The following is a 55,565-nucleotide window of genomic DNA, read 5'->3' on the forward strand; positions in this document are numbered from 1 at the left end:
GCCGCATGACGGAAAACGCCTGCCGGGGTGACATCAGGGTTGATCCCCTCTTGCACCAACCCTTCGGCTTTGCCCGCAGAGCGCCAGAGCTTTACCCCCATCCAAATCAGATAGGCCGCCCCGATCCACTTCAGGAGGGCAAAAAGACTGGCAGAGGCCAGAATGAGCGCGCCCAGCCCCGCCAAAGAGGCCGTCATCGCGATGAGATCCCCTAGGGCGACGCCCAGAGCCGAGGAGACCGCAACTGGCCTCCCCTTGGAGAGCGCATAGCTGAGCACCAAGAGTACGGTCGGGCCGGGTACCAGCAAAAGCGCGGTTGAGGCGGCGGCAAAGGCCAGCCAAAGGTCAAATTCCATGCTCTCTCTCCTCTGTCTTGGCTGCAGCTAAGACAGGCGCGATTGCTTTGGTCAATTGAAAACCCGGATCAGCCAAACAACTTTGAAATACCGCGCATGGCGGCTTCCAGCGGCCCTCGGCGCAAGAGGATCATCCAGAGCCAGGAGGCCAGCGCCGAAAAGGCGCAAAAGCCCAAGCTATAGCCAAAGATCTGCAGCGGTGTAAGGGAGCCGTCCAATTGTCCCATGACCTCCAGAGTGCCCATGCCCAGGAGAACATGGGCGATGTAAAGGCTGAGCGCCATACGTCCAGGCGCGGCCAGCCATTCGGCGATGCCTAGCCGGTTGAGGCCGGCGCCAACACGTAGCAGGAGCCCGATCACCAGGGCCGCCGTTCCGCTGGCCGCAAGAATGTAAAAGGGACCAGGGGGGATGGCGGCGGTGCCAAAGACCTCTTGCAGCTCGGGGTCGCTGGTCAGATTGGCGGGCAAGGCCCCAAGCACTGCCGCAGCCAGACCCCAAAGAACAAGGCGGTTCTGCACGGTCTTGGCATAGAGATCCTGCCGACCGATCCACATGCCGATGAACAGAAAGGCAACCCAGGGGAAAACCGGATGCCAGCCGTTGAAAAAGGAATGACGCAAAAACCCCTCAAGGGTCCAGAAATCACTGTATTCCAGCGTTTCCCAATTCCAATGGGCCTCATAGTCCAGAAGCACGAGAGAGAGAAAACCCAGCACCACTGCGCCAAGTGCTGCAAATAGCAAAACGCGGCCAGAGGCGTTTAGGAAGGGCAAGGCCACCAGAAAGTACAAGGCATAGAAATGCAGGATATCGGCCTCGAAAATCAGTAAGTTCACCATACCGATGAAAAAGAGGAAGCCAGCCCGCGCCAGGATCTCTGCGCTAGAAGCGCGCCCCATTGCCAGACCAATGCCCGCCAGTACAACAAAAAGCGCCGCAGCACGCCCTTCCAGCGCATTTGTCAGGAGGGATGGCAGATCCGCGCCCGGCGTGACCTGGGCGGCAATGCGGAAATTGACCAGAACCATGCCGCAAAAGGCCAGGTACCTGGCGATGTCCAATCCGTGTAGCCGCATGAGGGTCTCCTGAAATCCATCAAAGCAAATCTGCAATACCAAAGATAAAGGAACCCCAGTGGCAAAAGAAAAGGGGCGGAGGAAAACTCCGCCCCGGTTGCGTCATCTAGGTGCTCCGCTGCCCAGCGTTTCCGGAAGGGAAGCGCTGGCACTGAACAGTGTTAGCCCAGCACCCGGCCAGCCACCGCATCCAGCTTGGCCAGCAGGGCAGGGTCGCGTTTCTCCGGGGCGGTCATGATGGCGAATTCCAGCGCCTTGTCGCAGAGATGTGGGCAATCGGCGCGCTCCCGGCCCAGAATGGCGGGCAGGCGGCGCACCATCTCGCGGCCATTGTTGGAATTGTCCTGCAGGGTGGCAATGATCGCGGTGATATCCACCGCGCCGTGGTCCGGGTGCCAGCTGTCATAATCGGTGACCATGGCGATGGAAGCATAGCAGAGCTCTGCCTCACGGGCGAGCTTGGCCTCTGGCATATTGGTCATGCCGATGACATCGCAGCCCCAGCTCTCGCGGTACATCTTGCTCTCCGCCATCGAGGAGAACTGCGGCCCTTCCATACAGAGATATGTGCCGCCCCGGTGCACATTGATGCCCGCCGCGCGTGCGGCCTGCTCAGCCGCATCCGAGAGGCGCTCGCAGGTGGGATGCGCCACGCTCACATGGGCGACGCAGCCACTGCCGAAAAAGCTCTTTTCGCGCGCGAAGGTCCGGTCGATGAACTGGTCTACGATGACAAAATCTCCGGGCGCCATTTCCTCGCGGAAGGAGCCGCAAGCAGAAACAGAGAAGACATCAGTGACGCCTAGCCGTTTCAACGCGTCGATATTAGCGCGGTAGGGCACCTCGGTGGGGCTATGCACATGGCCGCGCCCATGGCGGGGCAGAAAGGCCATTTTGACCCCATCTAGGCTGCCGGTCAGGATCTGGTCCGAAGGTGCGCCCCAGGGGGTCTCCACCGTGACCCATTCAGCTGCCTCCAGCCCGTCGATCTCATAGATGCCGGAGCCGCCGATCACGGCAATCATCGTCTCTTTGCTCACCTGCTCACCTCCTCAAGCTGCGGATCACCCGGTTGTGCCGTCGAAAACGCGGTTTGACAACCGCGTTGCCTCCGGCGGAGGTATTTTCAGCAAAGTGAAAACCCACGGGACTGCGTGGTCAGAGCTTTTGCCGATCCTCACCGGTCCAGGTCAGTGCCTCTGTCATCATTTTGCGAAAATTCGGGCATTCGGCATGGCTGGGGGCCTGACATTTGGCCACATGGCGCAGGGCACGTGACAGCAGGCTGAGCTCACGGATGCGGCGGTCGACCTCGTCCGCGCGTTTGGATATGCGGCTACGGTCCAGTTCAAACGAGGCTTCTGCAAGGGCGGCAGGGCCCAGGGTCTCTGCGATCTCCTGCAAGGAAAAACCGGCGCGCTGGCCCAGGGTCACAAGCGCGAGACGATCCAGAACCGAGGCGTCATACTGGCGTCGCAACCCCTTGCGGCTGTCGGCGGCGATGAGGCCGAGACTCTCATAATACCGCAGCGCCGAGGGTTTCACACCGCTAAGCCGGGCCACTTCGGCGATATCCAGTGAATTCATGCTTGACCTAAAGTTGGCTTTAATTTGCACAGAGGACACCTGTTACAAGGATCCGTCAAGAAAAGGAAAGCGGGATGAGCGGAAATTGGCAGGCCATGGTATGGATTTTGGCCGTTGGAGTATTTGCAACCCTGTTTATGGATGGGGTTGCCTGGTTGCGCGCGCGTCTTTTGGGGCAGCGCGGGCTGGATTGGGCCGTGGTCGGGCGCTGGCTGGGGCATGTCGCAAGGGGGCGCTTGGTTTTGTCCAATCCGCAGGCAGCAGATCCAGTGCCCTATGAACGGGCTTTGGGCTGGGGTTTGCACTATGCGGTCGGGGTGGCCTTGGCGGCGCTTTTGTGGGGGCTGTTGTCTTGGGGTGTGCTGCGAGAACCGACCATCCTGCCGATTGTGGGCTTTGGGCTGGCGACAGTCCTGTTGCCTATGCTGATTATGCAGCCGGGACTGGGTATGGGGTTGGCGGCGCGCTATACACCGCAGCCCTGGTTGGCGCGGCGGCGCAGCCTGGTGACCCATTTCACCTTTGGGGTGGGCCTCTATCTTGGAGTGGAACTTGTGGCGCGGGTTCTGGGGTGATGTATTTGCCGGTTCGACTGCCAGTCGGCCCTCAGCCTGAAAACAAACCCCTCTCTGAAAGAACGGTCTCTTTAGGTTTCCGTTCCACCGGCGTGCGCCGACGCTACCTATTGTGAACCAGGCGACAGGGGTGTTGACCCTTTGTTTCGCGTGCGAAGCATTGGGACAGAATGGGTGACATATCGGGCTCAGGGGCTGCTCACATGGTGGAATAGGGGGCTCGGCGCGGCTTCACCCTTGCCCCATCGGCGGATTTCGGCTAGGGGCGGGCAGCGAACACCAAGCTCCCCAAACACAGGTAGACCCCATGAGACGCGCCGCAATGGCCCTGCTGGCCAATCGTATTTCACCGCCGAACCTCTCCATCATGCAGGATGAGGGCTGGTCGGTTGGCCGGGTCCGCACCGAGCTGTTGTCGGGTCTCACCGTGGCGCTGGCGCTGGTGCCCGAGGCGGTGGCCTTTGCCTTTGTCGCCGGGGTGCACCCGCTGGTGGGGCTTTACGCAGCCTTTCTGGTTGGCTTGATCACCTCGCTCTTTGGCGGCCGGCCTGGGATGATCTCTGGCGCGACGGGGGCGCTGGCGGTGGTCATGGTGGCCCTGGTGGCGCAGCACGGGGTTGAGTATCTCTTTGCCACGGTGGTGCTGATGGGGATCCTGCAGGTCATTGCCGGAGCTTTGCATTGGGGCAAGTTCATCCGCCTGGTGCCGCATCCGGTGATGCTGGGCTTTGTCAACGGGCTGGCGATTGTCATTTTCCTGGCGCAGCTGACGCAGTTCAAGGTGCCGGGGACAGAGGGTGCCGAGTGGCTGAGTGGCTTGTCGCTCTATTTGATGCTGGGTCTGGTGGGGCTGACCATGGTGATCATCTGGGGCACGCCAAAGATCACCAGCATCATTCCTGCGCCGCTGGCGGGGATCGGCATTGTGGCGGTTCTGGTGATTGCGCTGGGGCTGGATGTGCCGCGCGTTGGCGATATGGCCTCGATCGAGGGTGGGTTGCCACGGTTCCACAATCCCTTTGGTGAAGGCCTGGGCATCTATGGTGATGCGCTGGCGCCCTTTACTTGGGAAACCCTGATGATCATCCTGCCCTATTCGATCATCCTGGCTGCCATTGGGTTGATCGAGAGCCTGTTGACCCTGAACCTGGTGGGTGAAATCACCGGTAAGCGTGGTGGGGCCAGCCAGGAGTGCATCGCACAGGGGGCGGCCAATGTGCTGACCGGGTTTTGCGGCGGCATGGGCGGCTGTGCGATGATCGGCCAGTCGATGATCAATGTGAAATCCGGCGGCCGCACTCGCATCGCGGGCCTCGCGGCGGCACTGTTCTTGCTGTTGTTCATCGTGGTGGCCTCGCCTCTGATTGAGCAGATCCCGCTGGCGGCCCTTGTGGGTGTGATGTTCATGGTGGTGATCGGCACCTTCGCCTGGAACTCTTTGAAGATCATGACCAAGGTGCCCTTGATGGATGCCTTTGTGATTGTGCTGGTGACCGTTGTCACAGTGATGAGCGACCTTGCGGTGGCGGTTGTTGTTGGTGTTATCGTCTCGGCGCTGGCCTATGCTTGGAACAACGCCCGTCGTATCCACGCCATCACCCGTGAGAGCGAGAGCGAGAAGGGTGCCAAGGTCTATGAGATCGAAGGGCCGCTGTTCTTTGGCTCCACCGACGGGTTCATCGAGCTCTTCGACGTGGAAAACGACCCCGACAAGGTGATTGTCGAGTTTGAACGCAGCCGGGTCGTGGACCAGTCAGCCCTACAGGCGATCGAAGCGATTGCCGGCAAATATGAGGCTGCTGGAAAGACCCTGATGCTGCGTCACCTGAGCCGTGACTGTCACCAGCTGTTGACCAAGGCGGGGCATCTGATGATCGATAGCGATGATGACCCGGAGTATCAGGTCGCCGTTGACTACTCGGTCAAGACCGGGATCCTCGGCGGTCACTGAATCGGCCAAATAGATGCGTGAAAGCGCCGCGCCTTCTGAGAAGGCGCGGCATTTTTGTCTCTGGCTCACCAAAGCAGCAAATGCTGCTTCTCACCTCCTTTGCCTATTGCCCCTGCCTGGCAGAGCACCCTCTGAAAGCCGCAAGCAAAATAGCCGTATCCACCCCCTGCGGGTGTGGAACCTCGGCGATTTGGCTGGCGTTTTCATCCGGGCCCTGCCTTTGGGGCTGCAAGGCGAAGGCGGCTCCGAAGCAGCAGATGCAAGGGGGGATCAATCGGGGGCGAGGCTTTCCAGCATGTCGAGGTCACCGGAGAGGAGGGCAGGCTCTGCTCGCGCGATCAGCTCGGCAGGCCAATGCCACCATTTGAGCGCCAGTAGCCGGGCGATCTGGGGTTTGGGAAACCGGTATCGCTGCACCGCGCTGGGATTGCCTGTGACAACCGCATAGGGCGGGATCTTGCCGCGCACCACGGCGCCTGCGCCGATAATGGCGCCATCACCGATCTGCGCCCCAGGCAGCACCAGGGCGCCATAGCCGATCCAGACATCATGGCCCACAATCGTATCACGGGTGTCAGGCTGGAAACCGGCCATCTCCTCCGGATCAAAGACTGGGAAGGGATAGCAGCTGATCCCGTCCTGAGCGTGGTTCGCAGAGGCGGTGATGAAGCGCACCCCATGGGCGATCTGGCAGAACCGCCCGATCACCAGCCTCTCCCGCGCGCCAGGGAAGAGATAAGGGGCGAGATGGCTGGCCCAATCCTGCGGCGGATCGAAATCCGAGGCATAGGTAAAGGCGCCGACCTGCATATTCGGGTGGTCGATTGCGCGGTTGAGCATCACTGTGCCCGCATGGGGTTGCCCATCCGGGAGGAGGATGATCGGGTTGCGCAGGCTGGGGTCAGGCAGGGGCATAGGCGGCCTCAGTCGTCGGGGCGGGCAAGGGAGAAGACCTCTTGCACCACAGAATAGTCACGATAGCCCATGCGGGCTAGGGGCTGGAACCGGGTGACGTCGAACAGGCCGTCGATCAGGCAATCCTCGCGCAGGTGAATGCCAATGACCTCGCCAAAGGCGACCCGGTTGCTTTCACCTGGCAGGGTCACGATCTGGGTCAACCGGCATTCCAGGGCAGCCGGCACCCCGTCGATGCGGGCGCAATTGATGCTCTCGCAGTCCACAGGCGTCAGCCCTGCGTGGGTGAACTCATCCACTTCCTTTGGCAGCGCGGCAGAGCTGGCATTCATCGCGTCGCGCATTTCAAATGCCACCACATTGACGCAGAAAACACCTGTCTCCGCGATATTGCTGAGGCTGTCCTTGGTGCCCGAGGTTTGATCCGGCTTGCCGCTGGTGGTGGCAAACATCACCTGCGGCGGCTCATAGGCGACCCCGTTGAAAAAGGAATAGGGCGCCAGATTGTTGGTGCCATCCGTCGCCCGGCTGGAGATCCAGCCAATGGGGCGCGGGGTGATCAAGGCATTGAAAGGGTTGTGGGGCAGCCCGTGGCCGTCTTCTGGGCGGTAGAACATGCGCGTCTCCAAGTGTTTGCCCCAGGCTTACGCCCGTGCTAGGGCGAATGCCAGCCCCGGAACGCAGGACGTGACGCTGCCTGGGGGAGGGGCACGCGCGGAGGCAAGAGAGCGTGATTGAACTGATCGCAGAGACGGCAGAGGATCGCTGGGAGGTCGAGGCCCTATATGATCTGTGCTTTGCGCCGGGCCGCGAGGCGCTGTCGTCCTACCGTTTGCGCGATGATGTGCCGCCGGTGCCGGGCCTCAGCCAGGTGGCGCGGGATGAGCTGGGCATTCTGGCGGGGGCCATCCGTTTCTGGCCGGTGCATATCGCACCAGAGGGTGCGGAAGCCTCCGAGTGGTCGTCAGCGCTTTTACTCGGGCCGGTCGCGGTCCACCCGACCCACCAGGGGGAGGGGCTGGGCGGATCCCTTATTCGCGACAGCCTGGCCAAGGCCCAAGAAAGCGGCTGGGAACGCTGCATGCTGGTGGGCGATGCGCCCTATTACCGGCGCTTTGGCTTTCAACAGCTACCCGGCGTGGAAATGCCGCCCCCCACCAATCCGGAGCGTGTTCTGGGCCTCTGTCTCGGGGGTAAGGACTGGCCGGGGGCCTGGGAAGGCATTGCCGGCAAGGTCACGCGCTGGCAGGGCGGTGATCTGCCCGCCAGCTCTTGAAACCAGCGCGATTGAGGCCAATCTCTTGAAGCAGAGGGAGGCATGAGCATGGGTGAAATCCTGACAGAGCTGCGGAACCTGTCACCACAGGAAACCGAGGCTGAGTTGCAGGCGTTGGTAAAGCGCTACCAATCGGCGGGTGGCATGGGGCTCTCGGTGCTGAACCTTATGGGTACCCAGGCGGAGAGCCTGTTGAACAAACTGCCCAAAGGCGTGCAGCAGCAACTCGGGGGCGCGACAGAGCAGGCGCTGCATCTGGCGATGCAGGCCGCGCGCGGGTCGCGCCGGGTGCTGCCGGGGCAAACGGCTCAGGTGAACCGGATCCTCAGCAGTGCAATGGGGGCCGCAGGCGGCGCCGCCGGCCTGCCAGGGGCGCTGATTGAACTGCCCGCCACCACGGCTTTTTTGCTGCGCACGGTGCAAGACGGTGCAGCGGCGCAGGGCTTTGACCCCAATGCGGATAATGTCTGCTTTGATTGCCTGCGGGTCTTTGCCTCTGCCGGGCCGCTCTCCCGCGATGACGGGGCCGACACCGGGTTTTATGCCCTTAGGATGAGTCTCTCTGGCCAGGCGCTGAGCCAGGTGATCCGCACTGTGGCGCCCAGATTGGCCACGGCCATGGGCCACAAATTGGCCGCCCAAGCGGTGCCGGTTCTGGGTGCAGCAGCCGGGGCCACGGTGAATTATGTCTATGCGGGCTATTACCACGAAATGGCGCTGGTGCATTTCGGCCTGCGTCGGCTGGCGGTAGAGGCGGACCGGCCGGAAAATGACATTCTGGAGGAGTTTGCGGCGCGCATCCCGTTGCGCCCCGCTGGTGCCAAGTGAGGGTTGATTGCAGGTGGAACCCTGCTTTTCTACCATTGTGTCTAAGCCAACGAAAAAATTGAGTTTGCGGCTTTGATGCACTGATTGTTGATCGAATGATATTGGAAATATGTTGTCAGCAATAATGTAGTGCAAGGTTGGAAATGTATGGCTAAAGAGAATTGTTTTAGTACCGCGCTTCGCGACCAAGCCGTTGGGCAGATCGCGTTTTCCCACTGATCAGCCCCATCGAAGTGGTCCAGTGTGAGTGTTAGTGCATGATCGGCCTGGTTTCCACCGGAACGATGGCTTCCGGAGCCGGTGGGCGATAGCCCAGAGCACTATGCGGCCGTTTTGTGTTGTAGTGATTTCTCCATTGTTCAATCAGGATCTGGGCTTCACGCAGGCTGTAAAATACCTCTCCATTCAGCAGCTCGTCTCTGAAGCGCGCGTTGAAGCTTTCACAGTATCCGTTCTCCCAAGGTGATCCTGGTTCAATGTAGGCCGTTTGGGCACCGACCGCTGCGATCCAATCTCGAACGGCCTGAGCAATGAACTCTGGGCCATTATCTGATCTGATGAAAGCAGGAACGCCACGCAGGATGAAAAGATCTGTCAGCGCGTCAATAACTTCTGCCGAGTTCAAGCGCCTCTTCACCCGGATCGCCAGGCATTCCCGGCTGTGTTCATCCAGAATGTTCAGTGTCCGGAACGCTTTCCCGTCATCCGTTCGATGGTGCACGAAGTCATAGGACCAGACATGGTCACGATATTCGGGCCGGAGTCGAACACACGACCCGTCGTTCAGCCAGAGCCGTCCTTTCTTCGGTTGTTTCATTGGAACTTTCAGCCCCTCACGCCGCCATAGGCGCTCAACACGTTTGTCGTTGATTTGCCAGCCGGCGTCTCTCAGAAGAGCCGCTATCCGACGGTAACCGTATCGACCATATTGGCGTGTCAGTTCGATCATGTCAGACACCAACCGGTCTTCGTCAGCACGTCCAACAGGCACCCGCCTCTGTGTGGAACGGTGCTGTCCCAGAACACGGCAGGCGCGACGCTCTGAGACGTGGAACTGGCGTCGCACATGATCAATGCAGTTACGGCGGCGCGAGGGGCTCAGAAGTTTCCCCGTGCAGCTTCCGACAGAATGAGCTTGTCCAATGTCAGATCAGAAACTGCCCGACGCAGCCGGTCATTCTCCTTCTGAAGTCGCTTTAGTTCCTTCAGTTGGTCGGTTCCCATACCGCCATATTGCTTGCGCCAGAGATAGAAGGTTTGTTCTGTAATCTGCACCTGTCGAATGGCGTCTACGCGCGGCATCCCTTGGCCGCAAAGCACCTCAACCTGCCGTAACTTCGTGACAATCTCTTCGGGCTTGTGTCGCTTGATTCCCATATCTGATCCTCCGTTTCCTAACTATACGGGCGGATCACTTCAGTGGGGGAGGATCAGTATTCGAAAGTGGCATCACTCTGACAGTGAACAACAAATACTCGTTTCTCGGTGGGCAACCGGACGATTTCGATGGGGCAGTTGTGACTGGGTTAGAGACGAGTTCTGCTGCCTTTACTATGCGCTTTGGTGGGAATTTGTCCCTATCGGTTGGACTGGGTGAAGAAGACTATTTTTCCCCTGAAGCTATGGTGCTGGACACAGGCAAAGGCGGCATTTTTGTTTGGAGATGATCTCACTTTCGCTCGCATCCCTCTAGGTTGTTCTGATGACAAGAAAAGGCGTTCCAATGAAAACACTGATCTATTGGGGCGCAGTCTTCATTTTGTTATGTCTGCTGGTGCCAAGTGAGGGTTGATGGTGGTTTGCATCTGTCTGCTTTGAGCCCAAAGTCCCGGATGCTGCGTTTGCGACGAACGTCAGCTTTAGATTATAGACAGACTTGACGCGCTCCAGAAGACGGGACACAAAGAACTGAACGACTACCGGCTGGCGCCGGTAGGATCCGCGATGTGGTTTTCCACGTACTGAAGTACGATGTCTTCGGTGATGGCGCCGTTGGTGGTTGAAAAATACCCTCTGCCCCAAAACCGGCAGCCCCAATAGCGTATATTGGCGATGTCAGAAAAAGTTAGCGAGACGTGCAACTCTTGATCCTGGCTTGGATCGTGCCGCCCAAGCTTTCGGCTTTGGATCGGTCCCAAGGATCGGGCTTACTTGGTGAAATTGGCGGATTGATCTCGAACCACGCCCAAAGCGGATCAACCCTTTGACAGAAATCATGATCCGTATTGCAACTGTCCCAGAAGCTTGCCTCCCTCTCCAACTTCAATCCATTGGCGTCTTTCTGTCCCTTGTAGACAAAGAACTTTTGCACGCGCCTCTCTCCTATCTTCTCAAGACCTAATCCAGCAAACCGAATGATGGGAGATCCTGAAGTGAGGTTAACATAAGTCTTCGACCCGCGGTCAAATTTTGGGTGCAGCCTTCCAAGATCGACGGCCTTTTCGATCAAACGGTTGAGTTTGCGGTTCTTATCATACGAGTATGTCTTTACGCGCAGGATGCAGCTATCCCCTGCAATTTCGACGGTCTGTTTGATGTCTGAAAACTCAAACGACCCCAATTCTTCAATCCTTCGATTGAGCTCACTCGCAGACTGTTGAGCTTGGGCAGCGGGCGCAGTTAGAAAAACTGCAGCCACGCCAATCAATAATAAGTGAAGCATCCTGTCCTCGAAGTTGACTACCTCAACATAAAGTCAAAATCGTTTTTCTGCGTCAAGCGCGATGCGACCCAACCAAAGGAAAATGCGAGCGAAAAACTCTAGCTACAAACGGCCGAAAATCGGGTTTCAGGGCAGTAAGAAAACGTAATAACATCTGCATTTGGTGACAATCTGACCGCCCGCTTGTCAAAGCGAGAGATAGGAGGTTACGAAGCCTCTGCGCTTAATGTAGCGGCATTTCTAATTTCGGCTGTGGCTCTTTGGCCGGCGAATTCCTTCCAACCGAAGGCTTTCGTCACGCCTTATCTTCTTGGCAGAACCAATCTGCCAGGCTCTATCGGATACGGCGTTTCGTCGACTCTCCTGCTCTACGCTTTTTCATCGCTTGATGCGGGGACCGCCGCCGTTTTGGGCTCTCTTTCGCCAATCCAGATACTTCCAACCCTTTGCCTTAAGGAGGGCTTGATCCATCGTTTCTTAGCTATTGTCGGAGCTTTTCTGGCAGTCGCAGGCACAACAGTCATTCTTTTGCCGTGATCGAAAACAGCCATTGGCGCAACTGCGGCGAATGGCAGCTTCGTCCGCAATCCTGTCAGAAAGTTCCACCGATTGGCGCGGACAACTGCGCGATGTTGGGGAAGCTGCAGGCTTGGGCGGCATTCCGCTCTTGATCTTGACCATGTTGGGTATTTAATCAGCATTTCCTGCTATGGATGGGATCATGATCAATTACAGCCTCAAATGCGCCAAGGGTCACAGCTTTGACAGCTGGTTCCAGTCGGCCTCCGCCTATGACAAGCTCGCCGCCGCCGGCATGGTGGCCTGCAGCTTTTGCGGCTCGACTGAGGTTGAAAAGGCGATGATGGCGCCAAGGGTGCGTCCGGGGCGCAAAGCCGCCTCCAAGCTGGGTGAGCCAGAGCAGCCACAGGCAGTAGCACCATCGCCACCGGCACCGGCCACAACTCCCGCCTCTGCGGCCCCTGTTCCGGCGCAACCCGGCGCGGCGGGGCCGGGTGCGCTATCTGTCCCCTCTGGTGAGCTGGAGAGCGCCATTCGGGAGCTGCGCGAAAAGGTCGAGAAGAACTCGGACTATGTGGGCGACAATTTTGTGCAAGAGGCCCGCGCCATGCATCTGGGGGAGAGCCCAGAACGCGCCATCTACGGCGAGGCACGTATGGATCAGGCCAAGGAGCTGATCGAAGAGGGCATTCCAGTAATGCCCTTGCCCTTTGGTCCCAATCGCAAATCCAACTGAAACCCTTTTCCAACAAGGTCAGACAATATGCATGCAGTGATCACCGGAGCCAGCCGGGGGATTGGCCGCGAACTCGCCGAGCGGCTGCGAGAGCAGGGCCATGAGGTGCGCGGCACGGCAAGGGGGCATTCCGCAGGCCATCGCCTGGATGTGACCGATCCCGGTCAACAGGCCCGTTTTGCCGCTGAAATTGGTGAGCGGCCGGTGGATCTGCTGGTCTGCAATGCCGGGGTCTATCTGGACAAAGGCATGGCGCTGGAGGAATACACCGCGGAGATCTGGGGCCAGAGCCTGGGGGCCAATGTGACCGGCGTGTTCCTGACGGTTCAGGCGCTCCTGCCAAAGTTGCGGCTGGCGCAGGAGCCAAAGATCGCCATCATCTCCTCGCAGATGGCCAGCCATCACCGCGCGCCGGGCGGCAGCTATGCCTATCGCGCCTCTAAAGCGGCGGCGCTGAATATCGGGCGCAATCTGGCAACGGATCTGAAACCGGAGGGCATCGCCGTTGGCATTTATCATCCGGGTTGGGTGCGGACTGATATGGGCGGCGAAGAGGGCGATATCAGCGTCGAGGAAAGCGCTGCAGGCCTGTTGGCGGAGTTCGAAAAACTCTCGGTCGAAACAACGGGTTGTTTCAATACCTGGGATGGACGTCCACACCAGTACTGAGATGGGCCCATGTCAGGGCAACAGACCTGACGCGGCCATAGGATTGGCAGAATTCAAGGCGAAGCTCCTAGGACAGGGCTGCGCCTTTCTTTTTCGCGCGCGCCTCTTAGGAGAGGCGGCCATAGAAGGTCATGCGGGCCGCCTCGGAGAGGGAAACACCGGTTTCGGCGTTATAGGCCAGCACTGCCAGCATCCGGGTGCGATCTCCGGCATTTGGCGCCACCCGGTGGATGGAATTGCGACCGCGGAAGAAGACCAGGGTTCCTGCCTCGGCTTCCATGGTCTGGACCGGGGTCTTGCCATCCAGAATGGCTGTGACATCGTCAAAACCCATCTCGCCGTGATCCGCATCCCGAACGCCGGTCACATATTCGAACTGCCCTCCCGCCTCAGGCGCCTGCACCATCAGCGTGATCGAGAAGGAAGAGTTGTCGAAATGCCAGCCCAGTTCCTGGCCCTTTTCGTGGAAATGCAGATTGATTGACGAAAGGGGGTCGGCATATTCATGCAGCTGCTCTTCCCCCAGAACATGGCAGAGAAAACTGCGAAACTCCGGATCATCATAGAGTGCCCGTAGGGCCGAGGCCTGAGGGATCTGGTCATCGGTGAGGCAACCCTTGGAGGAGGTGACAAGTCGGTTTCGGGCATGATCCTCGGCATAGTCCGGGTCAGCCTTGCTCAGATAAACTGTGTGTTGCTCGGTCTTGGCATAGACGTCTCCGCGATTGGCCTCACCCTCTTCCTGGACCGACTGGATCACCGAGGGCAGGACAAAGCCTGGCATCACAAAGACACCTGTTTTGTCGAATTCTGCCTTGCAGGCCGCACGGAAGGCAGGGTCAGTAATCGGGAAGCTCTCGAGGTCGATAATTCCAGTCAGGCTCATTGGGGATCTCCATGTTCGCGTGGTCCGTTGCAACCTTGATATCCGGCTTTGTATGATCGGAAAAACTGTATTAAATTTCCTTTTGGGAAAGAAAAACTTTTCCTGAAAACGGAGCGCGCGGCCATGACCCGGATCACCCTCAGACAATGCGCCTATTTCCAAGCGGTAGCGCGCAAAGGCGGGATCGCGGCGGCAGCGGAAACGGCGGGTGTTTCGCAGCCGGCCATTGCCCAGGCCATAACCAAGCTGGAGGATCTGACAGGTCTGGTGCTGTTTCGGCGTCTGCATGCGCGCGGGATGGAGCTGACCCCACAGGGCCGTGAGTTCCTGCGCCATGCGGATCAGCTGCTGGCGCTGGCGGATCAGATGGATATGGCGGTGGAGGATATTGCCCAGCAGCGCAGGGGCACGTTGCGGCTGGGGTGCTTTCAGTCCCTGGCGCCGTTTTTCCTGGCGCAGATCCTGACCGGCTACCAAAGACAGGCCCCCGATGTGGTGCTGAACCTCAGCGAGATGCTGCAGGAGGAACTGACAACAGCCCTGCAAGAGAATGAACTGGACCTCGCCATTCTCTATGATCTGGGTCTGGATGCGCGGCTGTTCAATATCCACCCCCTGGCTGAGCCACAGCCCTATCTGATTGTCCCGCAGGGGCATCCTCTGGCCGGGCAGGATCGGGTTTCGATCCGTGCGCTCGACGGAGAGGATTTTGTGCTTTTTGATGCGCCGCAAAGCCGGGAGTATTTCCACGCGCAATTTGCCCACCACGAGATAAAGCCGCGCATCGCCTATCGCTCGGCTTCAATTGAGACGGTGCGCAGCTATGTTGCCAATGGGCTAGGGCTTTCCATTCTTTCTATGCGGCCGGTCTCTGACCTGACCTATGAGGGGAAATCGGTGGTGCCGGTCGCTCTGACAGAGGGGTTTGGCGCCACGCCCATCGTGATTGCCACGCGGGCCGGGGTTGCAGAGGATGCGCTGCTGGCTCCGCTCATCGCCTTTTGCCAAGAGCTGTTCGCGGAGCTGTACCAGCGGGTTTGACCTCTCCGTCTAGGTCTTAGGCCAATCGAAGCGGTTGGGTGGAAAGCGGTAAAAGAAAACCGCCAAAGGATCTCTCCCTTGGCGGTTTTTTTGTTTTCGAGGGTGGGTGCGGGTTAGTCCCAGCAGCTCACCAATACGGTCATGCCGGTGGCGCGGTCGGTCAGCGCCTGGTTCGACAGGGCAGATACCTCCGCGGATGGACCAGAGGCAGAGAGGCCAGCGTTGGTCAGAGCGGCGCGAATGGCTTCTGCATTGGCGGCAAAGCTGACGCCTGCGGGCAACTGGCGGCCCTTCAGTTCATGCGGCAGCAGCATGCCCAGGACAGCGCCGGTGTGATCGACAACCGGTCCGCCCGCATCGCCGGGCTGGGCTTCCAGCGTCAGTCGCGCAACGCCGGTATTGCCATCCAGGCTTTTGACATCCGCCAGTTTCCCCCAGGTGAGGCTGGGCGCGCCCAGGACCCCTTCGTAAGAGAAGCCGGAAACCGCGATTTCGGACTGCAGGCGCGGGCTCTGGTTGGCCAGTGCGGCAACCGCCATAGGGGCCAGCCGATCCGCAGGGCGCAGAATGGCCAGGCCGTTTTCAGGCGTATTGCTGACGACCGTGGCGGCATAGCCGTGATCCAGGGTAACGCGGGCACAGCCAGCGACTGCATCCGAGGTGGTCACAACGGTGCCATCCTCATGCACAAAGAAACCGGAGCGTGAGAGGCGTGGTTTGCGCACTTCCAGACCGGAAATCAGATCGATGTTCTGCTGGATGTCAGCCCCTGCGGTGTCTTCCAGCACGCCGTCGGTGCGCTCAAAGCTCTTCTGCATCTGGGCCAGCACGCGGGTGCGGCGGTCTTCATCACCAGCAGGCCAGATCAGGGTGAAGCCCTTGATCTCACCGTTTTTCAGGCTGGCCTGGGTGTGAGAGACGATCTTGCCGTCGCGCCCTTCCAGGGTGAAGCTGTTGCCTTCGCGCGAACGCGGGCCTTCCAGGGGGACGATCTCCAGGGTCTGCATGATGTCATAAAGACCATAGAGCGTCCTCTTGTCGCCGCGCTGGCTGATCAGCAGGACCCGCGCACCCAGATCGCCGCTGGCGTTGTAATGGGCAAAGGGCGGCTCGTAGTGGTCAAAGGTGACCTCACCCGCTGGGATCTCCAGCGCGATACCGGCCTTGAGGTCCTGCACCCGTGCCATGCCAACAGAGATGAGCGGTGCGTTATATTCGTCCAGCAGCATCTGGCGCTGGGCGGTGGTCAGAACGCCTGTCGGCTCCAGCCCGCGCGTGGCCTGCCAGTCGGACATCGAGCGACGGGTGCCACGGCCAAAGGCGCCATCGATTGCAGCGCTGTAGAAACCGGCGGCCTTAAGGGCGATCTGCAGATCCTTGCGCTCGTCTCGGCTCAAACGGCTTTCGCTGCGGCGAGCTTCAGCGCGGGTTTCATCCGGCAGGGCCGGGGTCGCGGGTTCCGCAACCGGCTCTGCGGTGGGTTGGGTTTCTGACAGGGCTTCAATCTGCGACTGGATCTGATTTTGAACCAGGGTCGCAACTGGGGTTTGGGTGTTGCCCGCACCAAGGGGGTAGAATTGGCTGCGCAGGTTATCAGCCAGGGCGAGGAAACTGTCGCGCGGGATCTGATTCTCTGCGCGATAGACCTGCAAGACCCGCTCCGCATCGGCGCGGGTATAGGGGCCAATCAGCACGCCATACCAGCCACCGCCCAGTGCATAGCCGGTGACATCCGGTAATTGGGTCGCGAAATTCTGCGCCTCTTGCTGCGCTGCGGCCAGCGAGGGGCGCGCAGCAATCTGGATCCAGACCGTGTCCTGCGGGTTCTGCTGCGCCTGTGCGGGCAATGTCATGGCAAGGGCAAGGGCCACTGCTGCAAATTTTGCGACCCCTGCGGCAATCATTTTTCTCATTATCAGGACCTCTATCCCGGTAGATTCAATTATTGCCGCGCAGATAAACATTTTGCCGCGATAAAGTGAACTCCTCATGCAGGGGGGAATTCCGATCCTGATGCCGCAAAGCTGCGGATTTTTCCGATCGGCGCCATCAAAGCGCAACAAAGCTGCGGATCGCAGCGCTTTGATAGGGGCAAAGCCCGCTTTGGGCCGTTGACCCTGCCGGGGGGCTTGCATAGGAAGAAAGCCGCATTTGCCGCCCTTTCGAGCCCAAGACGAGGACCCGACATGACTCAGAGCACCTCAAACGCGCCGCGTTCCTTCCAGGAGATCATCCTGCGGCTGCAGAATTACTGGGCCTCCAAAGGCTGCGCGGTGATGCAGCCCTATGACATGGAAGTCGGCGCGGGGACCTTTCACCCTGCGACCACCCTGCGGTCACTGGGCAGCAAATCCTGGGCCGCGGCCTATGTGCAGCCCTCACGACGCCCCACCGATGGGCGCTATGGTGAGAACCCCAACCGGCTGCAGCACTACTACCAGTATCAGGTGCTGATCAAACCCTCGCCGCCCAACCTGCAAGAGCTCTATCTGGGTTCGCTGGAAGCAATCGGCGTCAATATGGATCTGCATGACATCCGCTTTGTCGAGGATGACTGGGAAAGCCCGACGCTGGGCGCCTGGGGCCTGGGCTGGGAAGTCTGGTGCGACGGTATGGAAGTCAGCCAGTTCACCTATTTCCAACAGGTCGGCGGCCATGACTGTCACCCTGTTTCGGGGGAGCTGACCTATGGTCTGGAACGTCTGGCGATGTATATCCTGGGCATCGACCACGTGATGGACATGCCCTTTAACGACCCCGATGCGCTGATCCCGCTCTCCTATGGGGATGTCTTCAAACAGACCGAGGAAGAATACGCCCGTTGGAACTTTGATGTGGCCAATACCGACGTGCTGCTGCGCCATTTCGAAGAGGCAGAGGCCGAATGTGCCGCCATTCTGGCGCAGGAGCATCAGGACCCTAAGACCGGCAAGCGCATCATCATGGCGCATCCCGCTTATGATCAATGCATTAAGGCCTCCCATATCTTCAACCTCCTGGACGCACGCGGGGTGATTTCGGTTACCGAACGCCAGGCCTATATCGGGCGGGTGCGAGCGTTGGCCAAGCAATGCGCAGATGCTTTTGTGCTGACCGAGGCCGGTGGCTACAGCGCCACCCCGGCAGCCTGAACCGGGGGCGGGTCTGATGGGCAAATTCCTTTCCATTGTTCTGATCGTCGCGGCCCTGGCTGCCGGTGGGGCGATGTATTATCTGCAGATCTACGGCTTCTATGATGAGGTGGAGCTGCAGCCGGGCCAGGATGTCATGCTGCTGCCACTGGGCGGCGACACCCCGCAGCCCATCGCCTATTCCGCCTTTGAGGCAATCGACGCCGAAAGTTCGCCGATCCGTTATCGCGCCTGTTTCCGCACCGAACTCACACCTGAGGCGCTGGCGCAGCTGTTTGAGCTGTCGGACAAGAATGAGCCGCGCAATGCGCCGGGTTGGTTTGACTGTTTTGATGCGGCAGCCCTTGGGGCGGATCTGGCCGCGGGCCGTGCCCAGAGCTTCCTTTCGGTCAAGAATATCTCTTACGGTGTTGACCGTATCGTTGCCGTCACCCAGGACGGACGCGGCTATGTCTGGCATGAGCTGAACAAATGCGGCCACAAGGCCTATGACGGCACCGTTGTGGGCGAAGCCTGCCCGCCCCGGCCCGAGACCGGCGGGGGCGAGTGATGGTCCCGGCTAAAGTACTGCCGCGCCCGGCCCGCCGCCGGGCTGCGCCTCTCCTTCCAACTGAATTCACCGCGCCTCGCGCGGCCACGCCCGAGGAAAACTGATGCCCGATCTGCTGATTGAACTTTTCTCTGAGGAAATCCCGGCCCGTATGCAGGCGCGTGCGGCTGAGGACCTGAAAAAGCGCGTGACCGATGGTCTGGTCGAAGCGGGGCTCACCTATGCTGGCGCTGCGGCCTTCTCGACCCCGCGTCGCCTGACCCTGGCGCTTGAGGGCTTGCTGGCCGAAAGCCCAACGGTGCGCGAAGAGCGCAAAGGCCCCAAGGTGGGCGCGCCAGACAAAGCCATCGAAGGCTTCCTGCGCGGCGCAGGCCTGACCCGCGATCAGCTGGAAGAGCGTGATACCCCCAAAGGGGCGGTCTATTTCGCAGCAATCGAAAAGCCCGGCCGCCCTGCGGCTGCGATCATCGCCGAGGTGCTGGAAGACACGGTTCGCAACTTCCCCTGGTCAAAATCCATGCGCTGGGGCACGGGCTCTCTGCGCTGGGTGCGGCCCTTGCATTCGATCCTCTGTGTCCTGTCGGATGAGGCGGGCGCCACTGTGGTGGATCTGGACATCGATGGCATCAAATCGGGCAATACCACCCATGGGCACCGCTTTATGGCGCCAGATGAAATCATCGTCACTGGCTTTGAAGACTATGCAGCCAAGCTGAAGCGCGCGCATGTGGTGCTGGACACCGCCGAGCGGCAGCAGGCGATCTGGCAGGAGGCCACCAATCAGGCCTTTGCGCGCGGGCTGGAAGTGGTTGAGGACAAGGGCCTCCTGGCTGAAGTCGCTGGTCTGGTGGAATGGCCTGTGGTGCTCTTGGGCGATATCGACGCGGAGTTTCTGGAGCTGCCGCCAGAGGTCTTGCAGACCTCGATGAAGGAGCATCAGAAGTTCTTCTCTGTGCGCAATCCCAAGACGGGGCGCATTGAGGGCTTTGTCACCGTTGCCAACCGTGAAACCGCCGATCAGGGCGCGACCATTCTGGCGGGCAACCAAAAGGTGCTGTCGGCACGTCTGGCCGATGCCAAGTTCTTCTGGGCGAACGACCTGCGGGTGGCGAAATCCGAAACCGGCATGGCGGCCTGGGCTGAAAAGCTGTCGAATGTGACCTTCCACAACAAGCTGGGCACCCAGGCCGCGCGCATTGACCGCATCGCCGCTTTGGCGCGTGAGATCGCGCCGGTTGTGGGCGCCGATGCGGATCTGGCGGAACAAGCCGCGCGGGTGGCCAAGGCGGACCTCAGCTCTGAGATGGTCTATGAATTCCCCGAGCTACAAGGCTTGATGGGCCGCTACTACGCCGAGGCCGCTGGCCTGCCGCAAGAGGTGGCGAATGCCTGCGAGATGCATTATTCGCCGTTGGGTCCATCCGATGATGTGCCCACGGAACCTGTATCGGTTGCAGTTGCTCTAGCGGATAAGCTGGACACGCTGACCGGCTTCTGGGCCATCGACGAAAAGCCCACTGGGTCCAAAGACCCCTACGCCCTGCGCCGCGCCGCCCTGGGTGTGATCCGGCTGGTATTGGAGAATGATGTTCGTATGTCTTTGTTTGCTGTTTTGAAGGAACAAGCAAACGAAGTTGCAGAGGGTGTTGCGGGGGTCGAAAACCAACTCTTTATTCAGAGCGGGCAGGCAGAAGAGCTTGAGGCCGAGTTTATCAAGAATATGGGTGTCGAGGATATTCTTGCGTACTTAAATGAGAAAGATGAGCTTGAAGAGGGGGATAGAAAAGAATTTGAACAAGGAATTTCATTTCTTGAGAGAATCTCTGACCTTCTCACCTTCTTCCATGACCGCCTCAAAGTCTTCCTGCGGGATCAGGGGATCCGGCATGATGTGATCGATGCCTGTATCGCCATGGAGGGCAATGATGACCTGACCCTTCTGGTGAAACGCGCCCGTGCCTTGGAGGATTTCCTGAAGTCCGAGGATGGGGAGAACCTGCTGCAGGGCTTTAAGCGGGCCAATAACATCCTGTCCCAGGCTGAGGAGAAGGATGGGGTGGAGTATTCTTATGGGGCGGATGTGAAATTTGCCGAGGATGACAGCGAAAAGGCGCTTTTCGCAGCACTTGCAGCGAGCGAGGGGGCGATCTCCACGGCCATCGAGGCCGAGGATTTCGCGGCCGCCATGGGCGGCACGGCCGCTCTGCGCGCACCTGTGGATGCTTTCTTTGAGGCGGTGCAGGTGAATTCCGACAACGAGGTGGTGCGCCGCAATCGCTTGAACCTGCTCTCGCAAATCCGAAAGGTCTGTGGCCAGGTCGCGGATCTGAGCCGGATCGAGGCCTGAGGTCGGCGAAAACTCCTGGCAACTCAAAAAAGGGGCTGCGTTGCGACGCGGCCCTTTTTTATTTGCTGAGAGGCCTTTCAGGGGCAGTTCTGCCCTGAAAGAGCCCTGTCGAGTTTAAATGCGAGGAAACCCGCCTCAAGGCTGAACCGCGCGCGGCGCGGCTGCTGGCGCAGGCCTTGACCCGGATTTCCACGCGAGCCTGCGTGCGGGCACGGTTGGATACTGGTTTTCCGAGGCCTGCGGCGGCAAGACCCTTGCGATGTGAGGCGCGCTGGTTATGCTGCGGGGCAACTGAAAAGGTGCCGCAGTGCAGAAAAACCATGCCTGATACCCCATTTGCGATTTTGATCACCCCGACTGCCCCAATTGCCACCGCCAGCCACGGTGGTCGCGCGAAGTGCTTGCAGCGGCTGGTGCGGCTGGAACTGCCGGTGCCCTGTACTGTGGCGTTGTCATTTGCTGCGGTGCAGAATATCGCCGCTGGCGATCTGCCGGATATTCCCGCCATTCTGGGGGAGTTTCATGAAGATGCGCTCCTCTGTGTGCGGCCCTCGTCTGAGGTGCCGGACTGGGGCGGGCCCAGCGCGGTTTTGAATATCGGCATGAATGATGCCCGCTATGTCAGCCTGTGTGAGAGCCTGGGCAAGGAGGCGGCCTCGTCGCTTTACCTGCGTTTCGTGCAATCCTATGCGGTGCATGTGGCGCGGCTCGATCCGGATGTCTTTGACGATGTCGAGGAGGGCGGGCCGGATGCGTTGCGTGAAATCCTGATCGCCTATGAGGCCGAAACCGATGAGCCTTTCCCGCAGGATCCGGGCGAGCAGCTGGCGGCGGTTCTGCGCTCCATGGCGCGGGCCTGGGAAGGCACCACGGCGCGGCTCTTGCGGCAGGCCAAGGGCGCGCCGGGTGATGCGGGCCTAGGCCTGGTGGTGCAGGAGATGATCCCAGGCTTGGGGCAGGGGGAATGCGGCTCGGGTGTGTTGCAGCTGGTTGATTCCAAGACCGGCGCGCCGCAGATCATTGGCCGCTATCTCAGCCAGTCCCAGGGGCGGGAGGCACTGGGTGCGGGCCGTGAGGCATTGTTCCTGGAAAAGGACACGCGGGGCCCCTCGCTGGAGGAGCTGGCGCCAGAGGCCTTTGCCCGGATCAAGGAGCATGCCGAGCTGATGCGGCGCCGTCTGCGCGAAGAGATGCAGGTGGAATTTGTCATACAGAATGGCAACTTACACATCCTGGATGGGGTTCGGGTGCAACGCAACTCGCGCGCGGCGGTGCGCATCGCTGTAGCCCTGGCGCTGGATGAGATCATCAGCCCCGAAGAGGCGCTGATGCGGGTGGATGCCCATGCGCTGAACGAGCTGATGCACCGGCAGGTGGCACCGGATGCGGAACGCGATGTGATCGGCTGTGGCATTGCCGCCAGTCCGGGGGCGGCCACCGGGCGTCTGGTCTTTACCGCTGCCGAGGCCCAGGCCAGCGCGGCGCGGGGTGAGCCCTGTATCCTGGTGCGGCGCGAAACCTCCCCCGAAGATGTGCGCGGCATGCATGCCGCCGTGGGGGTGCTGACCGAAAAGGGCGGCATGACCAGCCATGCGGCGGTGATTGGCCGAGGGCTGGGCTTGCCCTGTATCGTCGGGGCCTCGAACCTGAAGTTCATTACCAAGAAGAAACAGTTGGTCTCGGCCGAGGGGCGGGTATTTCGTGCCGGTGACACTGTCACCATCGATGGCAGCAATGGTGAGATCCTGGCGGGTGAGCCAGAAATGCTGGAAGCGGCGCAGGATGATGCCTTTCGCACGCTGCTCAGCTGGGCGGATGAGGCCCGCGATATTGGTATCCGTGCCAATGCGGATACGCCCGCAGATGCCAAGACCGCGCGAAACTTCAACGCTCAGGGCATTGGCCTGTGTCGGACGGAGCATATGTTCTTTGATCCCGGTCGCTTGACCGTGATGCGTGAGATGATCTTTGCCGAGACCCCTTCGGGGCGCGAAGCGGTGTTGGAAAGGCTCTTGCCGATGCAGCGCGAGGATTTCCAGGAGCTGTTCCGGATCATGGAGGGCATGCCGGTCTGCATTCGCCTGTTCGACCCGCCGCTGCATGAATTCCTGCCTGCGACCAAGACAGGTCAACGCGAGCTTTCCGAGGCCCTGGATATCCCTGTCAGCGATGTGACCCGCCGGGTCGAGGAGCTGGGCGAATATAATCCCATGCTGGGTCTGCGCGGGGTGCGCCTGGGCGTCACCGTGCCCGAGATCTATGATATGCAGGCGCGTGCCATCTTTGAGGCCACGCTGGAGGCCTCAAAGGACGGCGCACCTGTGGTGCCAGAGGTGATGATCCCGCTGGTTTCAGCGAAGCGTGAAGTTGAAATGGTCAAATCGCGCATCGACGCGGTGGCGGCCGCGGTGGCGACAGAGCGTGGTGAGAGTTTCGACTACCGGCTTGGCGTCATGGTTGAAACCCCGCGTGCGGCCTTGCGTGCGGCGGAAATCGCCCCTCATACTGCTTTCCTCAGCTTCGGCACCAATGACCTCACACAGATGACCTATGGATTGTCGCGCGATGATGCGGGGCGCTTCATGTCAAACTATGTCCAGCAGGAGGTCTTCCCGGAAGATCCCTTCCATGTGCTGGATGTGGACGGGGTCGGTGAGCTGTTGAAACTGGGCGTTCAGCGCGGACGCGGCGCCAATCCGGAGGTGACGCTTTCGATCTGCGGTGAGCATGGCGGCAACCCCGAATCAATCGCATTTTGCCGTGAAGCAGGCTTTGATTATGTCTCCTGTTCGCCCTTCCGGGTTCCCATCGTGCGACTTGCTGCCGCGCAGCTTGCAATTGGCGCCAAAACCGGAACCACAGCGCCAACATATACTTAAAATTAAGGAAATCTTGTTTTCTGCGCCGCAGCTTTTCCCCGGAACCAAAGGCGTGCCACTGACTGCGATACCTAGATGTTTGCGCCCAAACTGGACGCAGGCGGGGAAAATCGTTAAGGGAGGCGGTCGTATGGGACTGGGGAGGCCCTGCGCAGATGGAAAAACAAGGACTCCTGACGATGAAAACCCTGACCCTGGCTGCCCTATGTGCGGCGGCAACGACGGCGGGATCGATGGCTGTGGCCGATACCGGCCTGGGCGCGCTGTTCAAGCGCGAGCAATCCAGCCTCAACGCTGTTCCGCAGAACCGGCTGGCCGGTCTTTTTGGGTTCAAGACGCGCAAGAACCGCCGCAATGTGACCGAAGTCACCATGAGCAAGGCCTGGTTGGCTGAGCAGCCCGCGGCGAAGGGCGATGCAGAATTCGCCTGTCTGGCAGAGGCGCTCTACTTTGAGGCCCGTGGTGAAACCGTAAAAGGGCAATTCGCCGTGGCCGAGGTCATCATGAACCGGGCCAAATCGGCGCAGTTTCCGAACTCGCTCTGTAGCGTGATCAATCAGGGCACCGGGCGGCGCTATCAGTGCCAATTCACCTATACCTGTGATGGCCACGAAGAGGTGATCCGCGAAAAAGCGGCCTATGCGCAGGTCGCCAAGGTTGCGCGGCTGACCATCGATGGGGCAGCGCCCAAGCTGACCGATGGCGCCACCTATTACCATACCACCGGCGTTAGCCCGCGCTGGAGCCGGAGCTTTACCAAAACCACCCGGATCGGTGTGCATCTCTTCTACCGGGATGACCGCTACACAATCGCTTCCAACGAGTAAGGTCCTGGGCGCTGACAGGGCTTTGCGGTCGGAGATCGATCGATTTTCGGCTGAAACCTGCGAAGTCAAAACAAGGCAGGCGGGTTCGTGGCGTCACAGAACGCCGCTTTCCGCGCCTAGCCTGGCGCAAGCAAGCCTGTTATGAGACGCTCGCGCGGGTAGGGTGATAGACCACAGCCCTATCGGGCGCCTGCCAGATCCTCGCCAGCCAAAGGCCCTCACCATGTCCTCAGAAGTTCGCCTCGCATTTGAGCACCCTTCCGAAAGGTCCATTGCAACTGCACGCGGCCCTTTGGATCGAATTTCCCTGCGTGACCATATGGTCGAAGTTGAAATCGGCGCTTTTCAGGCAGAACGTGGCACCACTCAGCGGATCTGTTTCAATGTGGTGGTGGAGATCACCCCACTGCCAAAGGATCTGGATGACGATGTGGATCGCATCCTGTCCTATGATCGCGTGAGTGAGGCCATCGCTCATGAGCTAGCAGCCGAGCGGCTCAATCTTCTGGAGACCCTGGCCGAACGCGTGGCCGAACGGATCCTCTTGGAGCCACAGGCGGTGCGGGTCTTTGTTCGTATCGAGAAACTGGATCGTGGCCCCGGTGCCCTGGGTGTTGAGATTGTGCGCTCTCAGGACCAGGTGAGCCATACGGTTGCCGAAGACGAGCCGCCACATCCACGGCTGATGTATCTTTCCAATGCGGCCATCGACAGCGGCAATGTCTCTGCCTGGATTGATCAGATGGAATGCCGTCAGCGTCCCCTGATCCTCTGCGTGGGAGCGCATCCGCTGGAGACGCCAAAGACCGGCCATAAATGGACCCAGCGGCGGATTGACCTTTTGTCGATCGAGCAGAATGCCTGGCGTCTGGCGGCCAAAGATGACCGCTGCGTAGTGGTCGCTACCCGTACCGAATTGGACTGGGCCATGAAGAACGGCCAGATCTGCGTCTGGGCGCCCTCTAAAATTGTACTTGATGCGGTGGACGGCCCATCCGAAGCACCCACTGAATCGGTTGCATTGGCCTCCTGGTTTGCGGCAACATTCGAAGCGGGCGAGATGATTGTGATTGGCGCCGAGCTTCCTGCCAGCCCGCAGGTTCCGCTGCGCGCCGTGGATGTGGAGCAGACACAGCTGTGATGTACTACCGGCCGCTGGTGCGGCATGGCGAGACCCGCCCTGAGGGGGCGCTGCCGCTGGTTGGCGGCGCGCTTTGGTTTTCCGAAGTGGAGCTGCTGCAACGCGAGGCTCCGCCGCGCATTGTGCCGGTCGGCCTGGTGCCAGAAGAGATCCGTCACCGGCTGATGGCGCGTCGCGCAGCGATTGCCGGCCTCGACATGACCCGGCCCCAGATCATGGGCATCCTCAATGTCACCCCCGACAGTTTTTCCGATGGCGGTTGTCATAATGAGCACGAGGCGGCTGTGGCAGCGGCGCAGCGCATGGCGACAGAGGGGGCTTCGATCATCGATATCGGTGGTGAGAGTACTCGCCCCGGCGCGAAATTTGTCCCCGAAGATGAGGAAATCGAACGCACGGCCCCGGTGATTGCCGCCATTCGGGCCGCCTCTTCGGTGCCGGTGTCCATCGATACCCGCAAGGCGCCGGTGGCGATGGAGGCGCTGGATGCGGGCGCGCAGCTGATCAATGATGTTTCAGGATTTACCTTTGATGCGGCACTCGCGCCGCTGGCGGCCCAGGCGGGCGCGCCGGTCTGTGTGATGCATTCGCAGGGCGATCCTGAAACCATGCAGGAGGATCCGAGATACGGAAATGTCCTGTTGGATGTCTATGATTTCCTGGAAGCACAGATCGATCGGTTGGAAGCCACAGGCGTGCCACGGGATCGCATCGTGGTGGATCCGGGCATTGGCTTTGGCAAGACTGAGGCGCATAATCTGGCACTTCTGAAAGGGCTTAGCCTGTTTCACGCGCTTGGTTGCCCGATCCTTTTGGGTGTCTCGCGCAAGCGTTTCATTGGCGAGATCGGGCAAGAGCCGCAGGCAGACAAGCGCGCACCGGGTTCCATTGCGGTGGCTCTGGCGGGTGTGGCCAAGGGCGTGCAGATCCTGCGGGTGCATGATGTGGCGGAAACTGCGCAGGCGCTGCGCCTCTGGCAGGCGATCCGCTGAGAACAAGCTGAAAAGCGCTAGCCCGCCGAGGGCGGGCAGCCCCCGTCCGCCCCCATGGGCGGGGGCTTTGCCCCCCCCGCGGACAGGTGCAGCCCTCCTGTCCCGGTGCTCTAGCGGGGCTTTCCTTTAGTGAACAAGCGGGTCAGCGCTCCGAACTGGCTGATGCAAAGCCCACCCAGGATCAGCCCCATGGCCAGCAACATTGAGGCGGGGAGTTCCTCACCCAGGAAGACTGCGCCCAGAACCACGGCCCAGACCGGTACCTGGTAATTGGTGAGGGTCATAAAGGTCGGCCCTGCCTCACGCACCACGATGACCCGCAAGAGGTTGGCCGCCGCAGTCGGGATCAACCCGAGAATGGCCACCAGCGCCAGGGTCTGGCTGTCCGGCATCTGCGGCGGGCCCTCGGTGCCCCAGGCGGCGGGAAGGATGACAAAACTGCCGATCACCAGAAACACTGCCGCCAGCCCAACCGGATCCGCAGGTGGTAGCCGCCTGGTCAGGATTGAGCTGCAGGCGTAGCAGGCCGCCGCCGAAAGACAGGCTAGGCGGCCCAAGGTCTCCAGTTCTGACGAAGAACTCTCAAAAGCCTTGCCACCGATCAGCAGCGCCACCCCCAGAAAGCCGATGAGAAACCCGATCGCCCGGCGCAACACCATGCGCTCCCCCGGAATGAAGAGATGCGCCAGCGGCAGCACCATCAGCGGGATTGCCGCCATGCTGAGCCCGGTAAAGCCCGAAGAAACATGCTGCTGCCCCCAGTTGATCAACATGAAAGGCAGGGCGGTGCTGAAGATGCCGATCAGGATCAGGGAGGGGTAGTCGCTCTCCTCTTTGAAGAGTTTGAACCCGCGCCAGCCCCAGATGAGGCACAGGAGCAGTGCGGCAAAGCCAATCCGCCCGGCGGCCAGCCAGAATGGCGTCATGCCTTCCAGCGCGAGTTTGATCAGCAGGAAGGTGCCACCCCAGACAAAGCCCAGGGTGGCAATCATCAGCCAGTATTTCCCCATCTTCTCCGGCATCACATCTCCCCTTTGATCCGAAGGGCAGATGATCCTTCTAATGTACTGGCGTCAATCGCAAAGGCTTCGCCCATCAGCGAAGCATCCCAATTTTCAGGGTCTCTGCCGGTGGGCTGGTGCCCGGCTGAGGAGTAGGCCGCCAAGGATCAACAAAAGGGCAGCAAAAAGCTGCGGTGGCAGGACCTCATTCAGCAGGACCGCGCCAAAGAAGACGGACCAGACCGGGACCTGATAGTTCACGGTCGACAGAAATCCGGGGCCGGCGCTGCGGGCAACCTGCACCAGCAGCACCTGCGCCAGCGCGGTTGGCACAAGGCCAAGATAGAGCACCGCCCAAAGCGATCTGCCTTCGGGCAGCGCTGGCAGGCCTTCCTGCCAGAGCGCCATGGGCACGATCATCGCCGCACCACAGCTGAGGGCCGCAGCGGAGAGCGACAGGAGGTTCACCGTGGGGCAAAGCCGGGTGATGATCGAGCCAATGGCATAACAGAGTGCCGCGCCAAGGCAGGCCAGGCGTGCCAGTGATTCAAAATCGCTGCCAGCCGAGGCAAAAGCCTTGGTGCCAATCAGGGTGACAACACCTGCAAAACCGATGAGAAAGCTGAAGGTGCGGCGCAGGGTCATGCGCTCGCCGGGCACCAGGAGATGCGCCAGCGGTAGCACAAACAAAGGCACCACAGCCATACAGACTCCGGCAAAGCCACTGGCCACATAGGTCTGTCCCCAGCTGAGCAGCGTAAAGGGTAGGGCATTGGTGAAGAACCCCATGCCCAGGGCGCAGAGCCAGATCAGTCGCCCTTCGCGGCTATCGATCCGGGGCAGGCCGATGCCCATCACCATCACGATCAACAAGAGAGCAGCAGCACCCAAGGTGATGCGGGCTGCCGCAATGCTGACAGGACCCAGCCCTTCCAGCGCGAGTGTGACCGCCATGAAAGAGGAGCCCCAGATCAGGCCCAGAATGATCAGTTTGATCCAATTGGCGGCGCCGGGGGAAGTTGTCATTTGGTTCTTCCTTTTGAAAATCAATTTCAGGAAAGTGAGATGCCTAAGGCAACTGCAATCTGGACGGCGACAATGAATAAAGCGGCAGTTTTGAGGCGAGGAAGGACACGACTTAGGATGCTTCTGCTCTGTTTGGGAGCTGCAGGTAGGTCAATCGCCTGATTTGTTGGCCCGAACCGAAAACACCTACTCTGTACGGTGGAGCCCTCTTTTTCAAACAGGCGGGCGGAGGCCTGGTTTGGAGCCCAGATCGTCGCGGTCAAGTTACTCCAGCGGTTTTCTATTGCGAGCTGCTTAACGTGGTTAAGCAATTGGCTTGCTACGCCCTGTTTGCGAAACTCGGGCAAGACGAAAATATCTGAAATGACACAAAGTGGTAGTTCTTGCTGTCGATCAAGGGCGTGCCGGCTAAGCTGTACGTAGCCTGCGAAAGTTCCATCTACCTCAGCGACAAAAATATTTGGGCTTTGCGCTAGCTGCTCACCCGTCTCTTCGACAAATGATTCGTCAATCGAAGGGGCGATCAATGCTTTGTGCATATTTTTAGGGAAGGCAAATGGTTGTTTCGACCTGTGCGTTTCGTATGTTGAAACACTGCATTCCAGAATTTTCTCTTTCAAAGCATAGGGCGAATTTTTAATGACGACTTCTTTCAATGAGAGAATCCTAAACTACCCTTAAGAAAAAAGGCGCCCCAAATGCTTGGAGCGCCCTGCAGAGAAAAGGCTGCGGCGAGTGCCGCGGGCGCCTTAGTTCTTCTCTTTGTCGACCATCTTGCCGGCAGAGATCCATGGCATCATGCCGCGCAGTTTTGCGCCGGTCTCTTCGATCAGGTGCTCGTCATTGGCACGGCGGGAGGCCTTCAGGGTGGGCTGACCAACCTGGTTCTCCAGCATGAAGTCACGCACGAATTTGCCCTGCTGGATGTCGTCCAGAACCGCTTTCATGCGGGCTTTGGTCTCGTCGTACTTCAGGATGCGCGGGCCGGTGACATACTGACCGTATTCCGCGGTGTTGGAGATCGAGTAATCCATGTTGGCGATGCCGCCTTCGTAGATCAGGTCAACGATCAGCTTCACTTCGTGCAGGCACTCGAAATAGGCCATCTCAGGCGCGTAGCCCGCTTCGACCAGGGTCTCGAAACCGCAGCGGATCAGCTCTACCAGGCCACCGCAGAGAACTGCCTGCTCACCGAAGAGGTCGGTTTCGCATTCTTCGCGGAAGTTGGTCTCGATGATGCCGGAGCGGCCGCCGCCGATGGCGGAGCAGTAGGAGAGGCCGATTTCCAGGGCTTTGCCGGTGGCGTCGGTGTCAACGGCAACCAGGCAGGGCACGCCGCCGCCTTTGGTGTATTCGCCGCGCACGGTGTGGCCGGGGCCCTTGGGTGCCATCATGATGACGTCGACGCCTTCTTTCGGCTCGATCAGGCCAAAGTGCACGTTCAAACCGTGGGCGAATGCAATCGCGGCACCGGGCTTGATGTTGTCGTGGACGTATTTCTTGTAGGTCTCTGCCTGCAGCTCGTCGGGCATGGTGAACATGATCACGTCGCACCAGGCCGCCGCTTCGGCGATACCCATGACCTGCAGGCCTTCGCCTTCGGCTTTCTTGGCAGAAGGGGAGCCTTCGCGCAGCGCAACAACCAGGTTCTTGGCACCGCTGTCGCGCAGGTTCAGCGCATGGGCGTGGCCCTGGGAGCCGTAGCCCAGGATGGCCACTTTTTTGTCTTTGATCAGGTTAACGTCGCAATCGCGGTCGTAGTATACGCGCATGACAGAGGTCCTCTTACTGGCGTGTGGTCTTTGATGGTTTGAGAGCATCATAGGCGCTGTGGTCAGAGATGCACGGGTGTTTGCGGCAGAAATTCAGGAAAATTTGCGGTATTCATTCGCCAGCTCATGGGATAGCATCACTTTCATGCTTGATGATCTCGATAGACGCATACTCCGCCGCCTGCAAAGCGACCCCGACCAGTCGATTCCCGAATTGGCCGAAGATCTGGCGCTGACCCCGTCGCGCCTGTCGCGGCGGCTGGAGAAGCTGCGCGAGGGCGGCGTGCTCCTCGGCAGCCGCGCGCAGATCGACTGGCGCGCCCTTGGCTATGCGGTGGAGGTCTCCCTGCGCGTCACACTGGATAAGACCAACCCACGCGCCTTTGATGAGTTCATTTCCGGGGCACGTGATATCCCCGAAGTGCTGGAGATTCAGACCTTCCTGGGTCAGGTCGACGTGCGCCTGTCGGTGATTGCCCGCGATATGGGGCACTACCAGCAGATCTACCGCACCCAGATCCTGACCCTGCCGCATATTGCCGATATCGAGGCCCTGATGCATGTGGCGCGGATCAAATCCAACGAGATGCTGCCGATATGACTGATCTGGACGAGATCGATTTTGCCCTCCTGCGGGCGCTGGCCCAGGATGCGGGTCAAAGTGCCGGTGCTCTGGGGCGGGAATTTGGCCTCAGCCAGCCCGCCGCCTGGCGCCGGATCAAGAGGCTGCAGGAGAGCGGCATTATTGCGGGCCGCAAGCTGGATCTGGACGCAGAGAAGCTGGGCTTTGGCGTGACCGTCTTTCTAGGCGTGAAGCTAGCCACAAAAGGACGTGTTTCACTGGAGGATTTTGAACGCGCCGTGACCGCGATCCCCGAGGTGCAGACGGTGGAGCATGTCCTGGGTATGTATGACTACCGGCTGCGGGTGGTGGCGCGGGATATTTCCGATTTCGAACGCGTCCTGCGTCGCCGGGTGATGACCCTGCCCGGAGTGGGCTCGGTTGATGCCAATGTTCTGTTGAGCGAAGAACGCCGCCCCGGCCCGCTGGGGTGATTTCTGGAATAGTGTCAGTTGTTTTTTGAGGTGTTGGTTTGAAACGCGAAGAAGCAATGCCGCTAGAGGCAAAGCTGCCCCCGGATCATGAATTCGCAGAGCTGATTGCTGAGGCCTATCAGGTCTTTGCCTGTGAGAAGCCGACAGATACAGGCGTTTGCGATTGCTGCATGGATCGCAAGATACGGAAGCACTTCTTTGATCCTGACATTGAGGCGATGCCTTTGCACTATCTGCAAGACTGGTATTTCGGGGATACTGGTACAGAGTTCACACAGCACACTTGGCGCTACCTGCTGCCGCGGGTTCTAGAGGTGCTCGCTTCTGGAGAAACCCTGTCGGGAATTGGGGTTGAAGTGAGTTTGAAACGATTCCCCACCGGTGTGCGGGAAAACTGGAAGCGGAATGAGTGGTCGGTTCTGGACCGGTTCCAGCGTATGTATTTGCATCGGGCAGCGATAGATAAGGAAGATGAACTCGACGGTGTCCTATGCATGTTCGGCATCGCAGGCTGGCCGCTTGCCAGTTTGTTTGATCAGGTCTTGGAAATGCCTCCTCAGATACTGGCAGAGCGGCTCTGGAGCGATTGGTGCCGGTTCAATACCCCGGGTGTGTGGGTGGGTGCTTTCTGGAGCAAAAAACAGGAGGCTGAGGTTTATTCGTTTTACCGGTCCAGGGAACTGCTTCAGAGAATGTCAGATCTTGCATTTGATCCTCAAACGCCTCCGGAACTGGCAGACAAGGCCTTGGCGGTGGCTGCAGTGATAGAGGGCTAAAGCAGATGTGGCTCAATCTGCTTTTGCAGGATCCCGCGTCTTTGAGAGCCCATCACGGCTGCTTGCACCCTGAACACCAGGTGATCAAGAAACCTTCGTAGCAGATCGGAAACAAGATTGACGGATTTGCAGGTCCCTTCTGTCGGTTCAGCGCTATCCTTAATGCACGGGATCGCCAGTATCGGCCTTCGCGGAACGGACGGTGGCGGTATGCACAGGTGGACCGATCCGCAGGAAACACAAAGGCAAGGGAGGCCTTCTGAGATGGCACTGCTCGACACCGTGGACCCGCAGGGTCTGGATGAATTCTCGGTGGTTTTCACCGATCGCTCGCTGAACCACATGTCCAAGGCCTTTCAGGGTGTGATGCTGGACATCAATGCCATGCTGAAAGAGGTCTATAACGCCGAGGCCGTGGCCCTGGTGCCCGGCGGCGGCACCTATGCGATGGAAGCGGTGGCGCGGCAGTTTGCGCGCGGCGAAAAGGCCCTGGTTGTGCGCAATGGCTGGTTCTCCTACCGCTGGAGCCAGATCTTCGAGGCCGGCGGCTTCACCTCCTCTGCCACAGTCATGAAGGCGCGCCGCAGTGGCAATGAGGTGCAATCGCCCTTTGCCCCGGCCCCCATCGATGAAGTGGTCGAGGCGATCCGCGCCGAAAAGCCAGGTATCGTTTTTGCCCCCCATGTGGAAACCGCCGCAGGGGTGATCCTGCCGGATGACTATGTGACTAGCATGGCCGCTGCCGCCCATGAGGTTGGCGCCCTGATGGTGCTCGACTGCATCGCCTCTGGCTGTGCCTGGATCGACATGGAAGCCACCGGCGTCGATGTGTTGATCTCCGCGCCGCAAAAAGGCTGGAGCGCCTCACCCTCCGCAGGCCTGGTGATGATGTCTACCCGCGCCGCTGCCCGGCTGGAAGAGACGCAATCGGACAGCTTCGCGCTGAACCTGAAACAGTGGCGCGCAATCATGAAGGCCTATGAGGATGGCGGTCATGCCTATCATGCCACCATGCCCACCGATGCCCTGCGTGCCTTCCGCGATACCATGCTGGAAACCAAGGAATATGGGTTCGACAAACTGCGCGAGGCGCAATGGGCGCTGGGCAATGGCGTGCGCGCCATGCTCAAGGACAAAGGCATCACCTCTGTCGCTGCCGAAGGCTTTGGCGCGCCGGGCGTTGTTGTCAGCTATACGGACGACCCCGAGATCCAGACCGGTAAAAAATTCCTCGCCCTTGGCACGCAAATTGCGGCCGGTGTGCCGCTGCAATGTGATGAGCCCGAGGGTTTCCGCACCTTCCGTCTTGGCCTCTTTGGTCTCGACAAGCTCTATGATGTCGAGGCGACCCTGCAGCGTCTGGATCAAGTGCTCGAAAAAGCACTCTGACCTGGTTTCATTTTGCCAAAAATACCTCCGCCGGAGGCACCGGCTTTCCGATCAGGAAAGCCGGATTCCCTATATAGGACCTATTTCACACCCAGTCCCATCTGCATCAATGTGCGGCGAACCGGTGCCAGAGAATAAAGCGCATTAAGGCCTAAGGCGCGCAGATCCCGCAGCGGGCGCGGCGCCAGCATCGAGGTGCGGTTCAGCAGATCGATGCCTTTGATCCGCAGCAGGATCTCATTGTGGCGCGCCTTGTGATAGGCCGAGAGCATCTCTGCATCGCCCAGTCCTTCGGGACGCGCGGCGGCCAGATCCAGCAGACAGCGCAGATCCACTAGCGACATATTGAGGCCCTGAGCCCCAATCGGCGGCACCACATGGGCCGCCTCTGCCATCAGGGCCAGGCGTTCGCCGTCCAGCCGTGCGGCGGACTGGCTGATGATCGGCCAGATGGTGCGGCGCGAGGCCAGTTTCAGATCCCCGAATAGACCGCAGGAGCGGCGGGTCATCTCGGCCTCAAAGCGTTCGGGTGCCATCCGCAGCAGTTCATCCGCCCGCGCGCCGCGCTCCATCCAGACAATGGCAGAGGAGGGCTGGCCCTCATAGTCGGGCAGCGGCACCAGGGTGAAAGGCCCGCCGGAGCGGTGAATTTCGGTGGAGACATTCTCATGTGGCACAGGATGAGTGACCGCAAAGGCCAGGGCCTTCTGGCCGTAGCGGGTGGTTTTGACCGGAATACCGGCGGCTTCGCGCATCGGCGAATTGCGCCCATCACAAGCCACCACCAGGCGGGCCTCAACCTCACTGCCGTCACTTAAGCTGACGCGGGCCTCACCGGTGCGGGTGAACAGCGATTTGGTGCCGGTTCCGGGCCGGAAATCCACATTGGCCAGCCCTTCGATGCGGGCCAGAAACTCCCGCCGTAACAGCCAATTGGGCAGGTTCCAGCCAAAGGGGCGGTCTGATATATCAGAGGCATTGAAATCCTTGACGATCCGCGCCTGGGGCAGGGCGCCGCCTGCATCAACGATGCGCATGATCTGCAGCGGGGCTGCGTGATCCGCCAGCCCCTCCCAGAGGTCATATTGTGACAGAAGCTCCTGTGCAGGCTGCAGGAAAGCAGTGGTGCGCAGGTCAGACCCTTCGGCATCGCGGGATGTCACCGGCGGAGTAGGATCGACGCAGATCACCTTGAAACCCGCAGCCCCGAAACAGGCCGCTGCCGTCAAGCCGGCGACGCCGCCGCCGGACACTAGGATGTCACATTGCTCTGCCATAATCCGACCTTTCCTATCTTCCTTTCAGATAGGTCTGCGAGGCAGGGAATGACAAGCGACAAATAGCCCCGGAGCGCGACCAGGGCCATTTTGCCCTCAACCGCGCGAAATCGCGATCAGCAGGAGGAACATCACCGGCACCATGGCCAGTGCAGGCAGGTATAGACCGGGGATACCAAAGAGCAGGATGGATGAACCCCAGAGGCTGACCAGAATTACCAGCGCATATTTGAAGTTCTCCGCCTCGCCATAGGCTACTTCTTTGGAGATGCGGCCAACAAAAGGCAGGGCAAAAAGCATGCGTTGCCACAGGGGCAGGCGGGCGGGGAGGGTATAGGCTAGTGCCATCAGCGCGGTCCTTTGTGATCTATCGCAACAGGGCAGCCGCAAAAGGCGCGGCCCAAGCCTGTCCGGCGCTGCATATAGGCGCGAAAAGATCTATTTTGGAGGTCGATTTTGCACAAAGGATGGCTCTCGCCTGCGGCAGAGTGTCCGGCCCGCTGGTCCGCTGCCGCAAAGCACCCCCAAGGGGGCGCAATCGCGATCAGAGCACTTTGGCAAGAAAACCGGAGAGATCGTCGGTGGAGTAGTGAACATGGTCATCCTCATGCGGATCAGGGGCCACATGAACCGTGCGCATACCCATGGCATGAGGAGCCGCCAGGTTGCGCGGGTCATCTTCGAACATGGCGGCGGAAGAAGCCTCTATCCCGGCCTTGCCAAAGATGATGTCAAAGGCTTCGCGCTCGGGCTTGGGACGAAATCCAGCATCCTCGACGCCATAGATGCCATCAAAGAGTCCGCTCAACCCGCGTGCAGCAAGCACTCGCTCTGCGTAGGGCGCGCTGCCATTGGTATAGACGATGCGCTTGCCCGGCAGGTCTTTGATCCGGGCGGCCAGCTCACGGTCTTCTTCCAGATGATCCAGGGAAATATCATGCACGGCCTCAAGGTAGGGCAGGGGGTCCATGTCATGTTCGCGCATCAAGCCGGCCAGGGTGGTGCCGTGGTCACGCCAATAGCTGCTGCGCAGGCGATCAGCCTCTGCCGCATCCACGCCCAGTTCCTCCATGACATAGGAGGTCATCTTTACCTCGATCTGATCGAACAGACGGGCAGAGGGATGATATAGCGTGTTGTCCAGATCAAAGACCCAGTGACGAACATGAGAGAAAGCGCGTTTGACCATGAGACTGCCATAGGCAAAGCAGAGGGCGGAATCAATGCGTGCTTTGGCGATTTTGGACACAGGCCAAGGCCTGCAATCCGCATATTATCGGCCAATGCCCGGCCAGCGGGCTTGAATGCGCAGGCCTGACCTGTAGGAATATGCCAACCAATGCGCCAGAGGCAGTCCTCTGGGGGAGGTCCTCCCAAAGGGCAGAGATGTGGGAACTGAGATGAACCAAAGCCGCAGCAGTCAAAAAGATGCCTATGCCCTGATCCTGGAAGCGATCGATGTCGGGGTCTATAAGCCCGGTGACCGGCTGGTCGAGAGCGATCTGGCTGAACGCTTTGGCGTCTCTCGCACTCCGATCCGTGAGGCCCTGCAGCGGCTGGAGACGCAATCCCTGCTGGAGCGCGACGGGCGCTCTTTGATTGTGGCCTCGCTGGATCACAATCAGATGGCAGAGCTATACGTGGTCCGCCGGGAGCTGGAAGGGCTGGCCGCGAGCCTGGCCGCACGCCATGCCACCGAAGAGGAAATCCGCGTGCTCAACGAAATGGTGCGCGAGGATGACGCCCTGGTGGACAATCCAACCGAGTTGTCCAAGGCCAACCGGCGCTTTCACGAGCAGATCCACCTAGCCTCCCATAACCGCTATCTGGTGCAGCAGCTCAATCTGGTGCATCGCTCCATGGCGCTGATGGCGACCACCTCGCTGGCGGCAGAAGGGCGTGGCGAAATTGCCCAGTCCGAGCACAAGCGCATCGTGGATGCCATCGAAGCCCGTGACGAAGCCGAAGCGGGGCAGGCGCTAAAGGATCACATTTCGGTCGCCTTCATGACGCGGCTGAAACAGGATGCGGGAAATCGCGGCAAGCAGTGAGCCGAGGCTGCGGCATGGACTGTGCGCTAGCTTCACAAAATGAAGGGCTGACCCGGGCGAGGTTCACGGTCTGCGGGGTGTCCCATAGGTACCTCTGGTGCGTGCAACCCGTGTGAGGTCTTGTCCCAGAATGAAGGGCGCACAAAGAGCTCATAGAGCGCCTTGTAAGAGGCGGCTGCACCCATGGCGAAGTAGAAGGACAGGCAAGGCGACCAAATCGCCAACCCTGGCCTGCCTGTGGCAAAGGCGGCAGCAATGGCAATGGCTACGCCCAGGAGTTCAAAAAAGACGAGGCTCACCGCCGCGAGTGTCACCCCTCCCGCGCCCAAGAGCGGTTCACTGGGATGCTCAAACCCTAGGAAGACCAGCCAGAAGCTCCAGAGAAAGGGGGCCATCAGGAACTGGCCGGTTGTGCCAAGAAAGAAGGCCTGAAATCCCAGAAAGCGCCGCGCCCCGAGTTGGCGCCACAATTGCCGGGGGTCACGCATATGCACCAGATAGGTCGACATAAAACCCTTTAGCCAGCGGGAGCGTTGCCGGGTCCAGGTAGCTACGCTGCAACTGGCCTCCTCATAGGTGACGCAGGAGAGCATCTCTGTGCGGTAGCCCATTCGGCAGAGACGAACCCCGAGGTCAGCGTCTTCGGTTACATTGTGCGCATCCCAGCCGCCCAGATCTTCGAGGACCCGGCGGCGGACAAACATGGTGGTGCCGCCCAGAGGCACCACAAGGCGCAATCGGGCAATACCGGGCAGGATGATGCGAAACCAGCTGGCATATTCCAGGGTGAAGCAGCGGGAAATCCAGTTTACCCGAGGGTTATAGTAATCCAAAACCCCCTGCAGGCAGGCCACTTCGGGTTTAGCCCTGGCAAAGCTGGCCGCCACCTGTTCCAACTGGTCGCTTTGGGGGGAGTCTTCGGCATCCCAGACCCCAATGATCTCTCCCCGGCAGAAGTTCAGCGCATAGTTCATGGCACGAGGCTTGGTGCGTAGATCGCCCCATTCCGGAACTTCAATGATCCGGACCCAATCCGGCAACTGGATTTCTGCCAGGGCAGACTGTGTTGTCTGATCGCCTTCTTCCAATACCAGCAAGACCTCACATCGTTGCTTGGGGTAGGTGAGGCGCAGAATGCGGCGCAGAAGGGCCTGGCTGATTTCAGCCTCTTGGTAGAGGGGGACAAGCACAGATATCACCGGGAGTGAAGCGCGACTTTCCTGTGACAGCGCAGAGGCCCTTGGCCGCGACGGCCCGCGGAGCCAGGCAGAAACCCCAGCCAGTTTGAGCAGGGTAAACAGGCCAAGGAGGGATGCTGCCAGAAGACAGAAGGCGGTGAAGAGCACTCTGGGGTAGATGATTGCAAGACAGGCCAATGTGCTGAGGGGAAGGTAGTGCAGCAGGCTCTCGGGGTGTTTTAGCAGTGAGCGGGCGCTTAGCAGGTTCGGCAGGCTGAAGTTGGCCTGCTGCGCCAAGCGAAAGCGGAAATAGAGCCAAAGGTGATGCGTGATCTGACTCTGGGGCGCAAGGACGGGGACAAAAGGGCCAAAGACAGCCTCTAGTTTAGGGCGGCAGATTTCTGCGGTTTCGGCATCCGCAAAGGCAATCAGCAGCGTATCCCCCAGTTGCAGCCAGGGCATGGCCTGATTGCGGATCCAGTAAGAGGCGGGCAAGCTGTCCATCAAGGGTCGCGCAGGCCTGCTGCCGCTCAGGTCGACCCGACGCAGCGAAAGATGTTCGGGATCCGGTGGTGACGCGCGTTGAAATCCGGAGCCGTTCCACCGCAGGGTTTGCTCCAGGGCTGTGGCGTTTCTGACGGCGCGTTTGGCTTTTTTGGTCGGGGCGTTCTGCGCTGCTTTAGCATGCTGGGACAGGATAAGCCGCCGCAGTGCGGCTTGAGATGGATCTTGTGACGGATTTTCCGGGGTGTAATCCGACGTGTTTTCCGATTTGGTTTCTGAATCGTTCTTGGTCGCGTGGTTGGCAGGTCCGCGCGAGGCTTGAGGATGATGAATCTGGCGCATAAGGAACCGGCGGAACTGTGGTTCACGCATGGTTTGCTCCAATGAAAAAAGCCTTGGATGTGATAAGCACCCAAGGCTTTGTCCGGAGTCTTAATAATACGTTAAGCCTGCCTTCCGATTGCCACAAGCGATCGGATATTAATCAGGTCTTAACGGCCGTCAGGAAAAGCTTCACGAGTCTTTTGCGAGTCTTTTCTTGGCCTTATGCGGCCTTGCGATTCGCCATGGCTTCGGCGAATCGTTCAAACAGATAGAAACTGTCCTGCGGGCCGGGGCTGGCTTCGGGGTGATGCTGAACCGAGTAGACTGGCCGGTCCGACATGCGGATGCCGCAGTTGGAGCCGTCAAACAGCGAGACATGGGTTTCTTCCACCCCTTCCGGCAGGCTTTGGGCGTCCACCGCAAAGCCATGGTTCATCGAGGTGATCTCCACCTTGCCAGTGCTGTGTTCCTTGACCGGGTGGTTGGCGCCATGATGGCCGTGGTTCATCTTGATGGTCTTGCCACCAAGCGCCAGGGCCAGCATCTGATGACCGAGGCAAATGCCAAAGACCGGCAGGTCCTTTTTCAGGACTTCCTGGATCATCGGAACGGCATATTCGCCAGTGGCTGCCGGATCGCCGGGGCCGTTGGACAGGAAAACACCATCGGGACTATGGGCCAGTACCTCTTCGGCTGTGGCAGTGGCGGGCAATACGGTCACGTCGCAGCCGGCACTTGCCAGGCAGCGCAGGATGTTGCGCTTGGCGCCGTAGTCGATGGCTACAACCTTGTGCAAGGGGGCTTCCTGACGGGGGTAGCCGTCGGGCCAGGCCCAGCGCATCTCATCCCAGCGGTAGCTTTGGGTGCAGGTCACTTCCTTGGCCAGATCCATACCCTCGAGGCCGGGCCAGGCGCGCGCCTCTGCAACCAGGGCCTCGACGTCGAAATTGCCCTCGGGATCATGGGCCAGGGCGACATGCGGCGCGCCCTGCTGGCGGATCGCGCGGGTCAGGCGGCGGGTATCGATGCCGCCGATGGCGATGCGGCCGGTGCGGGTGAGCCATTCCTTCAGCTCTTCGGTGGCGCGCCAGTTGGACGACTGGGTCGGGTCCCATTTCACCACCATGCCGGCCGCGACAGGATCGGCGGTTTCGTCATCTTCGGGTGTGACGCCGGTATTGCCGATATGGGGGAAGGTGAAGGTGACGATCTGTCCTGCATAAGAGGGATCGGTCATGATCTCCTGATAGCCGGTCATTGCGGTGTTAAAGCAAAGCTCTGCAACGCATCGCCCGGTGGCGCCAAATCCGGTGCCATAGAATACGGTGCCATCGGCAAGCGCCAGGCATGCGGTTGGCTTGGACGGGGCGGTGTCGGCCATGACGAGTCTCTCCTGCGGTGAAATTCACCGGCTTTTAGGGGGCGCTGGCTGCCGGGTCAAGCCTGCGTTGCCGCCAATGGGCCAAAGCTCGCCCTCCTGCCTTCCTGGGTGCTTGCCCTGGGGGCAGTCAGTGGTAGCGCTCGCTTGAAATGCCGCGCCAGTTTGTCTAGAGGTTCAAATTCCGGTTCCTCTGAATGGAAAGAGAAAATGGATACGCGAACCCAGGTCAACCAGGCCCTGAAACAGGCAATGAAGGATAAGGCGGCCTCTCGGCTGGCCACTCTGCGCCTGATCAATGCAGCGATCAAAGATAAGGAGATTGCGGCCCGCGGCGAAGATGGTGAGACCGTGATCGGGGATGCGGAAGTTCTGGCGATCCTTGGCAAAATGACCAAGCAGCGCAACGAAAGTGCCCGCGCCTATGAAGAAGGCGGTCGCCTGGATCTGGCAGAGCGGGAACTGGCGGAGATCGCCATCATAGAAGAATTCCTGCCCAAGCAGCTGGACGAAGAGGAAGTGCGCGCCGCAGTGAAGACTGCGGTTGGCGAAGTGGGCGCCGAATCGATCCGCGACATGGGCAAGGTCATGGGTGCCTTGAAGGCCAAATACACCGGTCAGATGGATTTCGGCAAAGTCGGTCCAATGGTCAAGGATGAGCTCTGCAAAGAGGGTGGTTGCTGAGGCTTCAGCGGCTGGCGCAATATGGTTGGAAATCAGGGGATCCGCGCTGCGGGTCCTTTTTTGTTGGCCAAAGCCTGCTTTGAGCCCAACTTGTTCCTTGGTTTCCATCGCTGCGAGCGCTCGTAGTGTTAGAATTGCTGTGTGCGCAAGAATTTTGGTGGTGCTAATCAACAGAGTGAGCGGTCATTCATGCAGCTCGCAGCGGGATCACCCTACCCCCTGGAAACACAATTCGTGGGAGGAGATGCGGCTTGTCTGGACCACTATCGTTGAGGCTAGAAAGCGCTCTCGCTCGCAGCATGGTTCTCTCAGCAACGCCGCCTGGGTAAGGGCGCGACCATTCGAGATCGCGATCGAGTTCGATTGAAAGAGAGTGGCAGATTGCCGCGTACACAATCCCAGTCAAGTGTCAAAACCCCCTGCAATTAGCTGCTCAACTTCGAGCCCTTTGCCTGGGTAACGCATCTTTCCGTCTATTTTTGAAAAGCCGGATCCATCTCTCTTGCTTCCAAAATCCAACAACTTGAACGCAAACGCAGACGGCCAATTCGGTGTTGCTTCACCCTCTGGCATCTGATATCTCAGATGTCAGAGGGAATCTGGTTCAAGGGAGGAAACCATGTTTAGTAAACCCGCAATCGCGCTTGGTGCGGTTCTGTCGGCAGGCCTTGCACTCGCTGCATCGGCTGAAACAGTCATCAAAATAGGCCACGGTGCCGCTGAAACGTTCCACATGCACCGAGCGTTGCTGAAATTCGAGGAGTTGGTCGAGGCCGGTTCGGGCGGGGAAATCGATGTCCAGATCTTCCCGTCCTCCCAAATGGGGCCTGACCGTGAAATGATCGAAGGCGTTCAGACTGGTGTTCTGGAGATGGCCATTCCGCCATCATCCTTCTTTGCGGGTTGGGATCCTGCATTCGCCGTCATCGAACTTCCTTACATGTACGCCTCAAAGGATATTGCCTTTGACGTGCTCGACAGTGAAGCAGGTGATGGCATGCTCGCACGGGTCGAGGATCAGGGCCTGGTCGGGCTGGGCTGGCTGGAACTGGGGGTGCGCAATGTCACCAACAATATCCGCCCGATTACCTCTCCGGCGGACCTGGAAGGTATCAAGCTGAGAACAATGAAGGTCCCGGCTCATGTGGCGACCTTCGAGACTCTCGGGGCCAACCCCACGCCTATGAATTTTGGCGAGGTATATTCCGCCCTTCAGCAGGGGGTGATTGACGGGCAGGAGAATCCGCTGGCGATCATCACGTCGCAACGGTTCTACGAAGTTCAGAAATTCCTTTCCACAACGGGCCATGTTTTTGCCGTCTATATGCCGGTCGTTTCCAAGCCGTTCTTTGACAGCCTATCAGAAGAGCACCAGCAGCTGATCCGTGAATCCATGGCGGCTGCACGTGCTCACCAGGCAGAACTGGTTGCATCAGAAGATGCGGCACAGCTGGAGAAAATTCGGTCTGCAGGCGTCGAAGTCCTCGAGTTGACCGCCGAGCAGCGGCAGGCCTTTGCCGATCAGACCGAAAGCGTGCGTTTGCAGTACCGCGAGGAAGTTGGCGCCGGGAACTATGATGCCTGGGTTGCTGCGGTAAGTGCCGCAAGCGGCAACTGATGGCCGCTTAGAACTGCCGTAGACTGGTGCCCGCGTTGTCCACACGGGCACCAGCCGTTCCTTGGGAGGGGAAACATGTCGGGTTTGAAATGGCTGGATAAGAACGCGGAGAAGGTCTTCGCAAGCTTGCTTTTGGCCGCAATTGTGCTGCTGATCTCTGGCAACGTCTTTATGCGCTATATTATGAATGCCTCTCTTTCCTGGGGTGAGGAACTGACGCTTTGGCTCTTCGTCTGGTTTGTCTGGATCGGGGTCAGTTACGCTTTTCATACGGGTGATCACGTCCGCATCACCGTGCTGCGGGATGTGCTGAGCAAGCGCTCACGCCTCATCGCAGACAGCATCATCGCCATCCTGGTGCTCGGGTTTCTGCTGGCACTGGCATATGAGTGCATCAAGCTGATCCGCATGCCCTTTATCACAAGCCAGACTTCGGTGGTTCTGGGGCTTCCCATCCCAATTCTCTATGCTTCGGCGCCGGTTGGAGCAGTCCTGTCAGCAATCCGCGTCATTCAGCATTTGTTTCGAACCTTGCGCCTGATAGCGCACAGCAAGGCATGAGGGGGACATCATGCTCGCCACTACTCTTTTTCTGACGCTTTTTGCGCTTCTGCTGTTCAGTGTTCCGATCGGCATTTGCCTTGGTCTGGCTACGATGACCGTCATGGTTTTTGTCGACGGCACCCCGCCGATGGTTCTGCTGGCGCGATCGGTCGTGACAGGCGCAGATTCATTCCCGTTGATCGCAGTCCCCTTGTTCATTCTGGCCGGTGACCTGATGCAGCATGGCGGCATGTCCCGCCGTATCGTTGGCTTCGCCAATGCTCTTATCGGACATATTCGCGGCGGGCTTGCCTATGTGAATGTCTTGGCTTGCGTGTTCTTTGCGGCCATTTCCGGATCCTCACCTGCAACCGTCGCCGCCATCGGATCGAACATGATCCCGGAGATGGAAAAAGTTGGCTACACCCGGCGCTTCAGCGGCGCACTGACGGCCTCTTCCGGGATGATTGGCGTGATGATCCCGCCCAGCATCCCGTTCATCATCTATGGGGTTACCGCCGAGGTTTCGATTGGGAAGCTGTTTCTCGCTGGTGTCGTTCCCGGCATTCTCTTTGCTCTGATGTTCATGCTGGTTGCGCGTATCCTGTTGCGCAACGACGTGATGGTGCAGGAGTCCACCACCACGTTTTCCGGTGCCGGTGTCTGGCAGAGTTTTCGGAGTTCGATTTGGGCACTGCTTGTTCCAGGCATCATCCTGGGCGGGATTTATACAGGCATCTTCACCCCCACGGAAGCAGGCGCCGTCGCCGTTGTCTATGCAGCACTCATTGGGATTTTTGTCTATCGCGACATCACCGTAAAAGACCTGCCTGAAATCCTTGCCGGCAGTGCCAGAACCAGCGGCACCATTCTGGTTCTGGTGGTCATGGCAACCGCATTTGGCAGGCTGATCACCCTAGCGCGCATCCCATCGGAGCTGGCAGCAGCGATCACCAGCCTGTCAGACAACCCGATCATGATCCTGCTGCTGATCAATCTGCTGCTGCTGGTAATCGGCATGTTCATGGAAACGATTTCTTCGATCATCATAATGACGCCGATCCTGTTGCCGGTTGCGACTGCTCTGGGTGTCGACCCGATAGTCTTTGGCGTCATTCTGGCGGTCAATCTAGCCATCGGTTTCTGCACACCTCCCCTGGGCGTAAACCTGTTCGTGGCCAGCAGTATCTCGAAGATTTCCATCGAGCAGCTTAGCCGGGCCATCCTGCCCTTCTTTGCCGGCATGCTGATCCTGCTGATCCTGGTCACCTATGTACCGGCCATTTCGCTTGCACTGCCGTCGCTGTGGTAAAACCTTCACTCAATAACATGGCGTACCGCTAATGGACCTAGACCTGTCACACCCCTCAATCGAAGACCTGCGGCGGGCGGCGCAAAAGCGGATACCGAAATTCGCTTTCGAGTATCTCGACAGCGCAACCGGCCGTGAATTGGGGCTCAAGGTGAACCGTGACGCGCTTGATGCGGTCGGCTTCATGCCGAGCGTCCTATGTGGTCGGACAAAGGCCAATCTGCAAACAAATTTGCTTGGTCAGTGCTATGACCTGCCCTTCGGGATTGCACCGGTCGGCATGTCCGGCCTGATGTGGGCCGGCGCAGAGCGTATGCTGGCGCAGGCTGCTGTTGCGCACAACATACCGTTTTCGCTGTCCAGCGTGGCGGTAGCGTCACCGGAGGATGTTTCACCCTATATCGGTCAGAACGGATGGTTTCAGCACTACCCGGTGAATTCGGCCGACCTGCGCCGCAAGATGCTGCCCCGGATCAAGGCAGCCGGGTTTCACACGCTCATCATCACCGTCGATGTCCCGGAAGAAAGCAGGCGCGAGCGTCAGAGGCGGGCAAACCTGACAGTGCCGCCAAAAACCGACCTCAGGACGCTGACCGAAATGGCGGCAAGGCCGACCTGGTGCCTGGCACATCTGCGCGAAGGCATCATACCGCGCATGAGGTTCTTTGACGACTATGTGCCGCAACGCGGCCGGGAAAGCTTCACCCATGCCGGTGCCCTCATTCGGGGTATCCCGGATTGGCGATACCTGCAGGAACTGCGCGGCGAATGGGATGGGCATCTGATCGTCAAAGGGGTGCTGCGGCCAGAAGACGCTCAGCGCATGGTGGATCTTGGTGCAGATTGCATCTGGGTGTCTAACCATTCAGGCCGCCAATTCGAAGCCGGGCCAGCCGTCATCGATCAACTGCCGAAAATCCGCGAGGCCGTTGGACCGGACGTCCCGCTCATCTATGACTCCGGCATCGCCTGGGGGCTGGATATCATGCGGGCCCTGGCTAAGGGTGCGAATTTCGTTATGGTTGGCCGCGCGTTTCAGTATGCCGTCGCGGCATTCGGAGCCAAGGGCATCGACCATCTCGTGCATGTACTGAAGGCGGACGTCGCTGCAAACATGAGCCAGCTGGGAGTTGAACAGCTGGGCCAACTGTCACAATACCTATTAAAGGATAAGTGACCCGGTCGCACGAAGGCCAGCGCTTTGAGCCGGTCAATCTGCAGACTGCTTAAGCAGACTTTCCACAATCAGATCTGCCGTTGAGCGCGAGCAGGCCATCGGCAGATCGTAAACGATTGCAAGACGCGTCAATGCTTTGACATCAACGTCATGCGGCATAGGGGAGAGCGGATCGACGAAGAAGATCAGAGCGTCAAGCCTCTCTTCGCAGATCAATGCGCCGATCTGCTGATCGCCGCCTAGCGGGCCGCTTTTCAAACAGGTGACATCCAACGCCGGGAAGGCTTTTTGAATCCGCCCGCCGGTCGTGCCTGTTGACACGATACGAACTGCCGCCAGGCAGGGCTGATGACGCCCCACCCAGGCTACGAGATCATTTTTTTTGGCATCATGCGCAACAAGCGCAATACAAAACCCGTCAGCGGATGAATTGCTCAACGTAGTCTTCTCCTAGCCCGACTTCCGCAAAGTGTTTCCGGCAGAGATCAATCTTGGTGAAGACATCTTCGTAGCCGGTTACTTCGCCCCAAGGATCTACATAGCACATTACACCATTGACCTGGAAATAGGTGACCATCTCTTCGACATCGTCCGGTACGACAAGCGTGTGTGTTTCCCCCGGCGGCTCGTAGACATAGCCGCCCTCTTCGGCGACCCAGTCATGTTCGAGGTAGTGCCAACGCCCTTTCAGGACAAAGCCGTGGACGGGTTGCGGATGACGATGCCGCGACAGCACCCCAGCTTTTTTGACCTTCAAGAGGTTCATCCAATAGCCTTGCGACCGGTTCAGGCAGAGCGGCCGGAACCAGACATTTTCTGCCTGCGGCACCCAGAGTTTTTCGTCTTCGCTCATGGCGTTGGGGATCACGATTTCTTCCTGCGCGTCCTTCGGGAAGGGCAATTGATAGGGCATGCGGCTCGTGTCTTCGGTCATGTCTTCCTCCTCACATCGCGAGATAACCACCGTCAACCGGGTAAACCGATCCGGTGACAAAGCTGGCATTTTCGCTTAGTAGCCACCGCACTAGCGCGCCGACTTCTTCGGGTTTCCCCCAACGTTTCATTGGGGTGCGCGCCATGATCCCCGCTGTCCGATCCGGGTCGTCGCGCAGGCCTTGGGTCATTTCCGTCTCGATCCATCCCGGGGCGATAGCGTTGACCCGGACGCCATTCTCGGCCCACTTGCCAGCCAGCGCCTTCGTCAACTGGGCGACCCCACCCTTTGAGGCGGAGTAAGCCGGGACCAATGGCCCGCCAAAGGAACTGAGCATAGAGGCTGTATTGACGATGGCCCCGCCTTTTTTCGCCAGTAAAGGATGAGCCGCAAGGCAACAGCGCATAGTGCCGGTCAGGTTCACATCCAAAACCTTAGCAAACACGTCAATGTCGTATTCCCCACCACGCAGAAGAATGCCTGCACAGTTCACCAATGCGTCGAGACGCGACAAATCTCCAAAAACTGCATCAACAGAGTTCTGATCGGTGACATCGAGAAGCCGGAGCGTAATCCCTTTCTGGTTCTCGAAACCGTCCAGTTCAGGCTGGGACACGGATGCGGCGATGACGGACCAGCCTGCCTCGGCCAGAGCCCGTGCGACGCCTGCGCCAATACCCCCTGTGCCGCCAGTTACAAGGACCTGTTTCAATCCAGTTCCTCCCAGGCGCTGACGAAGGCGCGGGCGCGCCTAGCGATATCATCCAGTGCATAGCTCGGTTTGAACAGTGCTGACCCAAGACCATACCCGTCCACACCCGCTGCGTGATACGGGGCCATCGTTTCGGGTGTGATCCCGCCTACCGCCGCCACGACAGCATTTTTTGGCAGCACGGCGCGCATGGCTGCGATGGCTGCCGGAGGCACCAGTTCCGCCGGAAAAAACTTGAGCACAGAGGCGCCGATATCCAGTGCCGCAAACGCCTCGGATGGGGTCATGACGCCCGGGCACCAATATAGCCCGCGGGAAACGGCCTTGCGCCCGACGTCAGGATTCATGTTCGGCGACACGATGATCCGCCCACCCGCGTCAGCGACAGCCTCGACTTGATCCACTGTCAGAACGGTGCCTGCGCCGACAATGGCCGTCTGCCCGTGGTGCTGCGCGATAAATTCGATCGACGAGAGCGGTTCAGGAGAGTTCAGAGGAACCTCGATAATCCGAAAGCCAGTCTCGACAAGCGTGTCCGCTACGGGCAGAGCGTTCTCCGTCTCCAGCCCTCTCAGGATCGCAATCAGCGCATTCCGAGAGAGTGCGGTCGCGAGATCTATCATCCAACCACCCCCGCGGCCCGGGCAATATGGAAATGTCCTTTTGCAACAATGTCATCAGGCGCATGTCTGCTTTCGTAGCCAGCGGTATTAAGTGCAATTTCGTATCGCTCTGACAAATCGCTTCGTCCTACAATGGTGATTGGGCCAAGACCTTCGGCGTCAGCCGTTGCAGCAGCGACTTCGGTCCCGATCAGCAATCCTGACATGTAGTCCGCCGCCGCAGCATCTGGGATTTTCCCCATCAGAGGAAGTGTGCGGACATGAAAGAGGCCGTGAAGCAGGTTTGACTGCCCTTCGAGCCCCGCTTTTACACCCATCACGAACGCCTCTTTGCTGAAGGCATTGTCTTTCATCAAGGTGCCAAGGATCGTGTGCCCTTTCAAAGCGGCAAAAACCTCGCCCGTCATATAGGTCGAGAAGTCCTTGATCTCTCCTTCCGCGACCTGAACCCACTTGCTGTGCGTTCCCGGCATCACAAATGTGCCGCCGCTCAAACCAAGCGAGGAGGCCCCGATAATCTGGGTCTCTTCACCACGCATAACGTCCGGCCCTCCTGTGTCCTCGGTTGAGGCGCCGGTGACAAAGTGGATGCGCGTGCCATTTGCCGCCTTATGCAGGACCAGAGAGCGAGCCAGATCACCCGCACTCAACGGCATTTCAGCATAGGGTGTTTCCACCCAGCCGTTCCGGCTGGTGATCATGCCAGATGCCATGACCGGAAGATCAGTACTGGCAACCCAGGGAGCAATGAGACGGTCAAGGACCTCCTCAAAAGCATGGCCATCGATCTGCATGATGCCCTCGGAGGACGCCACACTGTCGATCACCTCACCATCCGCAGCTATGAGAAAAGCACGGAGCGATGACGTCCCCCAGTCCACGCCGATCAGGGCGGGTTCAGATACGGCCGAATTCATTCAGCAGATCCTCTACGGTTTTGCCCTGAGCAACCCATTCGCGGGTCTTTTCTTCGCGGTCCGCCTGCTCCTGAGCCAGACGCACGGTTTCTTCGGCGATTTCCTGAGGAACCACCACGACGCCCATCAGGTCGGCAACAATGAAATCACCGGGGTTCACCACGACGCCACCACAGGCGATCGGCACATTGATCGACAGCTCTTCCTTGCGTTCGGAGAACATCGTGTGGGTGCCGCGCGGCGTGATTGCGCGAGTCCAGATCGGCCAGTTGATGTCTTCCAGCTCGTCCGTGTCGCGCCCGGTGCCATCGACAATCATGCCGCGGATGCCACGGTTCTTGGCCAGGCCACCCATCAGGCCGCCGCAGACAGAGGTTTGCTGATCCCCGCCCGCATCTACAACGATCACATCGCCGGGCTGGGCCATTTCAAGCGCCTTCAAAGGATCTACGAGGTCGCCTTTTGACAGTTGCACTGTCACGGCCTGACCAGTCACTTTTGCGCGGAACGCCGGCTTGATGGCACTGTCCATGACACCGGTGCGGTATTGCACATCAGCGAAGATGGCGGCTGCGGAATAGGCCTCGAGCACCTTGTCGAACTTCTTCAGCAGCTCCGGGTTGCGCTCAAATTCGTTGAAGACCCTGAGGTCTGTGCTGACGTCTGGCATTTTGTGCCTCCTGTTATACGGTGGATAGGGACAACGCGTCGGCGTTGACGGTGTAATCTGGGTTTTGCCCTGTCAGGACCTTGGCCACCTGCGTGGCTGCTGTGACCCGGGCGGCGAGAATGGATTCTTCGGAGTAATAGGCCGCATGCGGTGTCACGAGCACGTTGGGCAGCGTGAACAGCAGATTGTCATCCGGCGTCCAATTGGCGCGTTTGGCGGGTTCCTCTTCGGGATCGTCGAGGCCTGCCGCAGCAAGGTGCCCCTCGGTCAGCGCCCGGAACAGCGCCTTGTTGTCGACCGTGGGTCCACGCCCGGTGTTCACCAGGATGGCCCCCGGTTTCATTGCCGCGAATTCGGCATCGGACAGGAAGTGATGCGTGTCCGGAGTCATCGGCGCCTGCATCAGAATGTAATCGGACCGCGCCAGCAGCTCTGGCTTGCCCACAAGCTCAACACCAAGTTTCGCGGCGGCTTCGCCCGGCAGGAAAGGGTCATAAGCGATGACATTCACGCCAAAGGCCCGCGCGCGCGCTGCAATGGCCTGGCCTATCTTGCCAAGCGAAACGACACCCATAGTGCGTCCGCGCAGGCGATGTACGGGTTGGCCGCTCTGCCATTGCCATAATCCTGCGTGGGTTGCGCGGTCATAGTCGGGCAGTTTGCGGGCAAGCGCCAGCCACAGAGCAATCGCGTGATCCGCGACTTCCTCGGTGCAGTAGTTCTGTACATTGGTGACAAGGATGCCTTTGGCGGTTGCAGCGTTCACGTCAACGATATCAACACCGACGCCGTAGCGCGCGATCACTTCGCAGCGCTGCATCCGGGTGATCGTTTCGTGTCCGATCCTGGCATATTGATTCATCATAGCCGCGCAGCGCCGCGCGGCATCGAACAGATCCGTCTCCTTTTTTGCCTGCAAGGCGACGACTTCTGCTCCAGCGGCTTCCAGAATTTCGGTTTCGACACTCACATCGCCGAAATCAAAGTCCGTAATCACAACAAGCGGCCGGTCGCTGCGCGGGGTGAAACTGGCTGTTTTTAACAATGCGGCCCCTCCTTTGCCCGATAACTGATATCTGATATTCCAGATTGCAAGCCGTGGTATATCAGATATTCTGGATGGTGCAACTTGTTTCGAGGTGATCACCCATGGCTTTAGAACGACCAAAATCTCTTCGAGAGCTTGCCTTGGAGTATCTTCGCAAGCGAATTGTCGATGGTACCTTTCAGATGGGACAGGTTTTGTCGGAGCGGAAAATTTCCGAAGAGCTTGGGGTGTCGAAATCTCCGGTGCGGGAAGCACTGGCACAATTGCGTGACGAAGGTTTGGTTCAAATTGAACCCCAAAAAGGCGCGCGCGTGTTCACCCTTACAGTTGATGAGGTGATCCAGATCTGTGACTTCCGCCAGGTGATCGAATGCGCCTCCTTCGAGCTTGCACTGCAAAGAGACCCAGCCGGCCTGGCGGCAGATATTGACAAGATCGTCCTAAAGATGGCTGCCAAAAAGGACACAGGTGATGAAGATGCTTACATCGCGCTCGACAATGAGTTTCACCAGCTCATCTTTGAACATGCCGGAAATGACTATCTGACAGCCAGCTATACGCGTTACGTCGGCAAGATTTCAGCACTTCGCAAACTTCTGTCACAACTTCCAAAACACACGGACCTCTCATTTGATGAGCATAGCGCCATCGCGGAGGCTGTCCGCAAGGGCGACCTTATGGAGGTCAAAGCTTTGCTTGCGGAACACATTGACCGGACCCGGAAAGCTTATACCAAGGCAGCCGACTTGCTGGGCGCGCCTGTCGAGTGAAGCCGCTGATTCCTGCCAAGATAGCGCTGCAACGCGAATAAATTGGCCGTGCGGGTGAGGAATTCTCCCTCTCTTCCCAGCGTGGGGATGCCTGCATTGTTGCGCCAACAGAGCTAATCGCGTGGCAGGAACGGGCAGTGAGACATCAAGATGCCAGTTGAGGGGCTCTGTTGTCGGATTTCGCCGCCTGTCGCAAGAAGATCAACTGCTGAGGCTGGAAGGTCAGGGTGCGGCCGGTCCGGTCCTGTGGGCAGAGGGCAGTCCAATTTGCTCTTAAGCCGCAATGCCGCGCAGGGCAGCTTTTGCAACGATGTCGAAGATCGACCGGTCCTTCGAGGCGGAAGCAACGATCATACCACCCTCTAGGGCCGCTACGATCAGCGCTGCAGTTTCCCTTTCGTTTTCGACGCCGTGTCTGGAGAGCAGTGTTTCCAGCCATGCCTTGTTCATCCCAAAGAATGCCTTTGTCCGCGCGTTGATATTCTCTGACAGGCCAATGGCTTCTGCCCCCATCACTGCGCAGAGGCAGATGGACTCACCCAGCACCAGGGCCTTGGCATAAAGCCCGACAAACGCCTCCAGTGCAGATTGCAGGTTATCCGTGGGGATCTTTTCGAGCTCCGCCTTGAACCGGTCGGCATAGCGCGCAACCAGGGCCTCACCCAGGTCGGGTTTCGTTGGGAAGTGATAATGAACACTGGCGCTTTTGATTCCCACATCTCCGGCCAAATCGCGGAAACTCATCTCTGCAAAGCCCGCACCGCGCACACGTTTCTCGGCGGCTTCAAGAATTTTTTCTTTCATTGTCATGGGGCTAACTCGCATCTGCCTACTGATTGATAGATAGCTGTTGACAGTTTTCAGGTCAATTCCCATTATTCTACCTATCGATAGATAGACGCAAAGGAACTCTGACAATGACTACTGGAAACCAGCAAAAGCGCGTGCTGCTCATCATGTCCTCGGTGGATGAAATGGGCATCTCGGGTAAACAAACCGGCACTTGGTTCACAGAACTGGCGGCGCCCTATTACATCCTGACCGAAGCCGGGTATGAGGTTGTCTTTGCCTCGCCCGAGGGCGGCGCGGCTCCGATTGATCTGCTTTCAATGAAGGCCCCTTTCACAACCGAATACACCGAGCGCTTCTTCAACGACCCGGTGGCAATGTTCGCCGCTCAGAACACCCGCAAGCTTCGTGAGATCGACTATTCGACCTTTGATGCACTCTTCGTGCCTGGCGGCTATGGGCTGATCTGGGATCTGGCAAGCGACAGCTACACGATCAAGATGATCAAGGACTTTTACGAAAGCGGCCGCCCTGTTGCGATGGTTTGCCATGCGCCTGCCATCCTGCGCGACATCAAGCTCTCAAATGGCGAATACCTGGTGAACGGTGTCGATCTGACTGGCTTCAAGAACGAAGAGGACAGCGAAATCGAGCTTCTGCATCACCTCTTGTTCTCGCTTGAGGACGAGTTGAAAGGCCGGGGTGCCAATTACATCAGCAAGGCCAACTGGGAGGCGAATGTTGTTGAGGATGGCGCCTTGATGACCGGCCAAAGCCCTGCCTCCGCGCCACCGCTCGCCGAAGCCCTGAAAGCACGCTTGGCGGCCTAATGAAAACCGCCGGGGTGGTTGCTCAAATTGCCCCGGCACCTCATACGGAGAGAGCCTATGTCCACCGCATTGCAACCTGTCGACAGCGTCGAGATCCTTGTTCTGATCGACAATAAGACCGATGCTTTGTCGAGCCTGCCCGAGGGCTTCACCGATGAATGGGTGAATCTGCACAAAGCGGGGATGGAACAGATTTCCGGCGCAGGCCAGTGCTGCGCCAATCATGGACTGGCGTTGATTATTACCGCGCAGCGCGGCGGCACCAAGCATGTGATGCTCTTTGATGCGGGCCCGGTGGATTTCGCCGTCGAATACAACGCCTCCCGCCTCGGTGCATCCTTTGGCGAGATCGAGGCCATCACGCTGTCGCATGGCCATTGGGACCATGCAGGAGGCATTCCGGCGGCCATCGATCTGATCCGCCAGGGCGGCCAAACTGGCGACCTGCCCGTGTATCTGCATCCCGGCATGTTCCGGAAGCGGGCCTTCCCTCTGTCCACGGGCGAGTTGATCGAGATTCGCGAGATCGCCACGCCAGACGAGCTTTCGGCGCAGGGCGCGATGCCGGTGGTCACAGATCAGCCGCTAAGCGTTCTGGATGACATGTTCTATATCTCCGGTGAAATCCCGCGCGTGACCTCCTACGAGGCCGGCTTTCCGGGACATGTTCAGCGCAACGCAGAAGACACCGGCTGGGAAGATGATCCTCTCCTGATGGACGAACGCTATGTCGCGGTGAATATCGCGGGCAAAGGGCTGGTAGTTTTTTCCGCCTGCTCGCATGCGGGCATCGTCAACGTGCTGCATGCGGCACGGCGGGACTTCCCCGGCGTACCAATCCATGCGCTGACCGGAGGGTTTCACCTGGCGGGCGGCAACGAGCGGATCATCGAAGACACCGTCGCCGACTTCGAGCAGTTCAACATCGGCCTAATCCTGCCGGGGCATTGCACCGGATGGCGGGCGACCAACGCCCTCGAACGCGCCTATGGCGAGCGGGTGGTGCCCATCGCTGTCGGCATGAAGATCCCTCTTTGAAGAAGGTAAGTGACATGGAACTCAACGCAAACTTTGATGAACGCGCTGTGGTGCATTCCGGGCAAGAGCCTTGGATCAGCTCGCCAATGAAGGGCGTGGACCGGCGGATGCTGGACCGGATCGGCGACGAGGTGGCACGCGCCACTACCATCGTGCGCTATGCCCCGGGCAGCTCATTTTCGGCCCACACCCATACTGGGGGCGAGGAATTCCTGGTGCTTGACGGGGTTTTTCAGGACGAGCATGGGGACTTTCCGGCCGGAACCTATGTGCGCAACCCGCCCACGTCTTCGCACACACCAAGCGCGGCAGAGGGGGCAACGATTCTGGTAAAACTCTGGCAGTTCGACCCTGAGGACCGGAGGCAGGTTACAATCGACACCAAGGCGCAAAAGCCGCAGCGGGTATCGGAGGGCGTGGTGGAGATTCCGCTCTTTGAGGATGCGCGTGAGCGGGTCCGGATCGAGATCTGGGAGGCGGGCCAAAGCGTCTCAGCAAGCCACAAAGGGTTCGAGGCCCTGGTGCTCGAAGGCAGTTTTACCGAAGGCGGCGAGAATTTTGTGAAAGAGTCATGGCTGCGACTGCCTGCGGGCATGGATTTGAAGGCGCAAGCGGGCCCTGAAGGCGCGCGTCTCTGGGTGAAATCCGGGCATCTGGCCGAACCGCCGGTTGCCCCGGGTGCGGGGTAGGATCATGTCAAAACCTCTTGCGATCGTGGCCGGTGCCGGTCCGGGCCTTGGGCAAACCGTGGTCTCGTCATTTGGCCAGAACGGGTACACCACTATTGGCCTGAACCGGACTTTGCCCAATGCCGCAGCTTCCACGCTGGCCCTGGACCTGACCAGTCAGAGCCAGACAATGACTAGGCTGCGTGAACTGTTTTGCACCCATGGCGTACCCGAGCTGGTGGTTCACAATACCGCAAAGCTGGTCATTTCCCCCTTCGAGAACACAAGTATCGAGGAATTCGAGGAGACCTGGCGTGCGATGGTGTTATCCGCCGTTAATCTTGCCAAAGTTGTCATGCCTGCAATGGCCAAAGCCGGGGGCGGAACCTTCATCATTTCAGGAGCCACTGCCAGCTTGCGCGGCGGAAAAAACTTCTCAGCATTCGCTTCGGCCAAAGCTGGCTTGCGGGCCCTGGCCCAGTCACTGGCCCGGGAATACGGTCCGAAGGGCGTGCATGTCATACATGTCATTCTTGACGGGATCGTGGACACT

Annotated in this window: 58 protein-coding genes (2 of these 58 cut by a window edge); 30 read left to right on the top strand and 28 right to left on the bottom strand. The window is 59.3% G+C overall.

Going from position 1 to position 55,565, the window contains the following annotated elements; translation table 11 throughout:
• The 4 genes from RSK20926_RS02210 to RSK20926_RS02225 form a co-directional block, all read right to left on the bottom strand.
• Positions 1-356, bottom strand: partial view of a LysE family translocator gene (locus RSK20926_RS02210; protein ID WP_008204117.1) — the 5' portion only. The gene continues 280 nt to the left of window position 1, outside the view; the window shows 356 of its 636 coding nt (coding positions 1-356); it begins with the start codon at positions 354-356; the stop codon falls past the left edge of the window.
• Between the two features lie 68 nt (positions 357-424).
• On the bottom strand, positions 425-1,435 hold the full coding sequence (locus RSK20926_RS02215) for a DUF418 domain-containing protein (RefSeq protein ID WP_037253323.1): 1,011 nt from the start codon (positions 1,433-1,435) through the stop codon (positions 425-427).
• A 161-nt stretch (positions 1,436-1,596) separates the two neighbouring features.
• Positions 1,597-2,460, bottom strand: coding sequence for an S-methyl-5'-thioadenosine phosphorylase (locus RSK20926_RS02220; protein ID WP_037253325.1), 864 nt, complete (start codon positions 2,458-2,460; stop codon positions 1,597-1,599).
• A gap of 133 nt (positions 2,461-2,593) precedes the next feature.
• Complete coding sequence (locus tag RSK20926_RS02225; RefSeq protein ID WP_008204120.1) at positions 2,594-3,022, bottom strand: helix-turn-helix domain-containing protein; 429 nt, start codon at positions 3,020-3,022, stop codon at positions 2,594-2,596.
• Positions 3,023-3,096: 74 nt separating this feature from the next.
• Between RSK20926_RS02225 and RSK20926_RS02230 the strand changes: the two genes are divergently transcribed.
• Together RSK20926_RS02230 and RSK20926_RS02235 are read left to right on the top strand one after the other, a co-directional pair.
• Positions 3,097-3,597, top strand: a complete 501-nt coding sequence (locus RSK20926_RS02230; protein WP_008204121.1) for a DUF2938 family protein — start codon at positions 3,097-3,099, stop codon at positions 3,595-3,597.
• A 307-nt stretch (positions 3,598-3,904) separates the two neighbouring features.
• Entirely contained in the window at positions 3,905-5,548 is a 1,644-nt protein-coding gene (locus RSK20926_RS02235) for a SulP family inorganic anion transporter (protein WP_037253327.1), read from the top strand.
• A 270-nt stretch (positions 5,549-5,818) separates the two neighbouring features.
• On the opposite strand, the gene RSK20926_RS02240 is transcribed toward RSK20926_RS02235, so the two are convergent.
• Both RSK20926_RS02240 and RSK20926_RS02245 read right to left on the bottom strand, forming a co-directional pair.
• A complete protein-coding gene (locus RSK20926_RS02240) occupies positions 5,819-6,463 on the bottom strand; it encodes a CatB-related O-acetyltransferase (RefSeq protein WP_008204123.1) in 645 nt (214 codons plus the stop codon).
• 8 nt (positions 6,464-6,471) lie between these two features.
• Positions 6,472-7,080, bottom strand: coding sequence for a flavin reductase family protein (locus RSK20926_RS02245; RefSeq protein ID WP_008204124.1), 609 nt, complete (start codon positions 7,078-7,080; stop codon positions 6,472-6,474).
• A 113-nt stretch (positions 7,081-7,193) separates the two neighbouring features.
• On the opposite strand from RSK20926_RS02245, the gene RSK20926_RS02250 reads away from it, so the two are divergent.
• Positions 7,194-7,739 carry a GNAT family N-acetyltransferase gene (locus RSK20926_RS02250; RefSeq protein WP_008204125.1) on the top strand — a complete coding sequence of 182 codons (546 nt, stop codon included), beginning with the start codon at positions 7,194-7,196 and terminating at the stop codon, positions 7,737-7,739.
• 48 nt (positions 7,740-7,787) lie between these two features.
• Positions 7,788-8,567, top strand: a complete 780-nt coding sequence (locus RSK20926_RS02255) for an EcsC family protein (RefSeq protein WP_037253544.1) — start codon at positions 7,788-7,790, stop codon at positions 8,565-8,567.
• A gap of 250 nt (positions 8,568-8,817) precedes the next feature.
• On the opposite strand, the gene RSK20926_RS02260 is transcribed toward RSK20926_RS02255, so the two are convergent.
• From RSK20926_RS02260 to RSK20926_RS02270, 3 genes are all read right to left on the bottom strand, one after another.
• A protein-coding gene (locus RSK20926_RS02260; protein WP_085979690.1) for an IS3-like element ISRosp5 family transposase occupies positions 8,818-9,944 on the bottom strand; the annotation gives its coding sequence in 2 pieces (ribosomal slippage) (positions 8,818-9,680 and positions 9,680-9,944; 1,128 coding nt in all).
• 539 nt (positions 9,945-10,483) lie between these two features.
• On the bottom strand, positions 10,484-10,648 hold the full coding sequence (locus RSK20926_RS22330; protein ID WP_269724374.1) for a transposase: 165 nt from the start codon (positions 10,646-10,648) through the stop codon (positions 10,484-10,486).
• Positions 10,633-11,229 (bottom strand): hypothetical protein, encoded by a 597-nt coding sequence (locus RSK20926_RS02270; RefSeq protein ID WP_008204130.1) that lies wholly within the window; start codon positions 11,227-11,229, stop codon positions 10,633-10,635. The genes RSK20926_RS22330 and RSK20926_RS02270 overlap by 16 nt, the downstream gene beginning before the upstream one ends.
• Before the next feature lie 568 nt (positions 11,230-11,797).
• Between RSK20926_RS02270 and RSK20926_RS23310 the strand changes: the two genes are divergently transcribed.
• Genes RSK20926_RS23310 through RSK20926_RS02280 form a run of 3 tightly spaced genes read left to right on the top strand, consistent with a single transcriptional unit; the run spans position 11,798 to position 13,153 of the window.
• On the top strand, positions 11,798-11,923 hold the full coding sequence (locus tag RSK20926_RS23310) for a hypothetical protein (protein ID WP_008204131.1): 126 nt from the start codon (positions 11,798-11,800) through the stop codon (positions 11,921-11,923).
• A gap of 27 nt (positions 11,924-11,950) precedes the next feature.
• Positions 11,951-12,484 (top strand): DUF1178 family protein, encoded by a 534-nt coding sequence (locus RSK20926_RS02275; protein ID WP_037253547.1) that lies wholly within the window; start codon positions 11,951-11,953, stop codon positions 12,482-12,484.
• 27 nt (positions 12,485-12,511) lie between these two features.
• Complete coding sequence (locus RSK20926_RS02280) at positions 12,512-13,153, top strand: SDR family oxidoreductase (protein ID WP_008204133.1); 642 nt, start codon at positions 12,512-12,514, stop codon at positions 13,151-13,153.
• A gap of 106 nt (positions 13,154-13,259) precedes the next feature.
• Here RSK20926_RS02280 and RSK20926_RS02285 read toward each other — a convergent pair whose 3' ends face one another.
• Entirely contained in the window at positions 13,260-14,039 is a 780-nt protein-coding gene (locus RSK20926_RS02285; RefSeq protein WP_008204134.1) for a HalD/BesD family halogenase, read from the bottom strand.
• A 123-nt stretch (positions 14,040-14,162) separates the two neighbouring features.
• Between RSK20926_RS02285 and RSK20926_RS02290 the strand changes: the two genes are divergently transcribed.
• Complete coding sequence (locus RSK20926_RS02290; protein WP_157133012.1) at positions 14,163-15,080, top strand: LysR family transcriptional regulator; 918 nt, start codon at positions 14,163-14,165, stop codon at positions 15,078-15,080.
• A 113-nt stretch (positions 15,081-15,193) separates the two neighbouring features.
• Here RSK20926_RS02290 and RSK20926_RS02295 read toward each other — a convergent pair whose 3' ends face one another.
• Entirely contained in the window at positions 15,194-16,993 is a 1,800-nt protein-coding gene (locus tag RSK20926_RS02295; protein WP_037253554.1) for a trypsin-like peptidase domain-containing protein, read from the bottom strand.
• Positions 16,994-17,266: 273 nt separating this feature from the next.
• Between RSK20926_RS02295 and RSK20926_RS02300 the strand changes: the two genes are divergently transcribed.
• From RSK20926_RS02300 to folP, 7 genes are all read left to right on the top strand, one after another.
• Positions 17,267-18,211, top strand: a complete 945-nt coding sequence (locus RSK20926_RS02300) for a glycine--tRNA ligase subunit alpha (protein WP_008204137.1) — start codon at positions 17,267-17,269, stop codon at positions 18,209-18,211.
• Between the two features lie 16 nt (positions 18,212-18,227).
• On the top strand, positions 18,228-18,761 hold the full coding sequence (locus tag RSK20926_RS02305; RefSeq protein WP_198136552.1) for a DUF6446 family protein: 534 nt from the start codon (positions 18,228-18,230) through the stop codon (positions 18,759-18,761).
• 151 nt (positions 18,762-18,912) lie between these two features.
• Positions 18,913-21,108, top strand: a complete 2,196-nt coding sequence (glyS, locus tag RSK20926_RS02310) for a glycine--tRNA ligase subunit beta (RefSeq protein WP_442852515.1) — start codon at positions 18,913-18,915, stop codon at positions 21,106-21,108.
• 320 nt (positions 21,109-21,428) lie between these two features.
• Positions 21,429-23,987 carry a putative PEP-binding protein gene (locus tag RSK20926_RS02320; protein WP_008204141.1) on the top strand — a complete coding sequence of 853 codons (2,559 nt, stop codon included), beginning with the start codon at positions 21,429-21,431 and terminating at the stop codon, positions 23,985-23,987.
• A 155-nt stretch (positions 23,988-24,142) separates the two neighbouring features.
• Positions 24,143-24,814: a cell wall hydrolase gene (locus RSK20926_RS02325; RefSeq protein WP_008204142.1), complete on the top strand. Its 672-nt coding sequence runs from the start codon at positions 24,143-24,145 to the stop codon at positions 24,812-24,814.
• Positions 24,815-25,037: 223 nt separating this feature from the next.
• Positions 25,038-25,955, top strand: a complete 918-nt coding sequence (locus RSK20926_RS02330; protein ID WP_037253558.1) for a dihydroneopterin aldolase — start codon at positions 25,038-25,040, stop codon at positions 25,953-25,955.
• Positions 25,952-26,947: a dihydropteroate synthase gene (gene folP, locus RSK20926_RS02335; protein ID WP_037253331.1), complete on the top strand. Its 996-nt coding sequence runs from the start codon at positions 25,952-25,954 to the stop codon at positions 26,945-26,947. Before RSK20926_RS02330 ends, folP begins: the two co-directional genes overlap by 4 nt.
• Before the next feature lie 110 nt (positions 26,948-27,057).
• Here the strand turns inward: folP and RSK20926_RS02340 are convergent, their stop codons facing one another.
• The 4 genes from RSK20926_RS02340 to ilvC all read right to left on the bottom strand — a co-directional run bounded on the left by RSK20926_RS02340 (position 27,058) and on the right by ilvC (position 30,746).
• Positions 27,058-27,969: a DMT family transporter gene (locus tag RSK20926_RS02340; protein ID WP_008204145.1), complete on the bottom strand. Its 912-nt coding sequence runs from the start codon at positions 27,967-27,969 to the stop codon at positions 27,058-27,060.
• 93 nt (positions 27,970-28,062) lie between these two features.
• The gene (locus RSK20926_RS02345) at positions 28,063-28,974 is read right to left on the bottom strand and encodes a DMT family transporter (protein WP_008204146.1); all 912 of its coding nucleotides are present in this window, start codon (positions 28,972-28,974) and stop codon (positions 28,063-28,065) included.
• A 26-nt stretch (positions 28,975-29,000) separates the two neighbouring features.
• Positions 29,001-29,630 carry a GNAT family N-acetyltransferase gene (locus tag RSK20926_RS02350; RefSeq protein WP_037253332.1) on the bottom strand — a complete coding sequence of 210 codons (630 nt, stop codon included), beginning with the start codon at positions 29,628-29,630 and terminating at the stop codon, positions 29,001-29,003.
• 93 nt (positions 29,631-29,723) lie between these two features.
• Complete coding sequence (gene ilvC, locus RSK20926_RS02355) at positions 29,724-30,746, bottom strand: ketol-acid reductoisomerase (protein WP_008204148.1); 1,023 nt, start codon at positions 30,744-30,746, stop codon at positions 29,724-29,726.
• A 145-nt stretch (positions 30,747-30,891) separates the two neighbouring features.
• Here ilvC and RSK20926_RS02360 point away from each other — a divergent pair, with 145 nt between their 5' ends.
• From RSK20926_RS02360 to RSK20926_RS02375, 4 genes are all read left to right on the top strand, one after another.
• Positions 30,892-31,347, top strand: a complete 456-nt coding sequence (locus RSK20926_RS02360; protein WP_037253559.1) for an Lrp/AsnC family transcriptional regulator — start codon at positions 30,892-30,894, stop codon at positions 31,345-31,347.
• Positions 31,344-31,802 carry an Lrp/AsnC family transcriptional regulator gene (locus RSK20926_RS02365; RefSeq protein ID WP_008204150.1) on the top strand — a complete coding sequence of 153 codons (459 nt, stop codon included), beginning with the start codon at positions 31,344-31,346 and terminating at the stop codon, positions 31,800-31,802. The genes RSK20926_RS02360 and RSK20926_RS02365 overlap by 4 nt, the downstream gene beginning before the upstream one ends.
• A gap of 38 nt (positions 31,803-31,840) precedes the next feature.
• Entirely contained in the window at positions 31,841-32,578 is a 738-nt protein-coding gene (locus tag RSK20926_RS21985; protein WP_157133014.1) for a hypothetical protein, read from the top strand.
• Positions 32,579-32,842: 264 nt separating this feature from the next.
• Complete coding sequence (locus RSK20926_RS02375; protein ID WP_008204152.1) at positions 32,843-33,967, top strand: aminotransferase class V-fold PLP-dependent enzyme; 1,125 nt, start codon at positions 32,843-32,845, stop codon at positions 33,965-33,967.
• A gap of 80 nt (positions 33,968-34,047) precedes the next feature.
• Here the strand turns inward: RSK20926_RS02375 and RSK20926_RS02380 are convergent, their stop codons facing one another.
• From RSK20926_RS02380 to RSK20926_RS02390, 3 genes are all read right to left on the bottom strand, one after another.
• Positions 34,048-35,244 (bottom strand): UbiH/UbiF family hydroxylase, encoded by a 1,197-nt coding sequence (locus tag RSK20926_RS02380; RefSeq protein ID WP_008204153.1) that lies wholly within the window; start codon positions 35,242-35,244, stop codon positions 34,048-34,050.
• Between the two features lie 96 nt (positions 35,245-35,340).
• On the bottom strand, positions 35,341-35,592 hold the full coding sequence (locus RSK20926_RS02385; RefSeq protein WP_008204154.1) for a hypothetical protein: 252 nt from the start codon (positions 35,590-35,592) through the stop codon (positions 35,341-35,343).
• Positions 35,593-35,788: 196 nt separating this feature from the next.
• The gene (locus tag RSK20926_RS02390; RefSeq protein ID WP_037253563.1) at positions 35,789-36,433 is read right to left on the bottom strand and encodes a pyrimidine 5'-nucleotidase; all 645 of its coding nucleotides are present in this window, start codon (positions 36,431-36,433) and stop codon (positions 35,789-35,791) included.
• A 211-nt stretch (positions 36,434-36,644) separates the two neighbouring features.
• Here RSK20926_RS02390 and RSK20926_RS02395 point away from each other — a divergent pair, with 211 nt between their 5' ends.
• The gene (locus RSK20926_RS02395) at positions 36,645-37,295 is read left to right on the top strand and encodes a GntR family transcriptional regulator (RefSeq protein WP_008204156.1); all 651 of its coding nucleotides are present in this window, start codon (positions 36,645-36,647) and stop codon (positions 37,293-37,295) included.
• A 32-nt stretch (positions 37,296-37,327) separates the two neighbouring features.
• Here the strand turns inward: RSK20926_RS02395 and RSK20926_RS02400 are convergent, their stop codons facing one another.
• Positions 37,328-39,349: a glycosyltransferase family 2 protein gene (locus RSK20926_RS02400; protein ID WP_008204157.1), complete on the bottom strand. Its 2,022-nt coding sequence runs from the start codon at positions 39,347-39,349 to the stop codon at positions 37,328-37,330.
• A gap of 172 nt (positions 39,350-39,521) precedes the next feature.
• Entirely contained in the window at positions 39,522-40,682 is a 1,161-nt protein-coding gene (gene carA, locus RSK20926_RS02405; protein ID WP_008204158.1) for a glutamine-hydrolyzing carbamoyl-phosphate synthase small subunit, read from the bottom strand.
• A 207-nt stretch (positions 40,683-40,889) separates the two neighbouring features.
• Between carA and RSK20926_RS02410 the strand changes: the two genes are divergently transcribed.
• The 5 genes from RSK20926_RS02410 to RSK20926_RS02430 all read left to right on the top strand — a co-directional run bounded on the left by RSK20926_RS02410 (position 40,890) and on the right by RSK20926_RS02430 (position 46,013).
• The gene (locus tag RSK20926_RS02410) at positions 40,890-41,363 is read left to right on the top strand and encodes a GatB/YqeY domain-containing protein (protein WP_008204159.1); all 474 of its coding nucleotides are present in this window, start codon (positions 40,890-40,892) and stop codon (positions 41,361-41,363) included.
• A gap of 619 nt (positions 41,364-41,982) precedes the next feature.
• Entirely contained in the window at positions 41,983-42,981 is a 999-nt protein-coding gene (locus tag RSK20926_RS02415; protein WP_008204161.1) for a TRAP transporter substrate-binding protein, read from the top strand.
• Positions 42,982-43,056: 75 nt separating this feature from the next.
• Positions 43,057-43,542, top strand: coding sequence for a TRAP transporter small permease (locus tag RSK20926_RS02420; RefSeq protein ID WP_008204162.1), 486 nt, complete (start codon positions 43,057-43,059; stop codon positions 43,540-43,542).
• A gap of 10 nt (positions 43,543-43,552) precedes the next feature.
• The gene (locus tag RSK20926_RS02425) at positions 43,553-44,836 is read left to right on the top strand and encodes a TRAP transporter large permease (protein WP_008204163.1); all 1,284 of its coding nucleotides are present in this window, start codon (positions 43,553-43,555) and stop codon (positions 44,834-44,836) included.
• A gap of 31 nt (positions 44,837-44,867) precedes the next feature.
• Complete coding sequence (locus RSK20926_RS02430) at positions 44,868-46,013, top strand: alpha-hydroxy acid oxidase (protein WP_008204164.1); 1,146 nt, start codon at positions 44,868-44,870, stop codon at positions 46,011-46,013.
• A 33-nt stretch (positions 46,014-46,046) separates the two neighbouring features.
• Here RSK20926_RS02430 and RSK20926_RS02435 read toward each other — a convergent pair whose 3' ends face one another.
• Genes RSK20926_RS02435 through RSK20926_RS02465 form a run of 7 tightly spaced genes read right to left on the bottom strand, consistent with a single transcriptional unit; the run spans position 46,047 to position 50,914 of the window.
• Positions 46,047-46,451: a methylglyoxal synthase gene (locus RSK20926_RS02435; RefSeq protein ID WP_008204165.1), complete on the bottom strand. Its 405-nt coding sequence runs from the start codon at positions 46,449-46,451 to the stop codon at positions 46,047-46,049.
• On the bottom strand, positions 46,432-46,947 hold the full coding sequence (locus RSK20926_RS02440) for a 2,4'-dihydroxyacetophenone dioxygenase family protein (protein WP_008204166.1): 516 nt from the start codon (positions 46,945-46,947) through the stop codon (positions 46,432-46,434). The genes RSK20926_RS02435 and RSK20926_RS02440 overlap by 20 nt, the downstream gene beginning before the upstream one ends.
• A 10-nt stretch (positions 46,948-46,957) precedes the next feature.
• Complete coding sequence (locus tag RSK20926_RS02445) at positions 46,958-47,659, bottom strand: SDR family NAD(P)-dependent oxidoreductase (protein ID WP_008204167.1); 702 nt, start codon at positions 47,657-47,659, stop codon at positions 46,958-46,960.
• Positions 47,656-48,282: a 2-dehydro-3-deoxy-6-phosphogalactonate aldolase gene (locus RSK20926_RS02450; protein WP_008204168.1), complete on the bottom strand. Its 627-nt coding sequence runs from the start codon at positions 48,280-48,282 to the stop codon at positions 47,656-47,658. Before RSK20926_RS02450 ends, RSK20926_RS02445 begins: the two co-directional genes overlap by 4 nt.
• Complete coding sequence (locus RSK20926_RS02455; protein WP_008204169.1) at positions 48,279-49,199, bottom strand: 2-dehydro-3-deoxygalactonokinase; 921 nt, start codon at positions 49,197-49,199, stop codon at positions 48,279-48,281. Before RSK20926_RS02455 ends, RSK20926_RS02450 begins: the two co-directional genes overlap by 4 nt.
• Entirely contained in the window at positions 49,180-49,869 is a 690-nt protein-coding gene (locus tag RSK20926_RS02460) for an RraA family protein (RefSeq protein ID WP_008204170.1), read from the bottom strand. Before RSK20926_RS02460 ends, RSK20926_RS02455 begins: the two co-directional genes overlap by 20 nt.
• Before the next feature lie 13 nt (positions 49,870-49,882).
• Positions 49,883-50,914: a C-terminal binding protein gene (locus RSK20926_RS02465; RefSeq protein WP_008204171.1), complete on the bottom strand. Its 1,032-nt coding sequence runs from the start codon at positions 50,912-50,914 to the stop codon at positions 49,883-49,885.
• A gap of 104 nt (positions 50,915-51,018) precedes the next feature.
• Here RSK20926_RS02465 and RSK20926_RS02470 point away from each other — a divergent pair, with 104 nt between their 5' ends.
• Positions 51,019-51,687: a GntR family transcriptional regulator gene (locus tag RSK20926_RS02470; protein WP_008204172.1), complete on the top strand. Its 669-nt coding sequence runs from the start codon at positions 51,019-51,021 to the stop codon at positions 51,685-51,687.
• 273 nt (positions 51,688-51,960) lie between these two features.
• Here the strand turns inward: RSK20926_RS02470 and RSK20926_RS02475 are convergent, their stop codons facing one another.
• Positions 51,961-52,491 (bottom strand): TetR/AcrR family transcriptional regulator, encoded by a 531-nt coding sequence (locus RSK20926_RS02475; protein ID WP_232281832.1) that lies wholly within the window; start codon positions 52,489-52,491, stop codon positions 51,961-51,963.
• Between the two features lie 113 nt (positions 52,492-52,604).
• Here RSK20926_RS02475 and RSK20926_RS02480 point away from each other — a divergent pair, with 113 nt between their 5' ends.
• The 4 genes in view from RSK20926_RS02480 to RSK20926_RS02495 are tightly spaced (at most 57 nt apart) and all read left to right on the top strand, a layout consistent with a single transcriptional unit that may run on beyond the window.
• Complete coding sequence (locus tag RSK20926_RS02480; RefSeq protein ID WP_008204174.1) at positions 52,605-53,306, top strand: type 1 glutamine amidotransferase domain-containing protein; 702 nt, start codon at positions 52,605-52,607, stop codon at positions 53,304-53,306.
• A gap of 57 nt (positions 53,307-53,363) precedes the next feature.
• A complete protein-coding gene (locus tag RSK20926_RS02485; protein WP_008204175.1) occupies positions 53,364-54,344 on the top strand; it encodes an MBL fold metallo-hydrolase in 981 nt (326 codons plus the stop codon).
• 14 nt (positions 54,345-54,358) lie between these two features.
• Positions 54,359-55,033, top strand: coding sequence for a cupin domain-containing protein (locus RSK20926_RS02490; protein ID WP_008204176.1), 675 nt, complete (start codon positions 54,359-54,361; stop codon positions 55,031-55,033).
• Between the two features lie 4 nt (positions 55,034-55,037).
• Positions 55,038-55,565, top strand: the 5' portion of a protein-coding gene (locus tag RSK20926_RS02495) for an SDR family NAD(P)-dependent oxidoreductase (RefSeq protein ID WP_008204177.1). The gene runs 147 nt beyond the window's last position; the window shows 528 of its 675 coding nt (coding positions 1-528); its start codon is at positions 55,038-55,040; its stop codon lies off the right edge, out of view.

The organism is Roseobacter sp. SK209-2-6, from assembly GCF_000169455.1.
GTDB lineage: Bacteria > Pseudomonadota > Alphaproteobacteria > Rhodobacterales > Rhodobacteraceae > Pseudophaeobacter.

Bases quoted from the DNA above. Each gene is read 5' to 3' on its own strand.
- RSK20926_RS02215 (WP_037253323.1), bottom strand. From the start codon at position 1,435: ATGCGGCTACACGGATTGGACATCGCCAGGTACCTGGCCTTTTGCGGC.
- RSK20926_RS02220 (WP_037253325.1), bottom strand. From the start codon at position 2,460: ATGATTGCCGTGATCGGCGGCTCCGGCATCTATGAGATCGACGGGCTG.
- RSK20926_RS02225 (WP_008204120.1), bottom strand. From the start codon at position 3,022: ATGAATTCACTGGATATCGCCGAAGTGGCCCGGCTTAGCGGTGTGAAA.
- RSK20926_RS02230 (WP_008204121.1), top strand. From the start codon at position 3,097: ATGAGCGGAAATTGGCAGGCCATGGTATGGATTTTGGCCGTTGGAGTA.
- RSK20926_RS02235 (WP_037253327.1), top strand. From the start codon at position 3,905: ATGAGACGCGCCGCAATGGCCCTGCTGGCCAATCGTATTTCACCGCCG.
- RSK20926_RS02240 (WP_008204123.1), bottom strand. From the start codon at position 6,463: ATGCCCCTGCCTGACCCCAGCCTGCGCAACCCGATCATCCTCCTCCCG.
- RSK20926_RS02245 (WP_008204124.1), bottom strand. From the start codon at position 7,080: ATGTTCTACCGCCCAGAAGACGGCCACGGGCTGCCCCACAACCCTTTC.
- RSK20926_RS02255 (WP_037253544.1), top strand. From the start codon at position 7,788: ATGGGTGAAATCCTGACAGAGCTGCGGAACCTGTCACCACAGGAAACC.
- RSK20926_RS02270 (WP_008204130.1), bottom strand. From the start codon at position 11,229: ATGCTTCACTTATTATTGATTGGCGTGGCTGCAGTTTTTCTAACTGCG.
- RSK20926_RS23310 (WP_008204131.1), top strand. From the start codon at position 11,798: ATGGCAGCTTCGTCCGCAATCCTGTCAGAAAGTTCCACCGATTGGCGC.
- RSK20926_RS02275 (WP_037253547.1), top strand. From the start codon at position 11,951: ATGATCAATTACAGCCTCAAATGCGCCAAGGGTCACAGCTTTGACAGC.
- RSK20926_RS02280 (WP_008204133.1), top strand. From the start codon at position 12,512: ATGCATGCAGTGATCACCGGAGCCAGCCGGGGGATTGGCCGCGAACTC.
- RSK20926_RS02285 (WP_008204134.1), bottom strand. From the start codon at position 14,039: ATGAGCCTGACTGGAATTATCGACCTCGAGAGCTTCCCGATTACTGAC.
- RSK20926_RS02290 (WP_157133012.1), top strand. From the start codon at position 14,163: ATGACCCGGATCACCCTCAGACAATGCGCCTATTTCCAAGCGGTAGCG.
- RSK20926_RS02295 (WP_037253554.1), bottom strand. From the start codon at position 16,993: ATGAGAAAAATGATTGCCGCAGGGGTCGCAAAATTTGCAGCAGTGGCC.
- RSK20926_RS02300 (WP_008204137.1), top strand. From the start codon at position 17,267: ATGACTCAGAGCACCTCAAACGCGCCGCGTTCCTTCCAGGAGATCATC.
- RSK20926_RS02305 (WP_198136552.1), top strand. From the start codon at position 18,228: ATGGGCAAATTCCTTTCCATTGTTCTGATCGTCGCGGCCCTGGCTGCC.
- glyS (WP_442852515.1), top strand. From the start codon at position 18,913: ATGCAGGCGCGTGCGGCTGAGGACCTGAAAAAGCGCGTGACCGATGGT.
- RSK20926_RS02320 (WP_008204141.1), top strand. From the start codon at position 21,429: ATGCCTGATACCCCATTTGCGATTTTGATCACCCCGACTGCCCCAATT.
- RSK20926_RS02325 (WP_008204142.1), top strand. From the start codon at position 24,143: ATGGAAAAACAAGGACTCCTGACGATGAAAACCCTGACCCTGGCTGCC.
- RSK20926_RS02330 (WP_037253558.1), top strand. From the start codon at position 25,038: ATGTCCTCAGAAGTTCGCCTCGCATTTGAGCACCCTTCCGAAAGGTCC.
- RSK20926_RS02340 (WP_008204145.1), bottom strand. From the start codon at position 27,969: ATGCCGGAGAAGATGGGGAAATACTGGCTGATGATTGCCACCCTGGGC.
- RSK20926_RS02345 (WP_008204146.1), bottom strand. From the start codon at position 28,974: ATGACAACTTCCCCCGGCGCCGCCAATTGGATCAAACTGATCATTCTG.
- ilvC (WP_008204148.1), bottom strand. From the start codon at position 30,746: ATGCGCGTATACTACGACCGCGATTGCGACGTTAACCTGATCAAAGAC.
- RSK20926_RS02360 (WP_037253559.1), top strand. From the start codon at position 30,892: ATGCTTGATGATCTCGATAGACGCATACTCCGCCGCCTGCAAAGCGAC.
- RSK20926_RS02365 (WP_008204150.1), top strand. From the start codon at position 31,344: ATGACTGATCTGGACGAGATCGATTTTGCCCTCCTGCGGGCGCTGGCC.
- RSK20926_RS02375 (WP_008204152.1), top strand. From the start codon at position 32,843: ATGGCACTGCTCGACACCGTGGACCCGCAGGGTCTGGATGAATTCTCG.
- RSK20926_RS02380 (WP_008204153.1), bottom strand. From the start codon at position 35,244: ATGGCAGAGCAATGTGACATCCTAGTGTCCGGCGGCGGCGTCGCCGGC.
- RSK20926_RS02385 (WP_008204154.1), bottom strand. From the start codon at position 35,592: ATGGCACTAGCCTATACCCTCCCCGCCCGCCTGCCCCTGTGGCAACGC.
- RSK20926_RS02390 (WP_037253563.1), bottom strand. From the start codon at position 36,433: ATGGTCAAACGCGCTTTCTCTCATGTTCGTCACTGGGTCTTTGATCTG.
- RSK20926_RS02395 (WP_008204156.1), top strand. From the start codon at position 36,645: ATGAACCAAAGCCGCAGCAGTCAAAAAGATGCCTATGCCCTGATCCTG.
- RSK20926_RS02400 (WP_008204157.1), bottom strand. From the start codon at position 39,349: ATGCGTGAACCACAGTTCCGCCGGTTCCTTATGCGCCAGATTCATCAT.
- carA (WP_008204158.1), bottom strand. From the start codon at position 40,682: ATGGCCGACACCGCCCCGTCCAAGCCAACCGCATGCCTGGCGCTTGCC.
- RSK20926_RS02410 (WP_008204159.1), top strand. From the start codon at position 40,890: ATGGATACGCGAACCCAGGTCAACCAGGCCCTGAAACAGGCAATGAAG.
- RSK20926_RS02415 (WP_008204161.1), top strand. From the start codon at position 41,983: ATGTTTAGTAAACCCGCAATCGCGCTTGGTGCGGTTCTGTCGGCAGGC.
- RSK20926_RS02420 (WP_008204162.1), top strand. From the start codon at position 43,057: ATGTCGGGTTTGAAATGGCTGGATAAGAACGCGGAGAAGGTCTTCGCA.
- RSK20926_RS02425 (WP_008204163.1), top strand. From the start codon at position 43,553: ATGCTCGCCACTACTCTTTTTCTGACGCTTTTTGCGCTTCTGCTGTTC.
- RSK20926_RS02430 (WP_008204164.1), top strand. From the start codon at position 44,868: ATGGACCTAGACCTGTCACACCCCTCAATCGAAGACCTGCGGCGGGCG.
- RSK20926_RS02440 (WP_008204166.1), bottom strand. From the start codon at position 46,947: ATGACCGAAGACACGAGCCGCATGCCCTATCAATTGCCCTTCCCGAAG.
- RSK20926_RS02450 (WP_008204168.1), bottom strand. From the start codon at position 48,282: ATGATAGATCTCGCGACCGCACTCTCTCGGAATGCGCTGATTGCGATC.
- RSK20926_RS02455 (WP_008204169.1), bottom strand. From the start codon at position 49,199: ATGAATTCGGCCGTATCTGAACCCGCCCTGATCGGCGTGGACTGGGGG.
- RSK20926_RS02460 (WP_008204170.1), bottom strand. From the start codon at position 49,869: ATGCCAGACGTCAGCACAGACCTCAGGGTCTTCAACGAATTTGAGCGC.
- RSK20926_RS02470 (WP_008204172.1), top strand. From the start codon at position 51,019: ATGGCTTTAGAACGACCAAAATCTCTTCGAGAGCTTGCCTTGGAGTAT.
- RSK20926_RS02475 (WP_232281832.1), bottom strand. From the start codon at position 52,491: ATGAAAGAAAAAATTCTTGAAGCCGCCGAGAAACGTGTGCGCGGTGCG.
- RSK20926_RS02480 (WP_008204174.1), top strand. From the start codon at position 52,605: ATGACTACTGGAAACCAGCAAAAGCGCGTGCTGCTCATCATGTCCTCG.
- RSK20926_RS02485 (WP_008204175.1), top strand. From the start codon at position 53,364: ATGTCCACCGCATTGCAACCTGTCGACAGCGTCGAGATCCTTGTTCTG.
- RSK20926_RS02490 (WP_008204176.1), top strand. From the start codon at position 54,359: ATGGAACTCAACGCAAACTTTGATGAACGCGCTGTGGTGCATTCCGGG.